Below are 40,914 nucleotides of genomic sequence, written 5' to 3'. Positions count from 1 at the left end.
CCTCGACAACCCGTTCGGCACGAGGTTGTCACCCATGTCTTAGGTACGACCTGTTACCTATGTCTCCGGTCTGGACAAAACACCAACTGGTGGGCCCGGCAGGACTCGAACCTGCAACCAGACCGTTATGAGCGGCCGGCTCTAACCATTGAGCTACAGGCCCCGCCGCGAGACGGCCGCGAAAGCGGCGGCCGGCAACGGTGCGCGGTTCGTTTACAGGGACGGAGCCGGGGGTGCAATGCTGGCTCCGGCGGACAGAAATGCCGGCGCGGCAAGGCTTGTGATTTTTGAATAACCGAAATTGCCGATGATGCCCTTATAGTCCTGTTTTGCCCGGCGGCGCAAGCCCACCTTCGCCGAGCCTTCGCCCCCGCACTCTGGCAATCGCGCCAGGGGGCTCGTTTTTTCGATTCCGTAACCCCTTGTGATCCCTAGATCTTTCTACTGTGCATGGGGTTGTTTTCGCACATTTTGTTGGGAGGGGGTCTTCCGATCCCCTCCGATGTCGCGTTGGGCGCTGTCGGCTCGCGGCAGTTCCACAGGCCTAGTCCACCGACACGCCGGCGAACTCCACCACCTTGCGCCACTTCTCGGTCTCGTCGGTGACGAGCTTGCCGAACTCGGCCGGCGTCATCGGCTTGGGGATGCCGCCGGTCTCGGTGAGGCGCGCGACCAGCTTCGGGTCCTTCAGCGCCTCGTTGACGGCCTTGTTGAGGATCTCGATCACGTCGGCCGGCGTGCCCTTCGGCGCGGAGATGCCGTAGAAGCCGACCGATTCGAAGCCGGGCAATGTCTCGGCGATCGCGGGAACGTCAGGCACGCTCGGCCAGCGCTGCGGCGAGGTCACGCCGAGCGCACGGACATTGCCGCCCTTGGCCTGCTCCATCGCGGAGGGGAGGTTGTCGAAGATCAGCTGCACCTTGTTGGAGATGATGTCGGGGAACGCGATCGCAGATCCCCGATAGGGCACGTGCACCATGTCGCACTTGGTCATCACCTTGAACAGCTCCGCCGACATGTGCACCGAGGTGCCGTTGCCGGACGAGGCAAAGGAGATCTTGCCCGGGTTGGCCTTGCAGTAGTCGATGAACTCCTGAACCGTCTTCGCCGGGAACGCATTGGAGACGACCAGCATGTTGGTGAGCTGCATGATGCTGGCGACCGGCACGGTGTCGCGCAAAAAGTCGAACGGCAGCTTCTTGTAGAGTGAGGTCGAGATCGCGTTGTTGGGCGCGACGAACAGCAGCGTGTAGCCGTCCGGCGGTGAGTTGATCGCGGCACCGGCCGCGATGTTGCCGCCGGAGCCGGCGCGGTTCTCGACGATGAATTGCTGGCCGAAGCGGTCCGACAGCCAGTTCGCCATGATCCGCGCCACGATGTCGACCGGGCCGCCGGCGGAGAAGCCGATGATCCAGTGCACGGGACGGTCGGGATAAGCGGCGGAGGCGGGAGGTGCGGCGCCCAACAGCGTTGAAAGGAAAACCAGCCCGAAAACACTGTTACGCAAAATTCGCAACATGACGCCTCCCATTGTTCTATTGTCGTTGGGCTGCATGCTTTCACAAAATCGGGGCGCTGCCTACATCGCCGCAAGTCGATGTTGACGCGCCCCCGCCGGGACCGACCATGAAATTCGCGATCACCCTTGTTCTCGGCGCGGCGCTGCTTGCAAGCCCCGCGGCCGCTCAAACCGGAGGCAACGCCATTCCGACCAACACACCCAGCCTGACGATCAGCTTGGGCACCGCGACGCCCGGCGGCGGCTTTCCGCTCTATGGCAACGCCTTTGCGCAAGTGATGAACGCGGCCGATCCGCAAGTCATCATCGCCCCGCGCAACACCAAGGGCAGCAACGAGAACATTCCGCTGCTGGAAAAAGGCGAGCTCGATCTCGCTCTGGTCGCGGGCGAGCCGGCCTATGAGGCTTTTGCCGGCATCGGCCGCGCGCCGGTACGGTTGAAAATTCTCACGGCGATCTATTCCAACCCCGGCATGTTCGTGGTGCGCACGGACAGTCCGTACAAGACCATTCGCGATCTGGTCGGTCAGCCCGTCGCATTCGGCGCCAAAGGCTCGGGCCTGCCGATCCTGGCGCGCTATGTGCTCGATGGTCTCGGGTTGAAGCAAGACGAGGATTTCAAGGCCGTCTATCTCGACCGCGCCGGCGACGGCCCCGCGATGGTCGAGGATGGCCGTGTCGCCGCACTTTGGGGTGCCGGCATCGGCTGGCCCGGTTTTGCCGCGGTGGCCTCGAGCGCGTCAGGCGCGCGCTTCATCGCGCCTGACAGCGAGGAGATCGCGCGCATCCGCGCCAAGCACGCGTTCCTCAAGCCGCTCACCGTGCCGGCAGGCAGCTATCCGAACCAGGCCGAGCCGATCGCCTCGCTGGGGTCCTGGAGTTTTGTGCTGACGCGCGAAGATCTGCCCGACGATGTCGCTTATCGGCTCGCGAAGACGCTTCACGGCGTCGAGCCGACATTCTGCAAGCAGCTCGCCCAAGCCTGCGAGACCACGGCGGCAAACACCGTCGCGGCCGCGCCGAAGCCCGAGCTGATCCATCCCGGCGTGATCAAGTATTTTCGCGAGATCGGGGTGGTGAAGTGATCGCGCAGCGGTCATTCCGGGGCGGTCCGCAGGACCGAACCCGGAATCTCGAGATTCCGGGCTCGGTGCTTTGCACCGCCCCGGAATGAGGATCGCTTTAAGCGATCCTCACTTCTTCACCATCGCACACGCCGGGTCCGGCGGACCGAACGCCTTGTCGCCCGAGATCGTCGTGAGGATCTTGTAATAGTCCCACGGATATTTGCTCTCCTCCGGCGTCTTCACCTGCACCAGCCAGAGATCGTGCACCATCAGATTGTCATCGCGTAAGCGGCCGTTGCGGGCGAAGAAATCCTCGATCGGCTTTTCCCGCATCTTGGCTGCGACCTTGAGCGGATCGTCGGTGCCGGTGTCCTTGATGGCGTTGAGATAGTGCATCACGCTCGAATAGACGCCGGCCTGCCACATCGACGGCATCTTGTTCATCTTGGCGAAGTAGCGCTTCGACCATTCGCGGGTCTTGTCGTCCATGTCCCAATAGAACGAGGTCGTCAGCAACAGCCCTTGGGCAGCCTGCAGGCCGAGGCCGTGAATGTCGGTGATCAGCGCAAGCAGTGCCGCCATCTGTTGGCCGCCCTTGAACACGCCGAACTCGGAGCCGGTCTTGATCTCGTTCATGTTGTTGGGCGGACCCGCCGCGATGCCGATGATCTTGGCCTTGGAGGCCTGCGCCTGCAGCACGAACGAGGAGAGGTCGGGCGTTGCCAGCGGCGGCTTCACCGAGCCCAGCACCTTGCCGCCATTGGCGGTCACGACCGCCGAGGCGTCGCGCTCCAGCGAATGGCCGAACGCATAATCGTCGGTGATGAAGAACCAGCTGTCGCCGCCGCGCTTGACCACCGCGTCAGCGGTGCCGACCGCGAGCGCGCGGGTGTCGAACACCCACTGGATCGCGTAAGGCGAACAGAACTTGCCGTGGAAATCCGCGGTGCCGGTGGAGTGGGTGATGAACAGCCGCTTCTTCTCGTTGGCCATGTTCTGCACCGCGAGCCCGACCGCGGAGACCGGCACGTCAACGATCAGATCGACCTGGTCGACGTCGTACCAGCGCCGTGCAATCGCGCCGCCGATGTCGGCCTTGAGCTGGTGGTCGCCGACGACGATGCTGATCGGCTTGCCGAGCACGGTGCCGCCGAAATCGTCGATCGCCATCTGCGCCGCCGTCACCGAGCCCTGGCCGGTCGGCGCCGAGGCCGGACCGTTCATGTCGGTGAGCACGCCGATCTTGACAACGTCGTCGGACACCTGCGCCATTGCGGCGCCCGGCAGCAGCGTCGCCGTCATGAACGTTGCTGCAAAGCCGGCAGCGACCGGCAGTCCAAATCTCGTTGGCATCATATTCGTCCTCCCCTGATCCGGCGCGTTGGCCGGTGTGCCCCCGGGTATGGCCCGGCTGAATTGGTTTCTTTTGCAACTATTTGGGGGCGGGCGTCAACGTCAGGCGGCGAAGCGGATTTGTCCGGCCGGCGAGGGATCGTAGCCGGTCAGCTCCGCTGCGCGCTGGAGCAACCGCTTTTCGCTGAGGAACCGGATCAGGCCCTGCATCGCGGGCCGGAAATAGCTGCGATGCCGCATCGCGAGGTCGAAGTTTTCCCAGACCAGCGGCACGAAATCGAGGCCGGCCGAGCGCGCGGACGCACGCGTCGCGATTCCGCAATCGGCTTGTCCCGCGCGGACGATCTCGGCGAGATCCGGCCCGGTCAGGGCCGGCGTCTCGATCCGGCGCAAATCGCGCGTCGAGGCGGCGGCGCGCTTGAGCAGCACATCGAGCAGCATCTGCGCGCCCGTGCCCTGTTGCCGCATCGCCATCCTGGCCCCGAGCGCGAGCACGTCGGAAAGGCCGCGCAGCCGCTTGGGATTGCCCGGCGGCAACACGAGGCCTTGCTCGCGGCGCACGAACGCGACCAGCAATGCATCATGCAGGTCCGGAGCGTCTCGCAGCACCGTCGCATTGGCGTCGGCGGCAAGATTGCCGTCGGCATCGAGGCTGTGGAAGTGCATGGCCACGGCCATCACCTCGTCGCGCTGCAACCGCTCGAGCCCGCGCGCGCTGCCCTCGCTCATCGAGCCCAGGCCCGAGCCGGATTCGCGCAGGCCCCAATCCAGAAGCTCGTCCTGGCTGCCGCCGACGACCGGCGGCGGCTCCGCGATCAGCATGCCGGCCGGGCGCGCCAGTCCGGACAGCACCCAGAGGTCGAGTTCGTGCCGCGGGAAGAGCCACTTTCCGGTCACCTTGGTGCAGGGGATCGCACCGGTGGTGACGAGTTCGTATAGCTTGCGTTCGCCGAGCCGAAGATAATCGGCGGCTTCGCTGGTCGTCAGGAATTCCATCCTGCATTCCTATGCAAATTCTTGCTTCTTTTTGACGATCGACGCAGGTGGAATTCTGCATTTCAAGTTTTGTCCGCCACGACCATGCCTGATCATCTCGCTGCTTTGCAACACATCCTCACGCGCGATCTCTGCTTTGGTGAACGATCCTGAATCGCTCGTGTGGTGCCCATCTTGCGGGCTGTCGCGCCCGCAACTGCAATGGGCATATGCCGCTCCGCGTGTTGCCGAGATTTCCCGAGTCGTCGGCGCGCGGACGCGGAGGGTAAAGTCTGTGGCCGGTAGTGGCTTGACCTGCGCTCTATCTGTTGTTGTCTGCATCCGGCGCGGCAACGAGCAAACGCGTCACGAGTGCGGCGCAATCGATCATCATCATGATCGCGTCATAGCCAGTGGGAACCCGATCATGGCCGTCCGCCGCCTCTCCGTTGCACTCGTGCTTCTCTGCGGCCTTGCCGCAGGCGTTGCGGCGTCATCCGCGGAGGACCGCGCGATCGTGCTTGCCACGACCACAGCGACGCAGGAGTCCGGCCTGCTCGATTACCTGCTGCCGATCTTCCGTGAGAAGACCGGCATCGACGTGACCGTGATCGCGCGGCGCGCCGACGAGGTGCTCGAGGGGGCACGAAGGGGCGAAGTCGACGTCGTGCTGATGCATGCACGGCCGCAGGAGGAGAAATTCGTTGCCGACGGTTTTGCGGTGAAGCGCTTTGACGTGATGTACAACGACTATGTGCTGATCGGGCCGAAGAGCGATCCCGCCGGCGTGAAGGGCAAGGACATCGCGACCGCGCTGAAGGCGATCGAGGCCAAGGGCGCGCCGTTCGTGACGCGCGGCGACCGTTCGGGCACCCATGCCGCCGAGCTCGCGCTCTGGATCGTCGCCGGCATCGACATCGCGAGCACCAAAGGCGGCTGGTATCGCGAGGCCAAGCAGGGCATGGTCTCCGCCCTCGATGCAGCGCGCACAGCGAACGCCTATGTGCTGTCCGACCGCGGCAGCTGGATCGCTTTTCGGGAGCGCGGCGATCTCGACGTCGTCGTCGAAGGCGACAAGCGTCTGCTCAATCAGTACGGCGTGATGCTGGTGAACCCCGCGAAGTTTCCGAACGTGAAGAAGGAGCTGGGGCAAGACTTCGTCGACTGGCTGATCTCGCCTGACGGGCAGGCGGCGATCGCCGGATACAAGGTCGACGGACAACAACTGTTCTTCCCCAATGCGGACAAGTCGGGCGGCTGACGTTCGTATCGCCAGCGGTTGCCAAACCGGGCGATGCATGGTCCATCATGGCGCATGACCCAGCGCCTGCCGCCCTTGCTGACGCCGCTCGACGCCGCGCTCGCCGCGTTGCTGAAGGGGCTCGATCCGCTCGCGCCGGTGGAGTTGCAGCTGACTGAAGCGGCCGGCTGCATCGCGGCGGGCAATCCGCTGCTCGCGGCCCGACCGTCCCGTGACGTCGCTGCCGCCGACGGCTGGGCGTTTTGGGCCAATGATCTGGTCGGCGCGTCCTCCTATTCACCGCTGCCTCTCGCAACAGCGCCCGCCTGGGTCGATGCCGGCGACGCGATGCCGGCGGGATGCGACTGTGTGCTCGATGCCGACGCAGTCGAGATGTCTGGTCCGCTCGTCCAGGTATTGGCGGAGAGCGCACCGGGGCAGGGCGTCAGGCGCGCCGGAAGTGACATCGACGGACGCACGCCTGCCGCGGCAGAGGGGTATCCGGTCGGTCCTGGCGCTCTGCTGCTTGCGCGCGCCGCCGGACTGGACCGACTGAGCGTGCGGCGTCCGCGACTGCGCATTGTCAATGTACCAAGTGCAACGCTGACCATGCATCTGATTGCGGACATCGCACGCACCGCAGGGCTGGATGTGCAAACGCACGAGGCCGGCGCGCGCGACGCGGGATCGATCGCGGAGGCGATCGGAGCGCCCACCTGCGATCTCCTGCTGACGATCGGCGGCAGCGGTGTCGGTCGCAACGATGCAGCGGTCACGGCGCTGGCCCAGCGTGGTGACGTGATCGCCCATGGTCTTGCGCTCCAGCCCGGACGCACCGCCGCGATCGGGCGGCTCGGAACCATTCCTGTCGTCGCCTTGCCCGGATCGCCGGAACATGCGCTTGCGGTCTGGCTTGCGCTCGTGCTGCCGCTCCTCGACCGTCTGTCAGCGCGGCTGCCGCGCCGACCGATAGCCTTGTCGCTCGCGCGAAAAATTGCATCCAGCGTCGGCATCGCCGAAATGGTCCTGCTGGCCGAGGAACATCATGCGTGGGTGCCACTTGCGGTAGGAGAATGGCCGCTCCAGGCAATTGCCCGCGCGGATGCATGGCTGCTTGTTCCCGCCAGTCACGAGGGATTTGCAGCGGGCGCGCCGGTCGATGCCTATCTGATGCGGGAATGATATGGGTTTAGCATGACCATGATCCCGCAATCGCAAGTCCGCAGCGCGCTCGAACAGGAACAGTTCCTCAAAATCCTTTCCCGCGAGGAGGCGCTGGCACGCTTCGAGGCCGCGCTGTTCCCGCGCGCTCTTTCGAGCGAAACGCGCAAGCTCGGTGCTGCGCTTGGCGCGTCGCTCGCTGAAGACATCACTGCGCCGATCGACGTGCCGCCGTTCGACCGTTCCAATGTCGATGGCTTTGCGGTGCGCTCTGCGGATCTTGCGACAGCCGGCGAAGGCGCGCCGGTTCGCCTCGGGCTGAATGGCGAGACCATTCACTGCGGCACCGTACCGGCGGTGCAAGTGGCGGCGGGAACGGCAACGCCGATTGCCACCGGCGGTCCGCTGCCGCGCGGTGCCGATGCCGTGATCATGGTCGAGCATACCCAGCCGGCGGGGTCCGGTGCGATCGACGTCCGTCGCGCGGCCTCGCCCGGGCAATTCATATCCTACGCAGGATCCGATATCGCGCGTGGCGAGGCGCTGCTGCGCGCCGGCACCATCATCGGCTCACGCGAGGTCGGCATGCTGGCGGCTTGTGGTATTGCCGAGGTGAGCGTCGTGCGCAAACCTCGTGTTGCCGTGATCTCCACCGGTGACGAACTGGTTCAGCCGGGCGAGGTGCTCGCGCCCGCTGCGATCTACGATACCAACGGCCCGATCGTCACTGCTGCGATCGACGAGAACGGCGGAGAGGCGGTTTTCCTTGGCGCCATTCCGGACGACGAAGCTCAGCTCGAAGCCGCCATGAGGGGTGCGCTGGCGGACGCCGACATACTGGTGCTCTCCGGCGGCACGTCGAAAGGCGCGGGCGACCTGTCCCATCGCATCATCGGCCGGCTCGGCCAGCCCGGCATCATCGCGCATGGCATTGCGCTCAAGCCCGGCAAGCCGCTGTGCCTTGCGGTGTGTGACGGCAAGCCGGTGGTGATCCTGCCGGGTTTTCCGACTTCGGCGATGTTCACCTTTCACGACATGATCGTACCGGTGCTGCGCAAAATGGCCGGACTGCCGCCGCGTTCCGATGCCAAGGTGAACGCGACCGTGCCGGTGCGCATTGCTTCCGAGCTCGGCCGCACCGAATTCGTCATGGTCTCGCTGGTCGAAGGCAAGGACGGCTTGATCGCCTATCCCTCCGGCAAGGGGTCCGGTGCGATCACGTCATTCGCGCAGGCCGACGGCTTTCTGCGCATCGACGCACTCGCCGACAAGATGCCGGCCGGGACCGAGGCCGAGGTGACGCTGTTTACGCCGCATGTGCGGGTGCCCGATCTCGTTATCGTCGGCAGCCATTGCACCGGCCTCGATCTCGTCACGGCGCAACTCGCGCATGCCGGCCTGACCGTGCGCTCGATCGCCGTCGGCAGCCTCGGCGGACTTGCGGCGGCGCGGCGCGGTGAATGCGATCTGGCGCCGATCCATCTGCTCGACGAAAAGAGCGAGACTTACAATACGCCTTACCTCGCCGAAGGACTCGAGCTCGTGCCGGGCTGGCGGCGGATGCAGGGCATCGTGTTCCGCAAGGGCGACAAGCGTTTTGAAGGCCACAGCGCGAAGGATGCCGTGGCCGCGGCGCTCGCTGATCCCTCCTGCATCATGGTCAACCGCAACCAAGGCGCCGGCACGCGCATCCTGATCGACCGGTTGCTCGCTGGTGCGCGCCCGGAGGGCTATTGGAACCAGCCACGCTCGCACAATGCGGTGGCCGCGGCGGTCGCACAGCGCCGCGCCGATTGGGGCATGACCATTGCGCCGGTCGCCCATGCGGTTGGCCTCGGTTTCATTCCGCTCGCGGAGGAACATTATGACTTCGCGTTGGTGAGGGCGCGGAAGCAGCGTCCGGCAGTGCGGGCCTTTCTCGATGCGCTCGGCTCGGACGAAGCGCGCGCCGCGCTGGAGCGCGCCGGCTTCCGACCGGCGTAGTCTGGCATCGTTCGGTCAGCGCTCCGCTACGAGGTTTGGATTGTCTCCCCGCCGGTCTGTTCGCGCACGCGCTGCCGCTCCTCGGCTTCGGCAAGTGCGCGCTGCGCGGCGGGCGGCAGCGGGCCCTCAACGATTTCAGGCTTGCTCCGCCACTTCGTGTCGTCGACTGCGACCGAGCAATCGAGTGCGAAATCGATCACTTCGAAGATAACGTTCAAGAGGGGGTCCGTCATGGCTGATCCGGGCAATGTCCCGATCATTGGTCGCTCGCGTTCTCGTCTCGGTTCACGGCCCGCGAACCCAAGCTCACGCGGCCTTAAGCGGCGTCATCCAGTGCGGTCAGCCGTTCCGCTTCCGCGATATCTTCAACGGTGTTGGCATTGAAGAACGGATCGAGCGGCTCCGTCGGCCACGTCACGGTCGCGAGCGGGTAGCGCGCGGTCCAGCGGTCGATCTTGCGGAGGTCTTCGACCACCAGCGCATGACGCAGTTCGTCGCGCAAGCCAACGCGCCACAGGCCGATCACCGGATGCGATTGATCGCCTGATGCCGCAACGGCGAGCTCGGCATTCGCCGCGATGCGTTTTTCATGCAAGCGCGCGACCAGATCGCGCGGCAGGAACGGGCAATCGCAGGCGGCACTGAGCACCCACGTCACCTCGGGCCGGTTCGCCGCGGTCCAGTCGAGCGCGGCAAGGATGCCGGCGAGCGGGCCGGGAAAGCCGGGCACGTCGTCGGCGATGACCTGCAAACCGAACGCGGCGAAGCGGGCGGGATCGCCGTTGGCATTGAGGATCAGCCCGCTGCATTGGGGCGATAGGCGCGCGATCACGCGTTCCAGAATGGTGCGGCCGCCAATGGTGCGCATCGGCTTGTCGCCGCCGCCCATACGCCGCGCGAGGCCGCCGGCGAGCAGCACGCCTTGCGTGGTCGGAAAGCTAGTCGTCACCACCTTCACCCTTGCGCTTGTGCTTGGCCGATTCTTCCTCGACGTAAGCGAGGTTCTGGTCGTAGACGATGCGCTCTGCCCCCGACAACGCGATGAACCGTTTGCCGCGGGCGCGGCCGACCAGCGTCAAGCCCACCTGCCGGGCGAGATCGACACCCCAGGCGGTGAAGCCGGAGCGCGACACCAGGATCGGAATGCCCATGCGGACCGTCTTGATCACCATCTCCGAGGTGAGCCGTCCCGTGGTGTAGAGGATCTTGTCGGATGCATCGACGCCGTGGCGGTACATCCAGCCCGCGATCTTGTCGACGGCGTTGTGACGGCCGACATCCTCGGTGTAGCAGAGCGGCTCGCCCTCCCTGCACAGCACGCAGCCGTGGATCGCACCGGCCTCCAGATAGAGCGAGGGCATGGTGTTGATGGTCTGAGTCATCTGGTAGAGCCAGGAGGTGCGCAGCTCGGCCTTCGGCAGCGCCACGCTCTCGACCGCCTCCAGCAGATCGCCGAAGGCGGTGCCCTGCGCGCAGCCCGAGGTCTGTGTGCGCTTCTTCAACTTGGCTTCGAAATTGGTGTGGTGCTCGGTGCGCACCACCACCACTTGGAGGTCGTCGTCGTATTCGACCTCGGTGACCGCGTCATTGTACTTCAGCATATTCTGGTTGAGCAAATAGCCCAGCGCCAGATATTCCGGATAGTCGCCGATCGTCATCATGGTGACGATCTCCTGCGAATTCAGGTAGAGCGTCAGCGGGCGCTCCACCGGCACCTTGATCTCGATCCTGGCGCCGGACTGGTCGGTCCCGGTCACGCTCTCGGTGAGGCGCGGGTCCTCGGTGTCAGGGACGATCAGGGGCACGGGGGCTTTGTCGATCTTCATCATGGCCGCGACGTTAGCATGACATTCGGGTCAAGCCGATATAAGCATGCTAGCGAGAGAACGAAATGCCGCCTATTCGTCATTGCGAGCGAAGCGAAGCAATCCAGGCTGCCGCCGTGGATGCATTCCTGGATTGATTCGCTGCGCTCGCAATGACGGAGAAGAGAGTGGTTCCATCAAGGACCGGGTCGCTCGCGGAGACGGAGCTGGAATGAAAGTCATCGGCCTTGCAGGCTGGAGCGGTGCGGGCAAGACCACGCTGTTGACGCGGCTAATCCCGCATTTCAATGCGCTTGGCTTGCGCGTCTCGGTCATCAAGCATGCGCATCACCAGTTCGACGTCGACGTGCCCGGCAAGGATTCCTGGCGCCATCGCGAAGCCGGCGCGGCCGAGGTGCTGGTTGCTTCGTCAAATCGCTGGGCGCTGATGCACGAATTGCGCGGGGCGGCGGAGCCGCGTCTGCCGGAACTGTTGAGCAAATTGTCGGCCGTCGATCTCGTCGTGGTCGAGGGTTTCAAGCGCGAGCCGCATCGCAAGATCGAGGTGCATCGCGCCGCCAACGACAAGCCGCTGCTGTTTCCCGATGATCCCGGAATTTTCGGGATCGCGGCCGACGTTGCCATTGAAACCCGACTGCCGACCGTCCATCTCGACGATATCGCCGCCGCCGCGGAATTGCTGCTGCGCGCCGCGATGCCAGTCGAGGAAGCGGTCGCGAAAAGCGCTGCGATGCGCTGACGAGGCACCATGGCGCAATTGTCGGACGATTGTTTTGCCTTCGGCGGACCGATGATGTCGGTCGACGAGGCCGTTGGCCTGATCACGACGCGCGTCAACGCGATTGTCGATCTCGAAACCGTGGCGCTCATCGATGCAGATGGGCGCGTGCTGGCCCGCGATATCGCGGCGCCGCTGCCGTTGCCGCCCTTCACCAATTCCGCTGTTGACGGCTACGCCGTGCGCAACGCAGATCTTCCTGATAGCGTTGAGCGGGCATTCCCGCTCGACGGCCGCATCCAGGCCGGCGGTCTGGCACTGGCGCTGATCAAGGCCGGCCACACCGCGCGCATCTTCACCGGCGCGCCGATGCCGCCGGATGCCGAAACCGTCTTCATGCAGGAAGATGTCCGCATCGACGAGGCCGGTCGAATTGTGCTGCCGCCGGGGCTGAAGCCGGGCGCGAATGTCCGCCCTGCGGGAGAGGACATTCCCCAGGGCCACATCGCGCTGCGCGCAGGCCAGCGCTTGCTGCCGCAACATGTCGCGCTCGCGGCGGCGTTCGGCCTGGTCCGGCTCGACGTCGTCAGGCGCATCCGCGTCGCAGTGTTCTCGACTGGTGATGAACTGGCCTCGCCCGGCGAGCCGCGCGCGGCCTCGCAGCTGTTCGACTCCAATCGCTTCATGCTGATGGCGATGCTGCGCCGGCTCGGCTGCGAAGTCAGCGATCTCGGCATCTTGCGCGACGAGCGGACGTTGCTCGCGAATGGCTTGAAGCAAGTCGCAGGTAGTCACGATCTGATCCTCACCACCGGCGGCGTCTCGACCGGAGAGGAGGATCACGTCAAGGCGGCCGTCGAAAGCATCGGCTCGCTGGTGTTGTGGCGGATGGCGATTAAGCCGGGACGGCCCGTGGCGATGGGCATCATCGAGGGCACGCCGCTGATCGGATTGCCGGGCAATCCCGTCGCGAGTTTCGTCACCTTCGTGCATGTGGTGCGGCCGACGGTGCTCGCGCTTGCGGGCAGCCTGCCGGAGCCGCCGTTGCCGATCCCGGTGCGCGCGGCATTCACCTACAAGAAGAAGGCGGGGCGTCGCGAATATGTTCGCGCTTCCTTGCGGCGCACGCCGGACGGTGCACTCGAGGCCATCAAGTTTCCACGCGAGGGCGCTGGGCTGTTGTCCTCACTGGTCGACACCGACGGCCTCATCGAGCTCGATGAGGAGGTCACGCGTGTCGAGCCGGGGCAGAGCGTGGGTTTCTTGTCCTATGCCGATCTGCTCTGAGTCTTGGCGTTGCGTTGGCGCTGTCCTGGCGTTGACGCCATCGGCCCCTCCCGCCATGTTGCGCCGATGACCAGAACGACGCTCGATCTCACCGGACTGAAATGCCCGCTGCCCGCCCTGAAGACGCGCAAAGCGCTGAAGCCCTTGCAGCCGGGCGATCAGCTCGAAGTGCACTGCACGGATCCCCTGTCGGTGATTGACATTCCAAACCTGATCCGGGAGACCGGCGACATGGTGGAGATCACCGAGCGCAACGACGCGCGCATCGTGTTCTTGATTGAGAAGGCCGATCGGTCGATAGAAAAAATCAATGGTGCGCCGCCCACTTAGCCGGCGGTCACTCGGTTGATACCTACCTTTTGTCTATCGACATCGATCATCACTTCTGCCCCAATTGACTTCCTCCGCCGAGACGCGGAGGTCGAGTCTTGCCTGCGATATGCGGAGCAAATGGGCCATCGAAAGAAGCCCGACCGTGGCGTCGGGCATAGCCCCCAAGGTTAGGGGTTTAACGTCTCGGATGCGCGTGACGATCCTGGCGCGCGTCGATCATTGTGCGGAGCAGCAGGGACAAAGGCTGCGCTGCAGGCTGAGGAACAGGACCGTCGTGGCAGGCCGTTCAGAAGCGCGGCTTTAGGGGAGGAATGCATGTCTACCATCGAGAGCGCGGGAACACTTTCGGGTGCCGGCGCAGGTTTTCTGGATCGCGAGCGGACCATCGCGACCGCCGGGTTCAATCGCTGGCTGGTCCCGCCGGCTGCGCTGTGCATCCATCTCTGCATCGGCATGGCCTACGGCTTCTCGGTGTTCTGGCTGCCGCTGTCGCGCGCGATCGGAGTGACCGCGCCGAAGGCGTGCCCTGACATCTCGCTGTGGCAGGAGCTCTTCACCACGACATGCGACTGGAAGGTCGCGAGCCTCGGGTGGATGTATCAACTGTTTTTCGTGCTGCTGGGCGTCTCTGCCGCGCTGTGGGGCGGCTGGCTCGAACGTGCCGGGCCACGCAAGGCTGGTGTCCTCGCTGCCTGCTGCTGGGGTGGCGGTCTGCTGATCGGCGCTTTCGGCGTCTACGTCCATCAACTCTGGATCATGTGGCTCGGGGCGGGCGTCATCGGCGGCGTCGGTCTCGGGCTCGGCTACATCTCGCCGGTTTCGACGCTGGTGAAATGGTTCCCCGATCGCCGCGGCATGGCGACGGGCATGGCCATCATGGGCTTTGGCGGTGGTGCGATGATCGGCGCTCCATTTGCGAACCTCCTCATCAACTATTTCAAGACGCCGACCTCAGTCGGCGTCTGGGAAACCTTTGCGACGATGGGTCTCATCTATTGCTTGTTCATGATGATCGGTGCCTTCGCCTACCGCGTCTCGCCGAGTGGCTGGCAGCCTGAGGGTTGGACGCCGCCAAGTGAAAAGAAATCGATGATCACCGAGCATCACGTGCATCTCGACAATGCGCACAAGACGCCGCAGTTCTGGCTGATCTGGTGGGTGCTATGCCTGAACGTGACAGCGGGCATTGGTGTGATCGGTATGGCCTCGCCGATGCTCCAGGAGATCTTCGCCGGCAAGCTGATCGGTCTGCCCGATCTCACCTTCAATCAGCTTTCGACGGAGCAGAAGACCGTCATTGCCGGCATCGCGGCGGGCTTCGCCGGCCTGCTGTCGCTGTTCAACATCGGCGGCCGGTTCTTCTGGGCCTCTCTGTCCGATTATATGGGCCGCAAGAACACCTACTATACGTTCTTCGTGCTCGGCATCGCGCTCTACGCGCTCGCGCCGACCTTCGCGGCAATGGGCTCGAAACTGCTGTTCGTGCTCGGCTTCGGCATCATTCTGTCGATGTATGGCGGCGGCTTCGCGACGGTGCCGGCTTATCTTGCCGACATGTTCGGAACCCAGTTCGTCGGCGCCATCCATGGCCGGCTGCTGACGGCATGGTCGGCCGCAGGGCTCGTCGGTCCGCTCGTTGTGAACTACATCCGCGAGTTCCAGCTCGCGGCCGGCGTGCCACGCGATCAGCTCTACAACACGACCATGTACATTCTGTGCGCCATGCTCATCGCCGGCCTGATCTGCAACTATCTGATCAAACCGGTCGATCCCAAGTGGAACATGAGCAACGAGGAGGTCGCAAGGCTCCAGGCAGTCAGCGCCAAGACCGAAGCCGGCATCCAGCACGGCTCGTTCGGCATCGGTCGGGGAGGCCTCGACTTGAAGGCTGCCCTGTTCTGGGCCTTCGTCGGAGTCCCGCTCGGTTGGGGCGTGTGGAAGACAGTCGAGAGTGCGGTCAAGATCTTCTGATCGCAAGCCATGTCGCCGCGGGAGCTCGCAAGTCAGCTTCCGCGGCGCTTCAGTATCAAGATCAGGAATGGGACCTAGGGGGACTCTATGCTGCGCACCCGTATCTGCCTCGCTGCCATGCTGCTGGCCGTGGGCCTCAACACCGCGTCGGCTCAAACCGCACCCGCAACGCCTGCACCGGCCGCGACAACGGCCGCAAAGCCGCCGGGCAAGATCAAGCTGACCATGCAAAAACTGAAGGACATGAAGGCCAAGTGGGCGGCCAACAAGCCCAAGCTCAAGGCCTGTCGCGCCGACGTGAAATCCAAGGGCCTCGCCGGCGATGACCGCTGGTTCTACATCGAAGAGTGCATGAACAAGGGCTGAGACGGCGCACATCCCATTCGGTGCGGGGCGTGGAGGTTGTCGGGCTCCAGCTCCCTCAAATGCTTTGTAGAACATACGAATTTTCTTGGCATCTGGTATGCCAAGGACTAGGGTTGGACCCTGTTCTGAAGAAGGCTACGACGCAGCGATGGGCCACGACGACGTTCACAAGGTCAGAGAATTCGAGCATCCGGGCCAGGGGCGCCGGCGCGCCAAATCCACGCCCAAGGGACGGCAGGTCGATCCCACCGCCGCGCACGAGATCGAGCAACTGCTCGGTGACCGGCCGCGGCGTCGCGACCTCTTGATCGAATATCTGCATCTGATCCAGGACAAGTACCGCCAGATCTCGGCTGCGCATCTCGCCGCGCTTGCCGACGAGATGAAGCTCGCGTTCGCCGAGGTGTTCGAGACCGCAACCTTCTACGCGCATTTCGACGTGGTGAAGGAAGGCGAGCCCGATATCGCGCCGCTGACCATCCGCGTCTGCGATTCGCTGACCTGCGCGATGCTGGGCGGAGAGAAGCTGCTCGCCGATTTGCAAGATGCGTCCGGTCCCGGCATCCGCGTGGTGCGTGCGCCCTGCGTCGGTCGCTGCGATACGGCGCCTGCCGCGGAAGTCGGACACAACTTTGTCGATCATGCCACGGTCGCCAATGTGATGGCGGCGGCGAAGGCAGGCGACACCCACGCGCATCTGCCCGACTATATCGGCTATGACGCCTATGTCGCCGGCGGCGGCTACAAGCTGCTCAATCGCCTGCGCTCGGGCGAACTGCTGACGGACGACCTGCTGAAGGCGCTCGACGACGCCTCGCTGCGCGGTCTCGGCGGCGCCGGCTTTCCGACGGGACGCAAATGGCGCGCGGTGCTGGGTGAACCCGGCCCGCGGCTGATGGCGATCAACGGCGACGAGGGCGAGCCCGGCACGTTCAAGGATCGCGTCTATCTCGAAAGCGATCCGCACCGCTTCCTCGAGGGCATGCTGATCGGCGCCCATGTGGTGCAGGCCTCGGATATCTACATCTACCTGCGCGATGAATATCCGGCATCGCGCGAAATCCTCGAACGCGAGATTGCAAAGCTGCCGCCGGGCGGTCCGACGCTGCATATGCGCCGCGGCGCCGGCGCCTATATCTGCGGCGAGGAATCCTCGCTGCTGGAAAGCATCGAGGGCAAGCGCGGCCTGCCCAGGCACAAGCCGCCTTATCCATTCCAGGTCGGCCTGTTCGGCCTGCCGACCTTGATCAACAATATCGAGACCTTGTGGTGGGTGCGCGATATCGTCGAGAAGGGCGCCGACTGGTGGAAGGGCCACGGCCGCCATGAGCGGCACGGCCTACGCAGCTTCTCGGTCTCGGGCCGCATCAAGAACCCCGGCATGAAACTCGCGCCTGCTGGCATCACCGTGCGCGAGCTGATCGACGAATATTGCGGTGGCATGGCCGACGGCCATCAATTCTATGCGTACCTCCCGGGTGGTGCGTCCGGCGGCATCCTGCCGGCGGCGATGGACGACATCCCGCTCGATTTCGGCACGCTTGAAAAATACGGCTGCTTCATCGGCTCTGCCGCGATCGTGATCCTGTCGCAAAAGGACAGCGTGCGCGCGGCCGCGTTGAATCTGATGAAGTTCTTCGAGGACGAGAGCTGCGGCCAGTGCACGCCGTGTCGCGTCGGAACCCAGAAGGCCGCACTGCTGATGCAGCAACCGGTCTGGAACCGCGCTCTCCTGGACGAATTGAGCCAGGCGATGCGCGATGCCTCGATCTGCGGGCTCGGACAGGCGGCATCGAATCCGCTTGCCACCGTGATTAAATATTTCCCTGACGAGTTCAAGGAAGCGGCCGAATGACGAAGATTACGTTCGAGCTCGACGGCAAGCAGGTCGAGGCCAATGCAGGCGAGACGATCTGGCAGGTCGCAAAACGCCAGGGTCGCGAGATTCCGCATCTGTGCTATTCGCCCGCGCCGGACTATCGTCCCGACGGCAATTGCCGCGCCTGCATGGTCGAGATCGAGGGCGAGCGCGTGCTCGCGGCGTCCTGCAAGCGCACGCCATCGGTCGGCATGAAGGTGAAGACGGAGAGCGCGCGCGCGGTTTCCGCGCAAAAAATGGTCATGGAGCTGCTGGTTGCCGATCAGCCGGCGCGCGAGACCTCACACGATCCGGAGTCCAAATTCTGGCATTGGGCCGAAACCACTGGGGTCACCGAGAGCCGCTTCCCCGCCGCCGAGCGTTGGGCGACCGACGCCAGCCATCCGGCGATGCGCGTCAATCTCGATGCCTGCATCCAGTGCGGCCTCTGCGTGCGCGCTTGCCGCGAGGTCCAGGTCAACGACGTCATCGGCATGGCCTATCGCAGCCACGGCTCGAAAATCGTGTTCGATTTCGACGATCCCATGGGCGAGTCCACCTGCGTCGCCTGCGGCGAATGCGTTCAGGCCTGTCCGACCGGGGCCCTGATGCCGGCCGTAATGCTGGACGAGAAGCAGACCCGTGTCGTCTATGCCGACAAGAAGGTGGATTCGCTTTGCCCGTTCTGCGGCGTCGGCTGCCAAGTGACCTATGAGGTCAAGGACGAGAAGGTGATCTATGCCGAGGGCCGCGATGGCCCGGCCAACCGCAACCGTCTTTGCGTCAAGGGCCGCTTCGGCTTCGACTACATCCACCATCCGCATCGACTGACCAAGCCGCTGGTGCGGCTGCCGAATGCGAAGAAGGATTCCAACGACCAGGTTGATCCCGCCAATCCGTTCACGCATTTCCGCGAAGCGAGCTGGGAAGAAGCGCTCGACATCGCGGCCAGGGGCCTCGTCAAGATCCGCGACGAGAAGGGCGTGAAGGCGCTGGCCGGCTTCGGCTCGGCCAAGGGCTCGAACGAGGAGGCCTATCTTTTCCAGAAGCTGGTGCGCACCGGCTTCGGCTCCAACAACGTCGACCATTGCACCCGCCTGTGCCACGCCTCGTCGGTCGCGGCGCTGTTCGAAGGCCTGAGCTCGGGCGCCGTGTCGGCGCCGTTCTCGGCGGCGATGGACGCCGAGGTCATCATCGTAATCGGCGCCAACCCCACCGTGAACCATCCGGTCGCTGCGACTTTCATCAAGAACGCGGTCAAGCAGAACGGCGCGAAACTGTTTGTGATGGATCCGCGCCGTCAGACGCTGTCGCGTCATGCGACCAAGCATCTGCAGTTCAAGCCGGGCTCGGACGTCGCCATGCTGAACGCGATGATCCACACGATCATCACCGAAGGGCTGACCGACGATCAGTACATCGCCGGCTACACCGAGGGGTTCGAGGACCTCAAGGAGAAGATCAAGGAGTTCACGCCGGAGAAGATGGAGCCGATCTGCGGTGTCCCGGCGCAGACCCTGCGTGAGGTCGCGCGAACCTATGCGCGGGCAAAATCGTCGATCATCTTCTGGGGCATGGGCATCAGCCAGCATGTCCACGGCACCGACAATGCGCGCTGCCTGATTGCGCTGGCGCTGATCACCGGCCAGGTCGGCCGGCCCGGCACCGGCCTGCATCCGCTGCGCGGCCAGAACAACGTGCAGGGCGCTTCCGATGCCGGTCTGATCCCGATGTTCCTGCCGGACTATCAGCCGGTCGGCCGCGACGACATGCGCGGTGCCTTCGAGAAGCTGTGGGGCCAGGATCTCGATCCCGTGCGCGGCCTGACCGTGGTCGAGATCATGAACGCGATCCATGCCGGCGAGATCAAGGGCATGTATATCGAGGGCGAGAACCCCGCGATGTCCGATCCCGATCTCCAGCACGCGCGCCAGGCGCTTGCCATGCTCGATCATCTCGTGGTGCAGGACCTCTTCGTCACGGAGACCGCATTCCACGCCGACGTCATCCTGCCGGCCTCGGCGTTTGCCGAAAAGGAAGGCTCCTTCACCAACACCGATCGTCGCGTGCAGCTCGCGCGCCAGGTGATCAAGCCGCCGGGCGATGCGCGGCAGGATCTCTGGATCATCCAGGAGATCGGCAAGCGCATGGGGCTGCCGTGGAATTATGCTGGTCCCGGCGAGGTCTTCACCGAGATGGCGGAGTTGATGCCGTCGCTGAAGAACATCACCTGGGAACGTCTGGTCCGCGAGGGCGCGGTCACCTATCCCGTCGACGGTCCCGACGTGCCCGGCAACGAGATCATCTTCACCACGGGATTTCCGACCGCGAGCGGCCGCGGCAAGATCGTTCCGGCCCACGTCATCCCGCCGGACGAGATTCCCGACGCCGAGTATCCGATGGTGCTCTCGACCGGCCGCGTGCTCGAGCATTGGCACACTGGCTCGATGACCCGCCGCGCGCAGGTGCTCGACCAGATCGAGCCGGAGGCGGTCGCGTTCATGTCGCCGAAGGACATGCACAGGAAGAAGCTCGCGCCGGGCGATTTCATCCGGCTCGAGACCCGCCGCGGCGCGGTCGAGGTCAAGGTCCGCTCCGACCGCGACGTTCCCGAGAACATGGTGTTCATGCCGTTCTGCTACGCGGAGGCGGCGGCCAATCTCCTGACCAACCCGGCGCTCGATCCATTCGGCAAGATCCCGGAGTTCAAGTTCTGCGCGGCGAGAGCCGAGCGCGCCGAGTTGCGGGACGCGGCCGAGTAGGCGCTCGGTGGTGTTGTGGCGGCACGGCGTTGCCAACCCTCAGTGTCGTCCTGGCGAAGGCCAGGACCCATACCGCGGAATCTATCGATTTCGGGTGATAGTAGTATCGAACGACAGGTCTTCGCCAACGCCTCCCTGGGGTAATGGGTCCTGGCTTTCGCCAGGACGACTCGGGGAGAGACTGCGCCGTACTCGTCCCTTCGCTCCTCGCAGCGGCGGTGCTAGACATCGCATATGTCCAAAGCCACCCCAGCCACACGCGCGCTCACAGCCGCAAAGGTTGCCTTCACCGTCCACGCTTATGACTACGATTCCGATGCCGAGAGCATCGGCCTCCAGGCGGCTGCTGCGCTTGGCGAAGACCCCGCGCGTGTATTGAAAACGCTGATGGCGCTGGTCGACGGCAAGCCGGTCTGCGTGATCGTCCCATCCGACCAGGAAGTCTCGATGAAGAAGCTTGCCGCTGCTGTTAGCGGCAAGTCAGCGCAGATGATGAAGCCGCCGGAGGCCGAGCGACTCACCGGCTACAAGGTTGGCGGCATCAGCCCGTTCGGGCAGCGGAAGCCCGTACGCACCGTGATCGAGCAGAGCGCGCTCGCACATGACCAAGTGTACGTCAATGGCGGTCAGCGCGGACTGCAGGTGCGGCTCAGTCCAGGCGATGTGCGGGACGTGTTGAAGGCGATCGTCGCGGAACTGGTCGCCTGAGCGCGGCGTTCTGCTACTGCTTTTGCAACAGCTTCAGCCGACAGCGCAGCGCTTCGCCGATGTGTGCACGCGCAAGCTGCTCCGCTTTGCCGCCGTCGCGAACCGCGATGGCGTCGATGATGGCCTGGTGCTCGCCGTGGCTGGTCGAAGGGCGGCCCGATACGGTGAACGTAGTCGGACCGAGCAGAGCGATCCAGTCCTGCAATTCCCGCGAAGCGTTGTCGAGATAGCGGTTGCGCGCGGCGCGGCAGATGGCTTCGTGGAAGGCGCGGTTGAGCCTTGCCATTTCTCCTGCCATGTCGGTCGCGTCGGCCCCGGACGCTTCGACAAAGGCCTGCTCGATGTCCCTGAGCGCATCGATCTCGGGCGCAGACGCGTGCTCGGCGGCAAGTCGGGCGGCGGCGCCCTCCATGATCTCGCGCATCGCATAGAGTTCGAGTACCTCGGAGATGTCGAGGTTGCGTACGATCAGGCCGCGGCCGCCGGCAGGTTCGACGAACCCACGTGCCGCAAGCCGGCCCAGAGCCTCCCGCACCGGCGTGCGGCTGACCTTCAGCCGCTGGGCGACCTCTTCCTCGCGCAGGCGGTCGCCAGCGCGATAGCTGCCGGCCTGCAGCGCCTCGCAGAGCGAGCGGAACACGGCTTCGCCGAGCGCCACGCCGCCGCCGCGCGCGACCGAGCCGCCTGCCTTTGTCGGGCGCCTTGCCATGCAATCCTCGTGCTCGCCACGCGCATCCTGCCCATGCAGCGATGGCGCTTGCTGGATTTCTGTATATCTTTGTATACAAAAGTGCGCAATGGCGAACCGGATTGACCGGGGCCGCCTGCGGGGCAGAATGTCTCCAACTTCGTCGCATCGGGCAGACGGCATGAGCAGCAAATACGATGTGCTGGTGATCGGCGGCGGCAACGCGGCGCTGTGTGCGGCGATCAGCGCCCGACGTGGTGAGGCGTCGGTGCTGGTGCTCGAAGGCGCGCCAAAATTCTATCGCGGCGGCAACACGCGTCACACCCGCAACATGCGCTGCGCCCATGACGAGGCGACCGAAATCCTGACCGGGCCCTACACCGAGGAGGAGTTTTGGGAGGATCTCCTGCGCGTCACCGGCGGCCAGACCGACGAGATACTCGCCCGGCACATGATCCGCGAGTCCAAGGACATTTTGAACTGGATCGTCGAGCAGGGGGTGCGCTGGCAGCCCTCGCTGGGCGGCACGCTGAGCCTCGGCCGCACCAACTCCTTCTTCCTCGGCGGCGGCCGTGCGATGTTGAACGCCCTGTATCTGACCGCCGAGCGGCTCGGCGTCGAAATCGAATACGACGCCGAGGTCACCGACCTCGTGATCGAGGATGGCATGTTTCTCGCCGCCCGCCTCAAGCGGCCGATCAAGGGCGACACCGAGATCCGCGCGACGTCGCTGGTCGCCGCCGCCGGCGGATTCGAGGCCAACATCGGATGGCTGAAGCAATATTGGGGCGAAGCCGCCGACAATTTCCTGATCCGCGGCACGCCCTATAACCGCGGCTCAATCCTGAAGATGCTGCTCGCCAAGGGCGTGCAGGAGGTCGGCGACCCCACCCAGTGCCATGCGGTCGCGATCGACGCGCGCGCGCCGAAATTCGACGGCGGCATCATCACGCGGCACGATTCCGTCGTGTTTGGCATCGTTGTCAACAAGCACGCGCAGCGCTTCTATGATGAAGGTGAGGACATCTGGCCGAAGCGTTACGCGATCTGGGGCCGGCTGGTGGCCGCGCAGCCCGACCAGATCGCCTACATCATCTTCGATTCCACCGTGGTCACGAGCTTCATGCCGACGCTGTTCCCGCCGATCGCAGGGCAGACGATTGCCGAGCTCGCCGGCAAGCTCGAGCTCGATTCGGCCGCGCTGGAAAAGACCATCACCGAATTCAATGCCGCGGTGCGGCCCGGCACCTTCGACCACACCATTCTGGACGATTGCCGCACCGAAGGCATCACACCGCCGAAGACGCATTGGGCGAGGCGGATCGAGACGCCGCCCTACCTTGCCTATCCGGTGCGGCCCGGCATCACCTTCACCTATCTCGGCACGCGCGTGACCAGGGAGGCGCGGATGCTGATGGCTGACGGCAAGCCGTCGGCCAACATGTTCGCGGCCGGCGAGATCATGGCCGGCAACGTGCTCGGCAAGGGCTATGCCGCCGGCATGGGCATGACCATCGGCAGCGTGTTCGGACGGATCGCAGGACGGGAAGCGGCACGCCACGCCAAGAACTAGGACGAAGAAAAGACACGAGGGAGGAACCATGTCACGCATTGCCATTGCCTCGACCGCGGCGCTGCTGATCGTCGGCCACGCCCACGCGGCCGAGCCGATCACGCTGCGAGACATGGGTTCGTTCCATGTCGGTGGGCGTCTTGTCGAAATCTCCGGCAAGCCGGTGAGGGAGGTCGTGTTCGCGCCCGGCGGAGTGCCGGCCAAGGTCGATCCCAACGGCACGTATCAGGTCGAGCAGATGTACGTGCAGTATTTCCTGCCGGCAAACGAGAAGGGTGCCTATCCTTTGCTGATGTGGCACGGCGGCGGATTGACCGGCGTCACCTACGAGACCACGCCTGACGGACGCGAAGGCTGGCTGAATTATTTTCTGCGCAAGGGGTGGGCGGTCTATAACTCCGACGCGGTAGAGCGCGGACGCGCGGGCTGGGCGCAGTACCCCGATATTTTCAAGAGCGAGCCGGTCTTCCTGACCACGGCCAATCCGTTCGAGCGTTTCCGCATCGGCGATGGACCGAATTCCTACGATCCCGATCCCGCCAAGCGAAAATTGTTGCCGGGCAACCAATTCCCCGTCGAGGGTTACGAGAATTTCGTCAAGCAGAACGTGCCCCGCTGGACCACGACCGACGATGCGACCATCGCCGCCTATATCGCCGAGATCGATCGCGTCGGCCCCTCGGTGCTGCTGTTCCACAGCCAAGCCGGCACCTTCGGCTTCAAGGTCGCGCAAGCCCGCCCCGACAAGGTGAAGGCGCTGATTGCGATCGAGCCGGCCGGCATCGGCGATCCCGCCAAAGCGGATGTGCTGAAGAACATTCCGACCCTCATCATCTACGGCGACTATATCGAGCGCGATTCGCGCTGGCCCAAGATCCGCGCCAACGGCATCGCCTTTGCGGACGCCGTCAAGGCGGCCGGGGGCAGCGTCGGCATCGTCGATCTCCCGCAGGCCGGCATCAAGGGCAATTCGCATATGGTGATGATGGACAAGAACAACCTCGAGGTCGCAGCCCTGATCCAGAAATGGCTCGAGAGCAAAGGCCTGACGAAGTAAAGCCATGCACGGAACCAAAATTCTGGACGAAGCCGACCGCCTGATGACGGTCTGCAATTCCTGCCGTTACTGCGAGGGTCTTTGCGCGGTATTTCCCGCCATGGAGATGCGTCGCGCCTTTTCCGACGGCGACCTTAATTATCTCGCCAATCTCTGCCATGGCTGCGGCGCCTGCTACGTCGACTGCCAGTTCTCGCCGCCGCACGAATTCAACGTCAACGTTCCGCAGACGCTGGCGATCGCGCGCGCGGAATCCTACGCGGCCTATGCCTGGCCACAGGCGCTGTCCGGTGTCTTCGCGCGTAACGGTCTCGTCATCAGCATCGTCGCCGCGCTCAGCATGGCCGCCTTCATCCTCGGCTTCGCGGCCCTGAACGACCGCACCGTGCTGTTCGGCGTGCACACCGGCCCCGGCGCTTTCTACAAGTTGATGCCGCACAACGCGATGGCGGCGTTGTTCAGCGCGGCCTTCCTTTATGCGATCTTCGCGCTGGTGATGAGCGTGCGCGCGTTCTGGCGGGATATCGGTCCACCGATCGGCGGCCGTGCGGACGGTGGCTCGATCTTTCAGGCGATGCGGGACGCTGGTGAGTTGCGCTATCTCCATGGTGGCGGCGTCGGCTGCTACAATGAGGATGACAAGCCGACCGACCGGCGCAAGCTTTTCCATCACCTGACCTTCTACGGCTTCCTGCTCTGCTTCGCCGCGACCTCGGTCGCCACGCTGTATCACTATCTGCTCGGGCGCGAGGCGCCGTATCCGTGGTGGGATCTGCCGGTGGTGCTCGGCACGCTCGGTGGCATCGGTCTGATCATCGGGCCGATCGGCCTGTTCGTCGCCAAGATGCGGCGCGATCCGGCGCTGCTCGACGAGCAGCGCTATGGCATGGATGTCGGCTTTATCGCCATGTTGTTCCTCACCGGCTTCACCGGCATGCTGCTTCTGATTCTGCGCGAGACTGCAGCCATGGGGCCGCTGCTGGCGCTGCATTTGGGTGCAGTGTTCGCGCTGTTCGTCACCATGCCGTACGGCAAGTTCGTGCACGGCATCTATCGCTTCGCGGCGCTGGTGCGTTACGCGCAGGAGCGACGCAGCGATGCCGGTTCTTGATTCAGATGGTGCGGAAGCGGCCGTCGCGCAGGAAAGCGATGGTCTGTTCGATGGCGGCGGCGTGACGCGGAAGTCCGGTATGGGACGCCTTCACGACGATATGGTCGGCCATGCCGGCGACCATCGCGCTTTGCACTGAGACCCGTCCGTCATTTGGCTTCGGCAGAACCAAGAGGCCGGCGACGGGATCGATGAAGCGGTTTCCCGCGATCACGCCGACGGGATAGTCCACCGCGGGCAGGGCGTCAGACCGGGGCGTGGACGTGGTGGTGAGCTCGAGTCCGGCGGGTCCGTAGAATGCGCTGTAGAGGCGATATCCGCTCAGGAGATCGGCGACCTCGCTGCCGCCGTTTGGCGTGCCCAGCATCACCACGCCGGCAAGCCGGTCCGGACGATATTTCGCGATATAGGCGCGCGTCACCAGACCGCCCATCGAATGCGCGACGAAATGCAGCGGCGCCTCACGCTCGGCGAAGCGGGCGACTTCCAGGTGAATATCGTCCGCGAGCGCCGTGATCGTCTTGCGGCGGCTGGCATAGTCGATGTTGAGCGTTGCAAAGCCGCTGGCCCGGAGCGCCCGTTCCAGTCTGATCAGGGACGCCGAGGTGCGCGCGATGCCGTGAAGCAGAACCACTCCAGGGCATCGCGCCTCGCTTGATTGAGACGCCTCGTGCATCTCTCTTACGCCACCTCGCGCTCCGGCGCGGATGCCTGCTCGCGGGCCATCGTCGTTGCGGTGACGTAGTCGGTCTTGCCGGTGCCGAGCAATGGCACCTTGTCGACCACCATGATCGCTGCGGGAACGGTCAGCTCGGACGCGCCGATCGTCTTTGCGTGGCCCTGCATGGCGCTACGCTCGGCGTTCTTTTCCGTCGTCAGCAGCACGATGCGCTCGCCCTTGCGCGGGTCCGGGATCGACACCGCGACCGATGCGGCCTGCGGCCACAGCGTCGTCGCGATGTTCTCGACCGCCGACAGCGAGACCATTTCGCCGGCGATCTTGGCAAAGCGCTTGGCGCGTCCCTTGATGGTGATGAAGCCGGCCGGGTCGATCGCGACGATGTCGCCGGTGTCGTGCCAACCCTCGGCGAGCGGTTCGAGCACGCCCGGATTTTCGGCCCGCAAGTATCCGAGCATCACGTTGGGGCCGCGCACCGACAGGCGTCCACCTTCCTCGATGCCGGGGACGGGGTCGAGGCGGCTTTCCATCAGCGGCGACAGGCGGCCGACCGTGCCGGGACGATTGGCCATGGGCGTGTTCATCGCCAGCACCGGCGCGGTCTCGGTGACGCCATAGCCTTCGAGGATGCGGATGCCGTAACGCTCCATGAAGACCTGCCGGGTGCGATCCTTGACCGCCTCGGCGCCGGCGATCACCAGGCGCAGGGTGCGGAAGTCGTAGGCATGGGCCGAGCGTGCATAGCCGGTGAGGAACGTGTCGGTGCCGAACAGGATCGTGGCGCCGGTCTGGTAGATCAGCTCGGGAACGATCCGGTAGTGCAGCGGCGAGGGGTACATGTAGATCGGAATGCCCGCGAGCAGCGGCATCACCATTCCGCCGGTCAGCCCGAAAGAATGGAACACCGGCAGCACGTTGAACACCTTGTCATTGGCGTTGGCATCGACCCGCGCCAGCGCCTGTGCGGCGTTGGCAAGGATATTGCGGTGGGACAGCACCACTCCCTTCGGCGTGCCTTCCGAGCCCGACGTGAACAGCACGACGGCCGGATCGCCCGCCTGGCGGACGACGCGCGGCGTGGTACCGGCGAGCAGGCCCTTGATCTTGTCGGCCGTGCCGATCGAAGCACGGACGTCCTCGAGATAGACCATTCGGGCCTCTGCGGAGATCGCGGCCATCAACTTGTCGAGCTTGCCCTTCTCGATGAAGGCTTTCGACGTCAGCACGGTCTTGACCTGCGCGGCTTTCATGGCGGCGAGCACGTTGACCGGGCCGGCCGAGAAGTTCAGCATCGCCGGCACCCGGCCGATATTCTGCAGCGCCATGAAGACGACGGCGACTCCTGCGGAATTCGGCAGCAGCACGCCGACATTCTCACCGACAGCGGTGCCGTTCTCCAGCTTGCGGCTCAAGACCTGGGCGCCCAGGATCAGCTTGCGATAGGTCAGCTTGGTGCCGAGCGCGTCCTCGACGATGACCTTGCCGGTGTCGCGGTCGCGATAGGCGTGTCCGAGCGCTTCGAAGAGAGTGTGATCGAGCATGGCGTTCTTCACCATGGCGTCGATCATCACGTCCTGAAGTGCTGCGCCCGCGGCATTGCGGCGCGTCTTGCCCTTGAGCGACGGATCGACCGGCAGCTTAACCGGCGGCAGGATGGTGACGGTCACCCGCGGAAACCACGTGCGCTTGATCTGGCTGCCGTTGAGATAGCTGAGATGCGAGCGTTGGGCGCCTTCGATGCGGATCGGGACGACGACCGCGTCGGCCTTGTCCGCGATCATCGCGGTGCCGTCATAGACCTTCATCAGCGAGCCGGAGACGGTGATGCGTCCCTCCGGGAAGATCACCACCGGCTCTCCGGCGGCGACGAGCTTGATGAGGTCGCGCGCGGCCAGCGGCTTGCTGGGGTCCATGGTGTAGTGCTTGACCACCCGCAGGAACGGCTTGGCCCACCAGGCCTTGGCGATGCCGGTATCAACCGCGAAGCTCGCGTCGATCGGCAGCACGGCGTGCAGCAGCGGGCCGTCGATCAGGCTGACATGGTTGGGCGCGATCAGCATGCGCGTGCCAGCAGGCGGCAGGTTCTCCAGCCCGCGGACCTCGGTGCGGAACAGCGCGCGGAACAGCAGCCCGCCAAAGTCGCGAACGCCTTCCTTGCCCCACTTCGTCAGCACGAACCAGACTGCGCCGAAGCTGGCGACGCCGAGGCCGAAGAAAATCCAGCCGATGTGCAATCCGCCGGCCTGCAACAGCGCGACGAACAGCGAGCCGGCTACCATGAAGGCGGCCTGCAGCACGTTTCCGGCGGCGATGATGCGGGCGCGCTCGGAGGGGGCGGACCAGGCCTGGACGGCGGCGAAGGAAGGCACGACGAACAGCCCGCCGCCGAATGCGAAGGCGACGAAATCGACCAGCATGCGCAGGCCCGCGAACGAGGTCGCGAAGTCGGCGGCGGTGATGTCCTGGCCCTTGGCGGTCACGCCGATCGCCCAGGCGAGGTCGAGGCCGGCAAACCCCATCATGATGGCGCCGATCGGCACCAGCGCGAGGTTCGGGCGAACATGGCTCAGATTCGCGGCGAACAGCGAGCCGATGGCAATGCCGATTGCGAAGATCGCGAGACACAACGTCACCACGCCCTCGGTGCCACCGATGACCTCCTTGACCAGCGCCGGCAGCAGCGAGAGCACGATGGCGCCCACCAGCCAGAACCAGGAGACGATCACGGTGCCGTCCCACAGCCGATGGTCGGCGTGCAAGGTCTTCAACAGGCCGAGCGTCGAGGTCCAGGGATTGCCGTTGACCGGCAGATCGGGTGCGGACGGCGTCGTCGCGGGAATGCGGGAGGCGAAGGCCCAGGACAGCAGGGCCAGCACGACCACGGCCGATGCGACCCAGCCCATATGCGCGGAGCCGGCCACGAACTGGCCGCCGGCAACGGTGCCGAGCAGGATGGCCATGAAGGTCGCGCCTTCGACCAGCGCGTTGCCGGTCGCGAGCTCGCCGAGCTCGAGCTGGTCCGGCAGCATCGAATATTTCACGGGACCGAACAGCGCGGCGATGACGCCGAACAGTGCGAGCGCTGCGAACAGCAGCGGCACCGAGTGCAGGAAGAAACCGGCCGCGGCAAAGCCCGCGGCAAAGATCTCGGCGAATTTGAGCCGCCTTGCGACGACGGATTTGACATATTTGTCGGCGAGCTGGCCGCCGAGCCCGGACAGGATGAAGTAGGGGAAGATGAAGACGGCGCCCGCGACCGTCACCAGCGCATCTCCGTGGCCGCTCGCGGCACTGTAAAGCAGGATGATGACGAGTGCGTTCTTGAGCACGTTGTCGTTCAGCGCCGAGAAGAATTGCGCCCAGAACAGCGGCGCGAAGCCGCGTGACGACATCAAATCCCTGATCATGACTAGTCCTGTTTTGGAAACGCTGTCTGAGGTTGTTTCATTGTCCGATGGGCGTCGGGACCGGAGGAGATGCGACGGGCATTTGCGGGTTGACGACGATCGTCCCCGGCCTGCTCTACGCCTTTGCCTTCCGATCCTGTTGGTCTCCGCGTGGCGACATTTGGTTCGCAAATGGTTGGTCGCGGCTCTATCACGCTCCGGCAAGGAGGCGTGCGCGCCTCAGGTGAGATGGGCGAGGCGGCGAAAGGGCGAGAGGCGGCCGAGCAGGTTAAAGCGGCGGCCCTCACGACGAACGCGGCGGTTGGCCCGCCACATCCGGAAGGTCGCGCGGCGCTCGGTCAGGACGCCGGCAATGTCGCAGGCATTTGCGATGCGATCGATCGGCCCCATTGCGAGCCGCAGGAGGGCGCGGCCAAATCCGGTCACGAGAGCTGTGGCGTCATCGACGAAGGTGGAGGCGATATCAACAGCGAGGGTTTGCATTTTGAAGGTCTCCGGGCTAACTTGAACATTGTTCAGATGAGTAGCCTGAAAATGAACAATGTTCAAGACGAATCGTTGCGAGACCGAAAAAAATCTCGACGGCGGCAGCAGATCGTGGAGATCGCTCGCAGCATTATTGCCACTAAACGGCTGAAATCGTTGAAAGTCCGGGACGTCGCTGACGCCGCCGGCTGCTCGGTTGGAAGTGTCTATAACGAGTTCGGCGACTTTGACGGCGTAATCCTGACCGTGAATCGGGAGACCGTTAATGCCCTAACGGTGCGGCTGGGCCAAGTTCCAGCCGAGGATCCGGTTCGCCAGCTCTATGGGCTGGCTGCGACCTACCTCGAATTCTTCGCGGAGCACGCCAATCTGCTGCGCTCGCTGTTCGAACATCGGATGGAGGACGACCGCCCTTACCCCGATGACATCCTTCAGATGGTGATGGAGGCCTTCGCGCTGATGCATGCGCCCCTGGTGCGGCTGCTTCCGAAGGCAGACGACGTGCAGATCGCGCTGCTGTCACGCACACTGTTTTCCGCCGTGCACGGGATCATCTCGCTCGGCCTCGAAGAGCGCATGGTGGCCGTACCGCCGCAGATGCTGCGCCAGCAGGTCGAACAATTTCTGGATGCGCATCTCGCGGGGCTCGGGATTCTGCCAATGCGATAACGTGCTGAGCGCTGCTATGCGCTGGCGGCCTTGCGCTGCCGCGAGGTGACGACGACGACGTCCGTCGTCCCGTTGTCGACCTGAACACGGTTGCGTCCGTTCTCCTTGGCGCGATAGCAGGCGGCATCCGCGCGCCGCATCGCGTCCTCGAGCGTGGCGTTGCCGTCGGTGATGCAGGCAACGCCGATACTGGCCGTCACTGCAAAGCAACGATCGTCCCAGGCGAAGACGGATAGCTCGAGCGACCGGCGCAGCCGTTCGGCGATATCCACGGCGTCGTACGGCGTGCATCGGGGAAGGATTAAGCCGAATTCGTCACCGCCGAGCCGGGCCACCAGGTCATGCGGCCGCCGCTCCTGTAGCAGGAGGCGCGAAATCTGGCGGAGCAGACGGTCGCCGGCGAGGTGACCGCAACTGTCGTTGACGTCCTTGAACTGGTCGAGATCGAGCAGGATCAGGCCCACCGAACCCGCCGCGGTGTCGTCCAACTCGCTTTGCAGGCGGGCCTCGAAGGCGCGACGGTTGGACAGGCCGGTCAGCCAGTCGTGCGACGCCTGCCAGGCCAGGCGCTCTTTCTCGGCATGCAGGGCATCCTCGAACGCCTGTCGTTGCAGCACCAATCGCCGCGTGTGCCAGATCAGGAGCAGGATCAGCGTCGCGGCTGTGACGATATTGACGCCAGTCAGCGTCATCTTGATGGCGCGCGAGCCTTCACCGAGAACGGTGGAGAACCGCTTGGCGTGCACCGTGAACTGAGTGTTGAGCTCCGACAGCCGCGACGACAACAATTGCCGGCGCTTGCCGTCCTGAACCGGCCCGTTCTTCGACTCTGACCGGATGACCTCGCCGAACACGCTCAGCTCCAGCAGCATGGGGTCGGTGGCAGCCCACTCACGGATCGCTTCCTTGAGAAAGCTGACCTGTTTGAAGTAGCGAAACAGCCATATCAGTCCCGGCACGTCATCGGGATGGTTGCCGCCTTGCAGGAAGCCGATGCGAGCGGCCTCGACGTCGACCGGATCGCGCTCGAGCGCCCAGCGCGCGAACTCGTCGCCGATGGGAACGGCCAGCGAGGTCTGATATTGCGCAAACTGGCTGGCGTCGCCCGAATGCAGATAGAGATTGAGGAAATAGACGGCGTTCTTCTGCGAGCGCGACCATAGCGCTTCGCCCGCGACATAGGCGCGGACCGAGGACATAACCTCCAGGCTGAATCCGGCGATCGCCGCCTGCAGCAGAACGACCGTGACGAAAGGCGAGACGAGTTTGACGACGTGAAGGAAGTTGCGTCCCTTCGTTGACGGCGCTGTTCTGCGAAACACGTTGCGTTTCCCCAAGTCGCTCAACGACCCCAGCGGAGCGATCCGCTCATAACGCGGATTACGCGCGAAAGGTGCTTAACTCGACTTGAAAATGCCGGGAGACTGCGTCGCAGGGTGAAGGCGTTGTGAAGCGGATGCTGGCAGATCGTTGCAAATGCCGTCGAACCGGAACTGACGCGACATCGGCGAGCCGATGTCGCGCATTCGCCCCAAGTGGTTTACCCGATGGAGAGATTGCCCTGCCGCTAGACCAGCACCGGCTTGCGCACGCGGCCGGCGTCGCCGAAGACGCGCAAATAGCGCTCGATCTCCGAAGGCAGGCCGGTCGCCTTCTCGGGATTGTCGGAGAGCTTGACGGCCGGATGTCCGTCGACCGATGACACCTTGCAGACCAGCGAAATCGGATCGAGATTGAACGATCCGTCCGGCGTGCAGCCGACGAAATCATTGGTGAGATTGGTGCCCCAGCCGAACGAGAGCCGCACCCGGCCGGTGAAGTGGTGGTAGGTCTCCTCGATCGAGCCAACGTCCATCGCGTCGGAGAACACCAGCAGCTTGTCCCTGGGATTGCGGCCCTTCTGCTCCCACCATTTGATGATCTCCTCGCCGGCCTGGATCGGCGGCGCGCTGTCGGGGCGGAAGCCGGTCCAGTCTGCAACCCATTCCGGCGCATCGCGCAGGAACGCCTTGGTGCCAAAGGCGTCGGGCAGCGCGATCAGGAGGTTGCCGCCATAGGTCTGGCGCCACTGGTCGAGGATGCGATAGGGCGCCCAGCGCAATTCCTCGTCGTCCTTGGCGAGCGCCGCGGCGACCATCGGCAGTTCATGGGCGTTGGTGCCGATGGCTTCGAGATCGTTGTCCATCGCGAGCAGCACGTTGGAGGTGCCGATGAAGGACGGGCCGAGGCCTTCCTTCACGGCCTCCACGCACCAGCGCTGCCAAAGGAAGCCGTGGCGGCGACGGGTGCCGAAATCGGAGAGCCGCAAGCCATCCAGCTTGCGCAGCCGCTCCACCTTGGTCCACAGCTTGGCCTTGGCGCGGGCATAGAGCACGTCGAGCTCGAAGCGGCCGCGGCCCTTCATCGCTGCGCGCGAGCGCAATTCGTTGAGGATGGCGAGCGCAGGAATCTCCCACATCGTGGTATGGCTCCACGGCCCGTGGAAGTGCAGCTCGTACTGGCCTTCGACCTTGCGCAGCTCGTATTCGGGCAGCCGGAATTCGGCGAGCCAGCGGATGAAGTCCGCCGAGAACATGTGGGTCTTGCCATAGAAAGTGTTACCGGCAAGCCAGATCAGCTCTTTCTTGGTGAAGCGGATGGTGCGGGCGTGGTCGAGCTGGGCGCGCAGCTCGCCCTCGTCGATGATTTCGGCGAGCCGCACATGGCGCGATCGGTTGATGACCGAGAATGTCACCTGCTGATGCGGGTAAGATTCCCGAATCATTTGCAACATCAATAGTTTGTAGAAGTCGGTATCAAGCAGGCTGCGGATGATGGGATCCAGCCGCCAGCTGTGATTATAGGTTCGGCTCGCAATGTCGGTCACTGTCATGGGGGAATTCTAGCGTGGCTCCCGGTGCGCAACCAGTGGATTTGGCGAAGGGCAGGTCACCGCCGAGCATCCGGTTGCGCGAGGGCGGCTCGAAATCGCCCAGAGAGCCCGTTCGCGTACCGGTCTGCGGATGGCCGGGTGGCCTACCTGGCTTCGGACCCTCCCGTGAGCGTGACGCGGGGGCCGTGCCGATCGTTGCCCGTGTTGAGCGTATTCGCGATTGGAACGAGGAGAGAAAGGACCGACGGCGTTACCGAGAACAGGTTCGACGAACTGGTCGCCGACCGTTGCCGGCCGAGGAGCAGGGCGGCGTCGCCGGCATATCGAACGATCATTTGCCGGCAAATGGGAACGGGCCTTCGACACCGATGAGTGGTCCGGCGCCAAGGAAGCTCGCGCGCGTATCGCGCAATGTCGAGAGCGTTGTGGAAAAGCTGGTGATCGCCGGAAAGCCAGGCAACGCAACACCAGTGCTCGTCGCAGCCCGGACGTCCGAGCTTGAGCTCCGGGTGACGAATTCGGCAACGCGAAGGCTTGCGGCATATGCCCGCGACGGATTTCTGGCCCGTTGCGAAACAGCAGCGATCGCCGGGACTACGGAATTGTCCTGCTGTGATCGGGCCCCGGTCCAGGCAGGTTCGCTCGTCGCGCGTTCGCCTTGCGATTGCGAGCGTGCAGAGCCGTTGTCTACACTTCCCGTCGGCTCAGAAACGCCAGCCGCTCGAACAGATGCACGTCCTGCTCGTTCTTGAGCAGCGCACCGTGCAGCGGCGGGATCAGCTTGCGCGGATCGCGTTCGCGCAACTGCTCGACGCTCATGTCTTCGTTGAGCAGCAGCTTGAGCCAGTCGAGCAGCTCCGAGGTCGACGGCTTCTTCTTCAACCCGGGCACTTCGCGGACCTCGAAGAAGATGCGCAGGGCTTCCTCGACCAGCCGCTTCTTGATGCCGGGGAAGTGGACATCGACGATCCGGGTCATGGTATCGGCATCGGGGAACTTGATGTAGTGGAAGAAGCAGCGGCGCAGGAACGCGTCCGGCAGCTCCTTCTCGTTGTTGGAGGTGATCATCATGATCGGGCGCTGCTTGGCCTTGATCGTCTCGCCGGTCTCGTAGACATGGAATTCCATGCGGTCGAGCTCGAGCAAAAGATCGTTCGGGAATTCGATATCGGCCTTGTCGATCTCGTCGATCAGCAGCACCGGGCGCTGCTCGGCGGTGAAGGCATCCCACAGCTTGCCGCGCTTGATGTAGTTCTTGATGTCAGACACGCGCGCATCGCCCAGCTGGCTGTCGCGCAGGCGCGACACCGCGTCGTATTCGTAGAGGCCTTGCTGTGCCTTGGTGGTGGACTTGATGTGCCAGGTCAGAAGCGGGGCGTTCAGCGCCTTCGCCACTTCCTCCGCCAGCACCGTCTTGCCGGTGCCGGGCTCGCCCTTGATGAGCAGCGGGCGCTCCAGCACGATCGAGGCATTGACCGCGACCTTGAGATCGTCGGTCGCAACATAGTCCTTGGTGCCGGTAAATTTCATCGCGCGTCCTTGTTGGTCGTCGTCCCGGCATTGCCCCGGTCGCGACATGGGAACGGCCGCGCGTGGCGGCCGTTCCTGGTTCGGTCAGGCTTTCAGACCCGTTTTATCAGCGAAAGGATGACGAGCACAATCACCGCGCCGATCGTGGCATCCACGATGGCTCCGACCGTGCCCGTTGCGAGCTGGATATGCAGCTGAGGGAGAATCCAGCTCGCCACGAGTGCACCGATGATGCCGACGACGATGTTGCCGATCAGCCCAAATCCCGCCCCATGGACAATCTTGCCGGCAAGCCAGCCTGCGATCGCGCCAATGATGAGCGCTGCGAGAATTCCCATTGCAAACGTCCCCAAAACAACCCCGTGAGACCGCCAATTCTAGAGCAAAAACCCTCCCGGTCCAGCGCAGAGCAGTGGCCTCCGCCCCTTGACGTTCGCCCCCCGACGGGCAATCTGTCACCCATGTTCCTGCAATTCTTCACCTCTCTGCGCGACGCGCAGGTCCCCGTGACGCTGCGCGAATACCTCACGCTGATGGAGGCGCTCGATGCTGATCTGTCGGACTATTCGGTCGAGAATTTCTATTATCTGTCGCGCACCTCGCTGGTGAAGGACGAGCGCAACCTCGACAAGTTCGATCGCGTCTTCGGCACCGTGTTCAAGGGACTGGAAAGCCTGCTCGACGCCATGGAGGGGGCCGAGATCCCCGAGGAATGGCTGAAGAAGCTCGCCGAGAAATACCTGACCGACGACGAGAAGAAGCAGATCGAGGCCATGGGCTGGGACAAGCTCATGGAGACCCTGAAGAAGCGCCTCGAGGAGCAGAAGGGCCGCCATCAGGGCGGCTCGAAATGGATCGGCACGGCGGGCACCTCGCCGTTCGGCGCCCATGGCTACAATCCCGAAGGCATACGCATCGGCCAGCACAAGAACCGCAACAACCGCGCCGTGAAGGTGTGGGACAAGCGCGAGTTCAAAGACCTCGACGGCAATGTCGAGCTCGGCATCCGCAACATCAAGGTGGCGCTGCGGCGCCTGCGCAAATTCGCGCGCACCGGCGCGCCTGATGAACTCGACCTCGACACCACCATCCGCGAAACCGCCAATCACGGCTATCTCGACGTGCACATGCGGCCCGAGCGCCGCAACGCGGTGAAGCTGCTGGTGTTCTTCGACATCGGCGGCTCGATGGACGCGCATATCGAGCAGGTGGAGGAGTTGTTCTCGGCGGCGAAGAGCGAGTTCAAGCACATGGAATATTTCTACTTCCACAACTGCCTCTATGAAGGCGTGTGGAAGCAGAACAAGCGCCGCTTCACCGACCGCACCCCGACCTGGGACGTGCTGCACAAATACCCGCACGACTACAAGATCGTGTTCGTCGGTGACGCCTCGATGTCGCCTTACGAGATCATGGTACCCGGCGGCTCGGTCGAGCACGTCAACGAGGAGCCCGGCTCGGTCTGGCTCGACCGCATCATCCGCACCTATCCGCATGCGGTGTGGCTCAACCCTGTGCAGCAGAAGCATTGGGACTATTCGGAATCCACCACCATCATCAAACGCATCTTCGCCAACCGCATGTATCCGATCACGATCGAGGGGCTCGAGGGTGCGATGAAGGAATTGACGCACTAGCTGTTGTCATTCCGGGGCTCGCGCAGCGAGAACCCGGAATCCATCGGGCCGCAGCACGTGTAGACAAATGGATTCCGGGCTCGTGCTGCGCACGCCCCGGAATGACAACAAGAGGGAGAGCCACATGCCCCAGACCATCACCCGCGGCATCAAGGCGCTGATCGACGAGGCCAATGCCGAGATCGAGACGCTCACCGCCAAGGACGCCATCGAGATCTCGAAGAACGGCGACGTCGTTATCGTCGATATCCGCGATCCCCGCGAGATCGAACGCGACGGCCGCATCCCCGGCGCGTTCGCCTGCACCCGTGGCATGCTCGAATTCTGGATCGATCCGCAGAGCCCTTATGCCAAGCCGGTGTTCCAGGAGGACAAGAAGTTCGTCTTCCATTGCGCCGGCGGCCTGCGCTCCGCGCTCGCCGCCAAGACCGCGCAGGACATGGGCCTCAAGCCCGTCGCCCACATCGCCGGCGGCTACGCCGCCTGGCGCGACGCCGGCGGGCCGGTGGAGCAATGGGAGCCGAAGAAGAAGGGGTGAGGGTCCTGCGCTGCCGCTCCAATTTTCGGCGTCATTCCCCGAAGGCGGGGAATCCAGTACGCCGCGGCCTATCGATTGAAGCACAATCGTCTCGGCGTACTGGATCGCCCGTTCCTAGTGCGCAATTGCGCAATGGCCGGGCGATGACAGCGGAATTTGCCGCGCGCCGTATCAAACTCTCTCGCGCTGCGCGCGCACCGTAATGACTGCAAGGAAAAGCCAATGACCACCCCCACCGATCCCCTCGTCTCCACCGAATGGCTCGCCGCCCACATCAACGATGCCAACGTCAAGGTGCTCGACGCCAGCTTCAAGCTGCCGGGCGTGCTGCCGCTGCCGAAGGACGATTACCTCGCCGCGCATCTGCCGGGCGCGGTGTTCTTCGACGTCGATGCGGTCTCGGACCATTCCAACCCGCTGCCGCACATGTATCCGAGCGCCGAGCAGTTCGGCCGCGACGTCGGCCAACTCGGCATCTCCAATGCCGATACTGTCGTGCTCTACGATGCCGGCGGCTGGGTCGCTGCTCCCCGCGCGTGGTGGATGTTCCTGGCCTTCGGCCACGGCAATGTGCGCATTCTCAATGGCGGCCTGAAGAAGTGGCGCGCCGAGGGGCGTCCGGTCGAAAGTGGCGAGGCGAAGCCGAAGCCCGCGACGTTCAAGGCGAGCTACGATTCCAAGCGCGTGCGTAGCATGCAGCAATTGATCGACAACGTCGAAAGCCGCGCCGAGCAGGTGATCGACGCGCGCGCTGCCGACCGGTTCGAAGGCCGGGCGCCGGAGCCGCGCGCAGGCATCCGCTCCGGCCATATCCCGGGCGCTCGCAACGTGCCCTATAACCTGCTGTTCGACGCCGCGACCGGCACGATGAAGCCGCTCGATGATCTCCGCGCGGCCTTCACGAACGCCGGCGTCAGGCTCGATGCGCCGATTGTGACGAGCTGCGGCTCCGGGGTCTCTGCCGGCGTGCTGACGCTGGCGCTTTATCGCCTCGGCATCACTGACACCGCGCTCTACGACGGCTCATGGTCGGAATGGGGCCAGGAAAAGGGACCGCCGATCGCAACGGGGCCGGCGTAACCCTACTGACGTGCGCGCGCGGTCGTCGTTGCGGCGAGGGTGGGTTGCGGCTGCCCGAACGGATCGAGTTGCTGAACCGGCGGCGGCGGACGCCGGACAATGCGGCGGCGCTTCTTCAGCCGATGCGCCCGCGGCTTGGTCGCCTTGCTCTCCGGCGAACTGCTGTCGGCCTTAGAATTGGCCTTGGTCTTCGCCGGCGGATCCTTCCAGGCGGTGGTCGCCGGGTCGTTCAATGCGGCGAACTTCGCGCTCGCCATGTCGAACCTGGACGAAGCCGAGGCTGCGCTGGGAACGTCAGGTATTGGCTTGCTCGTGAGAGCGATCGAAACCGGCTTGGGCTCGGCGATGGATGCGCTGGCGTCGGCCGGAGTAAGCGTGTTGCTTGAGGCCGGCGCCGCGGCGTCCGTCGTCGTCTCGGCCTTGGCCTCGACATTGGCCGGTTCGGCCGGGACGTCAGCCGGAGCTGCAACGACCTGCGGCTGACCGTCGGTCTCGGTTGTCACCACGACGACCGGCTCGGGCTCGCTCATCGGCAGCGCGATGGTCGGGACTTGATCGCGCAGCGACGGCGTCGGATCGGTGGCCGCCTCCGGCTCGGCGCGGAGGACCGCGAGCACCGGCTGGGCCGGCTCGGGAGCTTGTGCAAACACCTGCTCCTGCGGACCATTCCGCCAGGAGGGGTTGCTGACATACTGCTCGTGGCTCGCCCGCAGCAGCGCGGCGGCGCCCAGGCCGAATACCAGGATGGAGGCTGACAGCAGGATCGCGGCAAACAGAAAGCGAAAGCCGGGAAGCATCGAGGGATTGCGAATTTCCGCCCCAGCGGCGAAGTGGCCAGGGCCCATGAGCCATCTGAACGCGGTGACGGTACTGCTTGCCGCGTTCGCCACGCGGGGGATCGAAGCTCAAAGCGGCGGCGAATCAGGCTGATTCGAACATACCGCAACGATTCCGCGCCGTTCCGTAAAAAACAGAGCCGGCTAGTCCAGCAATCTCGGGCGTGGGCTGATTTTCGTCCCGTGATGCAAGGAGGCAACGGTAGTCTTGCGGATCACAAATCGGCAAATCGGGCACAAATCCGCCTGTAATGTCTTGAATGTGCCGCTATCTTCCGTCATCTGGCCGTTAACGGTCCGGACGGGGCCCGGGGACTATACAAGAGCGATGATGATCAAACATTTTCTGACGATATGCGCTGCCGCAACAGTCGCTGCGGCGGGAACCTCGCTCGCACAGGCTCAGAGCTATCCGGTCCAGCAGGCGCCGAGCTATGGCGCGCCAGCCGAATACCGGCCCGGCGACCGCGCGCCGAATTTCGACGCTATGGACGATGAAGACGATTCGATGCCGCAGGCAGCGCTGCCGCCGCCCGGCCCGGATCCGCGCTACGGCCGTCCGCCCGGCGCTCCCCCGGTGTATTCCGCCGCGCCGCCGCAGGGTCCGGTGATGTCGCCGGATGATCCCCGTTATGGCCGTCCCGCAGGTGCCCCCGTCTACTCGGCTGCGCCGCCGCAGGGTCCCGTGACGTCGCCCGACGATCCGCGCTATGGCCGCCCTGCCGGCCCGCCCGCGGTGATCTACGCCGATCGTCCGGCACAGGCGCCCGGCAGTGACGGCCTGCGTCCGCCCGAGGCGGTCGGTGGTCCCGGCGCGACCGGAACGGTCCAGGCCGGTCAGCCGCCCGTGGGTGCCGACGGCCGGCCGATGGCGATCGCCTCGCTGCCGCCCGAGGAGCAGCCTGACGCCGCTCCGGCGCAGCTGCCGCAGAACCTGCGCCGCCAGGAGGTCTCGCTGGCGACCAAGGAGCCGGCCGGAACGCTCATCGTCGATACCCCGAATACCTACCTCTATTACGTGCTCGGCAACGGTCGTGCGATCCGCTACGGCGTCCGCGTCGGCCGCGACGGTTTCACCTGGACGGGCGTGCAGAAGATCACCCGCAAGGCCGAGTGGCCGGATTGGCATCCGCCGACCGAGATGATCGAGCGACAGCCCTATCTGCCGCGCTTCATGGCCGGCGGTCCCGGCAATCCGCTCGGCGCCCGCGCGATGTATCTCGGCTCGACCGTCTACCGCATCCACGGCACCAACCAGCCCTCGACCATCGGCAAGTTCGTGTCCTCCGGCTGCATCGGCATGCTGAACGAGGACGTCTCCGACCTGTTCGATCGCGTCAAGGTCGGCACCCGCGTGGTCGTGATGCCGGGTGGTCCGCCGCCGGGAACTGCGACCGCATCCGCCGCGCCCGTGCCCGGCGCTGCCGGCCCCGCTCCGATGGCCGCGCAGGCCGGCCCGGTCGGAGGCACCCAGCCGACAGTGGTGCCGCCGCTGCCCGCACCGGTCACCGTGCGCTGAATCGGCCTCGCAAGAATTGATCTGATGACGGGGGGGGGGGGGGGGGGGGGGGGGGGGGGGGGGGGGGGGGGGGGGGGGGGGGGGGGGGGGGGGGGGGGGGGGGGG

At 64.6% G+C, this 40,914-nt stretch carries 34 protein-coding genes and 1 tRNA gene; 20 read left to right on the top strand and 15 right to left on the bottom strand.

What is annotated here, in order from left to right:
• Nucleotides 1-87: 87 nt before the first annotated feature.
• Together AC0L30_RS37305 and AC0L30_RS37300 are read right to left on the bottom strand one after the other, a co-directional pair.
• Nucleotides 88-163: transfer RNA gene (locus AC0L30_RS37305), tRNA-Ile, on the bottom strand.
• Between the two features lie 381 nt (nt 164-544).
• Nucleotides 545-1,519: a Bug family tripartite tricarboxylate transporter substrate binding protein gene (locus AC0L30_RS37300; protein ID WP_354168804.1), complete on the bottom strand. Its 975-nt coding sequence runs from the start codon at nt 1,517-1,519 to the stop codon at nt 545-547.
• Nucleotides 1,520-1,626: 107 nt separating this feature from the next.
• On the opposite strand from AC0L30_RS37300, the gene AC0L30_RS37295 reads away from it, so the two are divergent.
• Complete coding sequence (locus AC0L30_RS37295; RefSeq protein WP_473406373.1) at nt 1,627-2,604, top strand: TAXI family TRAP transporter solute-binding subunit; 978 nt, start codon at nt 1,627-1,629, stop codon at nt 2,602-2,604.
• Nucleotides 2,605-2,712: 108 nt separating this feature from the next.
• Here the strand turns inward: AC0L30_RS37295 and AC0L30_RS37290 are convergent, their stop codons facing one another.
• Both AC0L30_RS37290 and AC0L30_RS37285 read right to left on the bottom strand, forming a co-directional pair.
• Entirely contained in the window at nt 2,713-3,942 is a 1,230-nt protein-coding gene (locus AC0L30_RS37290) for an ABC transporter substrate-binding protein (RefSeq protein ID WP_354168800.1), read from the bottom strand.
• 99 nt (nt 3,943-4,041) lie between these two features.
• A complete protein-coding gene (locus AC0L30_RS37285; protein ID WP_473406372.1) occupies nt 4,042-4,935 on the bottom strand; it encodes a substrate-binding domain-containing protein in 894 nt (297 codons plus the stop codon).
• A 406-nt stretch (nt 4,936-5,341) separates the two neighbouring features.
• On the opposite strand from AC0L30_RS37285, the gene AC0L30_RS37280 reads away from it, so the two are divergent.
• The 3 genes from AC0L30_RS37280 to AC0L30_RS37270 are packed head-to-tail and all read left to right on the top strand — an operon-like array spanning nt 5,342 to nt 9,298.
• Nucleotides 5,342-6,175: an ABC transporter substrate-binding protein gene (locus tag AC0L30_RS37280; RefSeq protein WP_473406371.1), complete on the top strand. Its 834-nt coding sequence runs from the start codon at nt 5,342-5,344 to the stop codon at nt 6,173-6,175.
• Between the two features lie 54 nt (nt 6,176-6,229).
• Complete coding sequence (locus tag AC0L30_RS37275) at nt 6,230-7,336, top strand: molybdopterin-binding protein (RefSeq protein ID WP_354168795.1); 1,107 nt, start codon at nt 6,230-6,232, stop codon at nt 7,334-7,336.
• Nucleotides 7,337-7,348: 12 nt separating this feature from the next.
• On the top strand, nt 7,349-9,298 hold the full coding sequence (locus AC0L30_RS37270; protein ID WP_473406370.1) for a molybdopterin biosynthesis protein: 1,950 nt from the start codon (nt 7,349-7,351) through the stop codon (nt 9,296-9,298).
• 26 nt (nt 9,299-9,324) lie between these two features.
• On the opposite strand, the gene AC0L30_RS37265 is transcribed toward AC0L30_RS37270, so the two are convergent.
• Genes AC0L30_RS37265 through fdhD form a run of 3 tightly spaced genes read right to left on the bottom strand, consistent with a single transcriptional unit; the run spans nt 9,325 to nt 11,127 of the window.
• Nucleotides 9,325-9,558: a hypothetical protein gene (locus tag AC0L30_RS37265; RefSeq protein ID WP_245285994.1), complete on the bottom strand. Its 234-nt coding sequence runs from the start codon at nt 9,556-9,558 to the stop codon at nt 9,325-9,327.
• Nucleotides 9,559-9,614: 56 nt separating this feature from the next.
• Nucleotides 9,615-10,256: a molybdenum cofactor guanylyltransferase MobA gene (mobA, locus tag AC0L30_RS37260; protein WP_473406369.1), complete on the bottom strand. Its 642-nt coding sequence runs from the start codon at nt 10,254-10,256 to the stop codon at nt 9,615-9,617.
• A complete protein-coding gene (gene fdhD, locus AC0L30_RS37255) occupies nt 10,237-11,127 on the bottom strand; it encodes a formate dehydrogenase accessory sulfurtransferase FdhD (protein ID WP_007600665.1) in 891 nt (296 codons plus the stop codon). The genes mobA and fdhD overlap by 20 nt, the downstream gene beginning before the upstream one ends.
• Before the next feature lie 208 nt (nt 11,128-11,335).
• On the opposite strand from fdhD, the gene mobB reads away from it, so the two are divergent.
• The 8 genes from mobB to ybaK all read left to right on the top strand — a co-directional run bounded on the left by mobB (nt 11,336) and on the right by ybaK (nt 21,127).
• A complete protein-coding gene (gene mobB / locus AC0L30_RS37250; RefSeq protein ID WP_007600666.1) occupies nt 11,336-11,863 on the top strand; it encodes a molybdopterin-guanine dinucleotide biosynthesis protein B in 528 nt (175 codons plus the stop codon).
• Between the two features lie 9 nt (nt 11,864-11,872).
• Nucleotides 11,873-13,129 carry a molybdopterin molybdotransferase MoeA gene (locus AC0L30_RS37245; RefSeq protein WP_007600668.1) on the top strand — a complete coding sequence of 419 codons (1,257 nt, stop codon included), beginning with the start codon at nt 11,873-11,875 and terminating at the stop codon, nt 13,127-13,129.
• Between the two features lie 66 nt (nt 13,130-13,195).
• On the top strand, nt 13,196-13,459 hold the full coding sequence (locus AC0L30_RS37240) for a sulfurtransferase TusA family protein (RefSeq protein WP_473406375.1): 264 nt from the start codon (nt 13,196-13,198) through the stop codon (nt 13,457-13,459).
• A 318-nt stretch (nt 13,460-13,777) separates the two neighbouring features.
• A complete protein-coding gene (locus tag AC0L30_RS37235; RefSeq protein ID WP_473406368.1) occupies nt 13,778-15,433 on the top strand; it encodes an OFA family MFS transporter in 1,656 nt (551 codons plus the stop codon).
• 87 nt (nt 15,434-15,520) lie between these two features.
• Nucleotides 15,521-15,799, top strand: coding sequence for a hypothetical protein (locus AC0L30_RS37230; protein ID WP_473406367.1), 279 nt, complete (start codon nt 15,521-15,523; stop codon nt 15,797-15,799).
• Between the two features lie 148 nt (nt 15,800-15,947).
• Entirely contained in the window at nt 15,948-17,654 is a 1,707-nt protein-coding gene (locus AC0L30_RS37225) for an NADH-ubiquinone oxidoreductase-F iron-sulfur binding region domain-containing protein (protein WP_473406366.1), read from the top strand.
• Complete coding sequence (gene fdhF / locus AC0L30_RS37220) at nt 17,651-20,419, top strand: formate dehydrogenase subunit alpha (protein WP_007600675.1); 2,769 nt, start codon at nt 17,651-17,653, stop codon at nt 20,417-20,419. The genes AC0L30_RS37225 and fdhF overlap by 4 nt, the downstream gene beginning before the upstream one ends.
• Before the next feature lie 234 nt (nt 20,420-20,653).
• A complete protein-coding gene (gene ybaK / locus AC0L30_RS37215) occupies nt 20,654-21,127 on the top strand; it encodes a Cys-tRNA(Pro) deacylase (protein WP_354128871.1) in 474 nt (157 codons plus the stop codon).
• A gap of 13 nt (nt 21,128-21,140) precedes the next feature.
• On the opposite strand, the gene AC0L30_RS37210 is transcribed toward ybaK, so the two are convergent.
• Entirely contained in the window at nt 21,141-21,836 is a 696-nt protein-coding gene (locus tag AC0L30_RS37210; protein WP_007600679.1) for a GntR family transcriptional regulator, read from the bottom strand.
• A 160-nt stretch (nt 21,837-21,996) separates the two neighbouring features.
• Between AC0L30_RS37210 and tcuA the strand changes: the two genes are divergently transcribed.
• The 3 genes from tcuA to tcuB are packed head-to-tail and all read left to right on the top strand — an operon-like array spanning nt 21,997 to nt 25,556.
• Nucleotides 21,997-23,388: an FAD-dependent tricarballylate dehydrogenase TcuA gene (gene tcuA / locus AC0L30_RS37205; RefSeq protein WP_473406365.1), complete on the top strand. Its 1,392-nt coding sequence runs from the start codon at nt 21,997-21,999 to the stop codon at nt 23,386-23,388.
• Nucleotides 23,389-23,416: 28 nt separating this feature from the next.
• Complete coding sequence (locus AC0L30_RS37200; RefSeq protein ID WP_354168770.1) at nt 23,417-24,445, top strand: alpha/beta hydrolase; 1,029 nt, start codon at nt 23,417-23,419, stop codon at nt 24,443-24,445.
• Between the two features lie 4 nt (nt 24,446-24,449).
• Nucleotides 24,450-25,556 carry a tricarballylate utilization 4Fe-4S protein TcuB gene (gene tcuB / locus AC0L30_RS37195; RefSeq protein WP_354168768.1) on the top strand — a complete coding sequence of 369 codons (1,107 nt, stop codon included), beginning with the start codon at nt 24,450-24,452 and terminating at the stop codon, nt 25,554-25,556.
• Between the two features lies 1 nt (nt 25,557).
• Here tcuB and AC0L30_RS37190 read toward each other — a convergent pair whose 3' ends face one another.
• Nucleotides 25,558-26,232: an esterase/lipase family protein gene (locus AC0L30_RS37190; RefSeq protein ID WP_007600685.1), complete on the bottom strand. Its 675-nt coding sequence runs from the start codon at nt 26,230-26,232 to the stop codon at nt 25,558-25,560.
• 5 nt (nt 26,233-26,237) lie between these two features.
• Nucleotides 26,238-29,642, bottom strand: coding sequence for an acyl-[ACP]--phospholipid O-acyltransferase (locus tag AC0L30_RS37185; protein WP_473406364.1), 3,405 nt, complete (start codon nt 29,640-29,642; stop codon nt 26,238-26,240).
• A gap of 534 nt (nt 29,643-30,176) precedes the next feature.
• On the opposite strand from AC0L30_RS37185, the gene AC0L30_RS37180 reads away from it, so the two are divergent.
• Entirely contained in the window at nt 30,177-30,797 is a 621-nt protein-coding gene (locus AC0L30_RS37180) for a TetR/AcrR family transcriptional regulator (RefSeq protein WP_473406374.1), read from the top strand.
• A gap of 14 nt (nt 30,798-30,811) precedes the next feature.
• On the opposite strand, the gene AC0L30_RS37175 is transcribed toward AC0L30_RS37180, so the two are convergent.
• The 4 genes from AC0L30_RS37175 to AC0L30_RS37160 all read right to left on the bottom strand — a co-directional run bounded on the left by AC0L30_RS37175 (nt 30,812) and on the right by AC0L30_RS37160 (nt 35,537).
• Nucleotides 30,812-32,119 carry a GGDEF domain-containing protein gene (locus tag AC0L30_RS37175; RefSeq protein WP_007600691.1) on the bottom strand — a complete coding sequence of 436 codons (1,308 nt, stop codon included), beginning with the start codon at nt 32,117-32,119 and terminating at the stop codon, nt 30,812-30,814.
• 245 nt (nt 32,120-32,364) lie between these two features.
• Nucleotides 32,365-33,669 carry a nicotinate phosphoribosyltransferase gene (gene pncB / locus AC0L30_RS37170; RefSeq protein WP_007600693.1) on the bottom strand — a complete coding sequence of 435 codons (1,305 nt, stop codon included), beginning with the start codon at nt 33,667-33,669 and terminating at the stop codon, nt 32,365-32,367.
• A gap of 687 nt (nt 33,670-34,356) precedes the next feature.
• Nucleotides 34,357-35,199, bottom strand: coding sequence for an AAA family ATPase (locus AC0L30_RS37165; RefSeq protein WP_007600695.1), 843 nt, complete (start codon nt 35,197-35,199; stop codon nt 34,357-34,359).
• A gap of 92 nt (nt 35,200-35,291) precedes the next feature.
• Entirely contained in the window at nt 35,292-35,537 is a 246-nt protein-coding gene (locus AC0L30_RS37160) for a GlsB/YeaQ/YmgE family stress response membrane protein (RefSeq protein ID WP_007613712.1), read from the bottom strand.
• 123 nt (nt 35,538-35,660) lie between these two features.
• Between AC0L30_RS37160 and AC0L30_RS37155 the strand changes: the two genes are divergently transcribed.
• The 3 genes from AC0L30_RS37155 to sseA all read left to right on the top strand — a co-directional run bounded on the left by AC0L30_RS37155 (nt 35,661) and on the right by sseA (nt 38,454).
• Nucleotides 35,661-36,836: a vWA domain-containing protein gene (locus AC0L30_RS37155; RefSeq protein WP_007600698.1), complete on the top strand. Its 1,176-nt coding sequence runs from the start codon at nt 35,661-35,663 to the stop codon at nt 36,834-36,836.
• A 124-nt stretch (nt 36,837-36,960) separates the two neighbouring features.
• Nucleotides 36,961-37,374, top strand: coding sequence for a rhodanese-like domain-containing protein (locus AC0L30_RS37150; RefSeq protein WP_007613708.1), 414 nt, complete (start codon nt 36,961-36,963; stop codon nt 37,372-37,374).
• A 222-nt stretch (nt 37,375-37,596) separates the two neighbouring features.
• Nucleotides 37,597-38,454 carry a 3-mercaptopyruvate sulfurtransferase gene (gene sseA / locus AC0L30_RS37145; RefSeq protein ID WP_473406363.1) on the top strand — a complete coding sequence of 286 codons (858 nt, stop codon included), beginning with the start codon at nt 37,597-37,599 and terminating at the stop codon, nt 38,452-38,454.
• A gap of 2 nt (nt 38,455-38,456) precedes the next feature.
• On the opposite strand, the gene AC0L30_RS37140 is transcribed toward sseA, so the two are convergent.
• A complete protein-coding gene (locus AC0L30_RS37140; protein ID WP_473406362.1) occupies nt 38,457-39,299 on the bottom strand; it encodes a hypothetical protein in 843 nt (280 codons plus the stop codon).
• Between the two features lie 322 nt (nt 39,300-39,621).
• Here AC0L30_RS37140 and AC0L30_RS37135 point away from each other — a divergent pair, with 322 nt between their 5' ends.
• Nucleotides 39,622-40,809 carry a L,D-transpeptidase family protein gene (locus tag AC0L30_RS37135; protein ID WP_354201073.1) on the top strand — a complete coding sequence of 396 codons (1,188 nt, stop codon included), beginning with the start codon at nt 39,622-39,624 and terminating at the stop codon, nt 40,807-40,809.
• The last annotated feature ends 105 nt before the right edge of the window (nt 40,810-40,914 follow it).

Source organism: Bradyrhizobium sp. MI1.11 (assembly GCF_055811255.1).
Note: the sequence above shows the minus strand (reverse complement) of the source record. Positions and strands in the feature narration are given on the sequence as shown.

Excerpts from the sequence above, each read along its gene's own strand:
- AC0L30_RS37295 (WP_473406373.1), top strand. The coding sequence starts at position 1,627 with ATGAAATTCGCGATCACCCTTGTTCTCGGCGCGGCGCTGCTTGCAAGC.
- AC0L30_RS37275 (WP_354168795.1), top strand. The coding sequence starts at position 6,230 with ATGACCCAGCGCCTGCCGCCCTTGCTGACGCCGCTCGACGCCGCGCTC.
- AC0L30_RS37155 (WP_007600698.1), top strand. The coding sequence starts at position 35,661 with ATGTTCCTGCAATTCTTCACCTCTCTGCGCGACGCGCAGGTCCCCGTG.
- ybaK (WP_354128871.1), top strand. The coding sequence starts at position 20,654 with ATGTCCAAAGCCACCCCAGCCACACGCGCGCTCACAGCCGCAAAGGTT.
- fdhF (WP_007600675.1), top strand. The coding sequence starts at position 17,651 with ATGACGAAGATTACGTTCGAGCTCGACGGCAAGCAGGTCGAGGCCAAT.
- AC0L30_RS37240 (WP_473406375.1), top strand. The coding sequence starts at position 13,196 with ATGACCAGAACGACGCTCGATCTCACCGGACTGAAATGCCCGCTGCCC.
- AC0L30_RS37290 (WP_354168800.1), bottom strand. The coding sequence starts at position 3,942 with ATGATGCCAACGAGATTTGGACTGCCGGTCGCTGCCGGCTTTGCAGCA.
- mobB (WP_007600666.1), top strand. The coding sequence starts at position 11,336 with ATGAAAGTCATCGGCCTTGCAGGCTGGAGCGGTGCGGGCAAGACCACG.
- AC0L30_RS37230 (WP_473406367.1), top strand. The coding sequence starts at position 15,521 with ATGCTGCGCACCCGTATCTGCCTCGCTGCCATGCTGCTGGCCGTGGGC.
- AC0L30_RS37300 (WP_354168804.1), bottom strand. The coding sequence starts at position 1,519 with ATGTTGCGAATTTTGCGTAACAGTGTTTTCGGGCTGGTTTTCCTTTCA.
- AC0L30_RS37150 (WP_007613708.1), top strand. The coding sequence starts at position 36,961 with ATGCCCCAGACCATCACCCGCGGCATCAAGGCGCTGATCGACGAGGCC.
- AC0L30_RS37270 (WP_473406370.1), top strand. The coding sequence starts at position 7,349 with ATGACCATGATCCCGCAATCGCAAGTCCGCAGCGCGCTCGAACAGGAA.
- AC0L30_RS37285 (WP_473406372.1), bottom strand. The coding sequence starts at position 4,935 with ATGGAATTCCTGACGACCAGCGAAGCCGCCGATTATCTTCGGCTCGGC.
- AC0L30_RS37280 (WP_473406371.1), top strand. The coding sequence starts at position 5,342 with ATGGCCGTCCGCCGCCTCTCCGTTGCACTCGTGCTTCTCTGCGGCCTT.
- pncB (WP_007600693.1), bottom strand. The coding sequence starts at position 33,669 with ATGACAGTGACCGACATTGCGAGCCGAACCTATAATCACAGCTGGCGG.
- AC0L30_RS37140 (WP_473406362.1), bottom strand. The coding sequence starts at position 39,299 with ATGGGCCCTGGCCACTTCGCCGCTGGGGCGGAAATTCGCAATCCCTCG.
- AC0L30_RS37180 (WP_473406374.1), top strand. The coding sequence starts at position 30,177 with ATGAACAATGTTCAAGACGAATCGTTGCGAGACCGAAAAAAATCTCGA.
- AC0L30_RS37135 (WP_354201073.1), top strand. The coding sequence starts at position 39,622 with ATGATCAAACATTTTCTGACGATATGCGCTGCCGCAACAGTCGCTGCG.
- sseA (WP_473406363.1), top strand. The coding sequence starts at position 37,597 with ATGACCACCCCCACCGATCCCCTCGTCTCCACCGAATGGCTCGCCGCC.
- AC0L30_RS37245 (WP_007600668.1), top strand. The coding sequence starts at position 11,873 with ATGGCGCAATTGTCGGACGATTGTTTTGCCTTCGGCGGACCGATGATG.
- fdhD (WP_007600665.1), bottom strand. The coding sequence starts at position 11,127 with ATGATGAAGATCGACAAAGCCCCCGTGCCCCTGATCGTCCCTGACACC.
- AC0L30_RS37160 (WP_007613712.1), bottom strand. The coding sequence starts at position 35,537 with ATGGGAATTCTCGCAGCGCTCATCATTGGCGCGATCGCAGGCTGGCTT.
- AC0L30_RS37165 (WP_007600695.1), bottom strand. The coding sequence starts at position 35,199 with ATGAAATTTACCGGCACCAAGGACTATGTTGCGACCGACGATCTCAAG.
- tcuB (WP_354168768.1), top strand. The coding sequence starts at position 24,450 with ATGCACGGAACCAAAATTCTGGACGAAGCCGACCGCCTGATGACGGTC.
- AC0L30_RS37200 (WP_354168770.1), top strand. The coding sequence starts at position 23,417 with ATGTCACGCATTGCCATTGCCTCGACCGCGGCGCTGCTGATCGTCGGC.
- tcuA (WP_473406365.1), top strand. The coding sequence starts at position 21,997 with ATGAGCAGCAAATACGATGTGCTGGTGATCGGCGGCGGCAACGCGGCG.
- AC0L30_RS37265 (WP_245285994.1), bottom strand. The coding sequence starts at position 9,558 with ATGATCGGGACATTGCCCGGATCAGCCATGACGGACCCCCTCTTGAAC.
- AC0L30_RS37235 (WP_473406368.1), top strand. The coding sequence starts at position 13,778 with ATGTCTACCATCGAGAGCGCGGGAACACTTTCGGGTGCCGGCGCAGGT.
- AC0L30_RS37225 (WP_473406366.1), top strand. The coding sequence starts at position 15,948 with ATGGGCCACGACGACGTTCACAAGGTCAGAGAATTCGAGCATCCGGGC.
- AC0L30_RS37185 (WP_473406364.1), bottom strand. The coding sequence starts at position 29,642 with ATGATCAGGGATTTGATGTCGTCACGCGGCTTCGCGCCGCTGTTCTGG.
- AC0L30_RS37210 (WP_007600679.1), bottom strand. The coding sequence starts at position 21,836 with ATGGCAAGGCGCCCGACAAAGGCAGGCGGCTCGGTCGCGCGCGGCGGC.
- AC0L30_RS37190 (WP_007600685.1), bottom strand. The coding sequence starts at position 26,232 with ATGCACGAGGCGTCTCAATCAAGCGAGGCGCGATGCCCTGGAGTGGTT.